This window comes from Gemmatimonadota bacterium, assembly GCA_016712265.1.
In the GTDB taxonomy this organism is placed as follows: domain Bacteria; phylum Gemmatimonadota; class Gemmatimonadetes; order Gemmatimonadales; family Gemmatimonadaceae; genus RBC101.
In genome coordinates, this window is sequence record JADJRJ010000031.1 from 1,209,646 (window position 1) to 1,267,316 (window position 57,671).

Consider the following 57,671-nt stretch of genomic DNA (forward strand, 5'->3'; position numbering starts at 1 on the left):
AGACCTCGTTGGCGTGCTGCCGGCCCGAGATCACCAGGGTGGGCTTAAGCGCGTTCAGCTTGGCTTGCGAGCGATACCGCACGTCGTAGGCGGGGTGGAAATCGGCGGCATAGACCTGCTGGCCGAGGAACGAGCTGCCCACGTGGTAAACCGAGACGTTCGGGAAGGTCGCCAGCTTGGCCATGACGCTGTCGCTCTCCGCCGGCGGGATCGGCGAATCCCACTGCACGAGTCGTTGGCCGCGCCATGCAAAGGTCCGGTCGCGAAGGACCGGGGTGGCCGTGGAGGCCGGGCGCCGGCTTCTGGGGATGGTGGCGAATAGCTGGTGGCGCACCAGTGTGTCGCGCGGGATGACGCGCAGCAGGATTTCTCCCACGCGGTCATAGCTCAACTCCTGCTCGAGGATCCCGGCGGCATGCAGGTCGGTGAGGGCACCGGACATCGCCGTGAGCAGCGGGGCGGGCGTGAAGGTCCGGTCGAGCCCCGCCTCCGAGCTGCGCGCCTTGAGTTCGTCGAACCGGTCCATGGTGTCGAGCGCGGCGACCTCAAACAGAAGGCGCGCGACCTCACTGGCTCCACTCGTCACCGCGAGGCCGCGGAGTTTCGGGGGATCGAGCGGCAGCGGATCCAGCTGGTAGCGCTGGCGCACGAGGGATCCGCCGCGCTCCTTCCAGCTCAACACCAGCTCGGGGACGCCGCGTTCCTTGCCGGTCACGGTGATGCGGGCACGACCCGGTTTGCCGGCACCGTTGGGCTGGATGTACGGCAGGATGCGTCCGGGATAGGCCATGTCACCCACGCCGTATCGGTTGCCGAGCAAGGTGAAGAGGGTCAGGGTCTCGAAGTAGATGTCTTCGTGGAGGGCCTCCAGCGACGAGATGACTTCCTCATCGATGCCGATCCGGTAGTTCGGCTCGCTCATGGACAGGTCCACGCGCAACTCGTCGAAGTACGGCGCGTTGCCGGGGGAGGGCCGTCCCGCCTGGATATCCATGGCGTAGTCGACGAGCCGCTTGTACGTGACCTGCTGGAAGTGGTCCCAGAACGCTTCCGGGTCCGTCCGGATGCGCTGGTTCACGAGCGCGGTGCCGTTGGCCTCGATCGTGAGCCATCCGGTGGTCACGCGGACGCTCTCGTAGTCCGGGAAGAGGTCGAAGAAGGGGCGCACCACGTAGGTAGGGTCGAACGCCTGCTCCAGGATCACTCGGCCGCTGGCATCGAGGGCGCGCACCCGGTAGATCGGGGCCCGCTGAGAAGACGGGATGAACGTGATGGCGCTGTCGGAAATGCCGAGGTCGCGCGCCAGGACGGCATCCACCGGATACAGCTCCTGCAGCCACCGCGTGTCCGACTCCATTTCCTGCCAGCGGACCTCTTTCGAGTCCTTGAGCGAGTGATACGTCAGCTCGATGCGCGCCACCCCCTTGCCGCGCAGCTGGGGGAGGATGCGGTCGGTCAACCACGAGTAACCCTGCTTGTAGGCGCTCAATACCGACACGTCGATGGCCCCCGCCGGCACGCCGCGTTCCCGTAGGGCGGCGGCGATCTCGTTCGTCAGCTGTGCGCGGATCTCGGGTGGCTCGCTGACGCGCAGCTCAATACGCCCGCGCGATCCGGTGCCGAGCCGCGGCAGCGCCGCACGAAAGAGCCGGCGGAACTCGTCCACCTCCCACGGGATCTCCACGTCCTCGCGCAGCACCTCCTTGCCCACGCCAAAGCCGGACTGGAAGGTCGTCGCGCCGCCACGGGCCGCCGGGAAGGCCTGCCGCAGTTCGCGCGCGAGAAAGCCATCGAGGCCAGCCGGTCGCTCCTGCGAGACGACCTCGACCGCGAGGGAGTCCAGCGACTTCCCCCGGAGCCGCCCGATCCACTGCCGCAGCTTGGCCACCGCGAGTGCGACCTGCCCGCCGGTGCCACGCCCCTGCACAAACCGACGCACATCGCGCTCGATCGTGGCCAGCTCGAATTGGCCCTTGCCGTGCTCCCACAAGTAGGGAAGCCGCTGGGCCACGTGGGCGGTGATCGCCTCCACGCCGGCCGCGTCCGTGCCGCTCAGGACGAGGCCGTGCCGCCGGTTGATGCCGCCGCGGACAAACTCGAAGAAGCCGGTGCCCGGGCGGTCGAGGCCGCGGGTGACGTGCAGGAGCGAGTCGCGCGCCAGCCGGGAGACGTGAAAGTGATCCGGGCCGACCAGCACGGGAAAGCCGAGGTCGGGGAGGTCGTCGTGCTGCCGATCGACATCGGCCAGCGGCAGCCGCATGCCGGCCGTCTCCAGGCCGAGGCGCGCCGCCAGGTCGACGAGTGCCGTGGGGGCCGTGGCGTTCCCCACCGAGAGGGCGATATCGGCACGATCGGGGACGAGGTCCTGGTTGGTATCGCGGTAGAGCCCACGGATGGTGAAGAGGTCCGACAGGGTGAAGTCGGGGGCGTCGCGGAATGTCGCCGCCGGACTCGGCGCGGTCGCCCAGGGGCGCGGCGGAAGCACGTGCACCAGGACGCGGGCGCCGGGCGATTCCAGCCACAGGTCCACGCGGTGGAGGTCCGGGATGGCAAGGTCCGCCGGCCTCACGCGCGGGCGCGTGCTGTCCGTCGCCGCCCCCGCGCGCGACCTTGTGGTGTCGCGGAGGAGCGAGTCCAGCCGGGTCAGCACTGCACGCGCCCGGGACACCGCGGCTGCATCACCAAGTTGGACCTTCAGCATGGCCCGGGCGACCCCGGGGCGACGGTCCTGCACCACCAACCGGGTGAGCTGGATCGTTCCCGCGACGCCTTCCTGCTCGAGGTAACGCGTGTAGCGTTGGACGACGTCGCTCCAGGTCGCACCGCGCATCGACCAGACCGAGGGATAGCGGCCGGCGATGTAGCCGCTGATGGCGAGCAACCCGGTCGCGTCCGCGCCGCTCATGGTGGCCCCACCCTGTGCCGACGCCGACGTGGGGAGCAGGACGGAGAAGGCGCCTTGCGCGGGGCCGAGGTCGGCGGCGTCTGGTCCGCCGGGCGCTTCCACCCGGATCACGGGGGCCGACGCGGCAGGCTGTGTCGCCACGAGCCCGAGGTTGAGTCCGGTCGTTTCGTAGCCGAGTCGGGCAGCCAGGTTCGCGGCAGCCGCCACAGACGCGCTGGGCGGACGGGGCGGGAGCACCAGCCGCGCGGGAACGTCGTCCGCATGTCCATCGCCGTTGCGGTCGAGGACCAGCGATCCCTTGGCAAAGAGGTCGCGCAAGTCCGTCACCCCCTGCGCTGGGAGTCGTGGCGCGAGGGTCAACAGGACTGCAAGGGCGAGCAGGGATCGACGCATGTCGGAACGCGATGGGGAAGCGGGATGATCGCCCGCGTCGCCGCAGGTGTCGAGAGGACCTTGGGGTGCTGTGCCGGCATCGAGGCCTCGACACGTGCTCGGGACGTCAGCTGTCGGAGCGCGACGACGACTGGCGCGCCTGCGCGGCGTCGTTAACGTGAGGGGTCTTCCACTCCCACACATGCGCCCGTCTCATCTCGTTGTCGCTTCGGTGCTCATCCTCCACACCGTGGCTGACGCCACCGCGCAGGGGACCGCGGGTACGCTCGTCGCGTCCAACATGACGACCGGCACGGCGCAGTTGATTGACGCCTCGACGGGGCAATCCCTCGGCGTGTTCCCCACGGCCGTGGCGCCGCACGAGGTGGCTGTGTCGTCGGATGGTCGCTGGGCGGTGATCGCGGAGTACGGGGACCGGAACGGCGTGGGGCAGTCGCTCCTCGTGCTGGACGTGGCAGGTGGGGCGGTCGCACGTCGCATCGATGTTCCGGCACTGACCCGTCCGCATGGGATCGCGTTCCTGCCCGGAGACCGCGAACTCGTGGTGACGTCGGAGGTGAAGGGGGTGATCGGGATCGTCGACTTCGTGTCGGGGGCCGTGACCGCGACGATCGAGACGGGAGGGCAGACCAGCCACATGGTCACCGTGACCCCGGACGGTCGCGTGGCGGCGACCACCAACCTCCGCAGCGGGAGCGTCTCGGTCATTGACCTGGTGTCACGGACCCGTCGCGCCGTGCACCCGGTCGGCACGGCGGTCGAAGGGGTCGCGATCACCCCGGATGGGCGGGAGGTGTGGGCGGGGGCAAACTCGGCGAAGCAGGTGATCGTCGTCGACGCCGTGTCGGGGAAGACCACGGCGATCGAAGGATTTGGCTTCGCCTACCGGATTGCGATCACCCGGGACGGGCGCACCGCCGTTGTCACCGACCCCGGCTCCGAGCACGTGCATCTCGTCGACGTTGCCGGGCGCAGCATTCGCACTTCCATCCCGATCGCCCCGGTGGGTGGGCAACCCGCCTCGCCGCAGGGGGTCACGCTCCTCCCGGATGGCCGGACGGCGCTCGTCACCCTCAAGGGGGCAAACCAGGCCGTCCTCATTGACCTCGCGAGCGCTCGCGTGGTCCAGACGGTGGCGACCCAGGGTGGGTCCGACGGCATCGGCTTCTCCCCCCTGCGCGTGAAGCGTCCGTAACGTCCGTAGCGTCCACGGGCCTGCGGAGGGGGGAACGGGCCGACAGCCCCATCTCCCCTTGCGATCCTACAGGAACGATGCCACGTTGATGGCGTCCTGTCTCCCGACCCATGCAGACTGACGTCCTTCAGGGCACCCTCGACATGCTCGTCCTCAAGGCGCTCAGCCTCGAGTCGACGCATGGGTGGGGAATTGCCCAGCACATCGGACGACTTTCGCGGGACGTCCTCGTGATCAACCAGGGGTCACTGTATCCCGCGCTGCAGCGACTGGAGCGGAAGGGATTGGTCTCCGCCCGGTGGGGCGAGAGCGAGAACAACCGCAAGGCGAAGTTTTACGCGCTCACGGCAGCTGGCCGCCGCCACCTCGGTGAGGAGTCCGAGGACTGGCAACGGTTCGTCGCTGCGGTCCAGATGGTGATGACGAGCGCCTGATCGCGCTCCGTGAAACCTGCCTGTGCGCCTTCCTGTAGGATGGCATAGGGAACTCTCACCCCCAGCCGTTCACGCCGATGTCACTGGTGTCCGAGATTCGGGTGCGCCTCCGTGCGCTGTTCACGCGTGCCGCCCTGGAACGGGAGATGGACGCGGAGTTGTCCTTTCACCTGGATCGCGAGGTCGCGCGGTTGGTGGCCTCCGGCGTTTCGCCGGTGGAGGCACAGCGCCGGGCGCGCGCGTCGTTCGGAGGGGTGAACGTCGCGCGTGATGCGATGCGAGACGAACGTGGAGTCGCATGGGTGGAGGACCTGGCACGCGACCTTCGGCACGGGGTGCGTGCGCTGGCGCGGCGGCCACTGTATTGGTTTACGGCATCGGTCACCCTTGGGTTGGGAATCGCCGCGACGACGGCAATCTTCAGCATCGTCAGCTATTTGCTGTTTCGGCCGCTGCCGGTGCCTGACGCAGATCGTCTCGTCGCCTTCGGCCAGGTCGTCCGGAGTCGCGGGGACGCCAGTCCCAGTCTCTCCCTGCCGACGATCCGCGACCTCAGGACGCTGGGCGACATCTTCGACGGCGTGGTCGCCGGCTCGGGCGAAGTCCTTGGAATCCGCGACGAGGGGGGCGAAGGCGCCGTCCAGCTGTTCGCGAACGCTGTCACCGGGAACTACTTCACGTTCTTCGGCCTCCGTCCCGCGGCAGGTCGCTTCTTCACACAGGCAGACGAGGACCGCCGCGAGCCGGTGATGGTGCTGTCGCACTCTCTCTGGCAGGCGCGCTACGGCGGTGATCCCTCCGTCGTTGGGCGAACGGTGCTCCTGAATGGCAGCCCCTTCACCGTTCTCGGGGTGTCACCCGCCGGGTGGCAGGGGACGGAACACCTGGTGGAGGCACAGGCGTTTCTGCCCCTTCAGCTGCTTCCGACGATTGGGGTGCGCACGGAGGCCCAGATGGACCGCCGCGGGAGTGACTTCCTCCGCACCTTTGCGCGCCTGGCGCCGGGGCGCACCGTGGCGGATGCACGGTCGGCGCTGGCGGTGCTCGCGTCACGGATCGCCCCCGAGCGGGACGAGGCCGCGGGGGATTACGCCTTCCTCGTGGAACGCGAGGTGCGCGCGCGGCCGGTCATCGTGATTGCCGACCAAATTCCGATGATCGCCGGCACCTTTCTCGGTCTCTCCGTGCTCGCTCTCGGCATCGCCTGTGTCAACGTCGGGAACCTCGTCCTCTCGCGCACCATGGCCCGGCGCGGGGAACTGGCGGTGCGTCGGGCGCTCGGGGCCTCGCGATCCCGCGTGGCGCGCGAGCTGATCGCCGAAGCCCTGCTGCTCGGTGTCAGTGCCCTGGTGATCGCGCTGCCAGTGGCGTGGCTGGTGGTCTCCTGGTTGGCAGGCCTCGATTTCGCGGCGGACATTCCCCTCAAGATCGACGTGCGACTCGACCGGACCGTCCTGATTTTCGCGGGGGCGATCGCCGTGCTCGCCGGGGTGCTCACCGGGGTGGCGCCGGCACTACGCGGTTCCAACAACGACGCCGGTGACGCGCTGCGCGAAGGGGCCGCCCGGACCACGGCGACCAGGGAGCGCCGGCGTTTGGGGAATACCCTCCTGGCGGGGCAGTTGACCTTCTCCCTCGTGCTGGTGATCGCGGGTGCGCTCTTCCTGCGTTCGCTCAACTCGGTGACCTCGCTGGACCTCGGGATCGACCCGTCGCAGGTCGCCATGGCGACCGTGGACCTTTCCCTCTCGCGCTACGAGCCGGCGGCGTCCCGCGAGTTCTTCCGGCGGGCCGAGGAGGGGATGCGGGCACTCCCCGGGGTGGCCTCCGTCGGCATGATGCGCGACGTCCCGATGGGATTCAACGGCAACGGGCGCTCGCTGCAACACCTGGATGGACGCATGGTGGGCAATGCGCGACATCTCAGTGCACAGATCAACACGTTGACGCCGGATGCGTTCGCCACCTTGCGCCTGCGCCAGGTGGAGGGGCGCAGCTTCGACGCGCACGACGACGACACTGCCCCTCGACGTGCCATCGTCAACGACCTGCTGGCGCGCCAATTCTGGCCCGAGCGGACCAGCGTTGTGGGTCAGCGCTTCCGGATCGCGGGCGACAGTACCTCGATCGAGGTGGTGGGGGTCGTGACACGCGTCATCTCCGAGTTCCCGACCGAAAAGCCGGTGCCCCAGTTCTTCCTCCCGTATGCGCAGTTCCCTGGCCCGACCCAAACCCTGTTTGTCCGGACCGTCGGCGATCCATCGCTCGTGCTGGACGACATGCGGCGGGTGCTGAATGCGATCGATCCCGGCGTCGCCGTGGGCGACCTGCGATCGATGCATGCGTTCCTGCATGATGGTAAGGCCTTCTTCCTGTATCGCCTGGGGTCGGCGCTCACCCTCGCGATCGGGGCACTCGGCTTGCTGCAGACCCTTGTTGGACTGTACGGCGTCATCGCCTATGCTGTGGGCCAACGGTCCCGGGAATTCGGCATCCGCCTGGCCCTGGGGGCCAGCCGGCGGCAGCTGATCGGCCAGGTGATGGGCCCATCCCTGCGACTTGTCACGTCAGGCCTGGCGGCCGGTTTGGTGGGTGCCGCCCTCCTGTTGCCCGCGGCGACGTCCCTGCTGGCCGTGTCGCCTCGCGATCCGCTGACCTACCTCGCCTGTACGGCGTTCCTCGCGTCCCTCGCCTGCCTGGCGCTCTTCCTCCCGGCGCTCCGCGCGGCCAATGCGGGTCCGATGCGCGCGCTCCGCAGCGACTAGCTCAACGATCCTGCCGCCGCGGCGCGGATCTCACGCACCATCCGATCGACGTCATACCCGGCGTCGGTCACGGCGTGCGCGACCTGCACACCCGCACCGGTTCCGCTCACCCAGGCGACCGCGACCAGTCGCGGGCCGTCCCACGCACCCCAGGGGATCGCCCCGGCGGCGGAGGGCTGCACCAGCGCGAGCGCGCGGCTCGTCTCGGCGCCGAGGGGTCGCGTGGCAAAGGTGCTGAGGGTGGCGGCGCGTGGCACGACGGGAGCCGGCGTGTGGAGTTCATCGGCCATGGCAGGTGGGCGCCGGTCGCGATGGGTCCTCTCCCAGCGACGGCCTGCCCAACGTCCGACACCGAGTCCGCTCACGCCGCCTAACGCGGCCGCCCCGATGACTGCGGCGAGGAAGGTGGCGAACGCCTTCTCCATCTCCCCGGTGCGAAAGCCGGTCGCGAGGACCTTCCACACGGTCAGCGCAGCGGCGATGGCGCCGAGGCCAAGGCCGAGGAGTCCGCCGATATCGGCGAACAACGTGCGGCGCCCGGCATAGAAGTCGGACATCACGCCCCAGGGACGGACCGACGACACGCGGCCCCGGCGCGTGCCGGGAACCGCTGTCCGCGCGGACTACTCCTTGCCGCTTTCATACAATGCGTCGATCAGCGCACGATAGTTCTGGTCGATCACCCGCCGCTTGACCTTCAGGGTGGGAGTGAGCTCGCCGGACTCGACGGAGAAATCATGCTCGAGGAGCGCGATCTTCTTGGGGGTCTCGAATGAGGCCAGCCCGGTCAGGTGGGACCGCACTTCCTGGTCCATCTTGGCCTGCACGGTGGGCATCTGCAGCAGCTGGGCCCGGTCGGTCCAGATCAGCTCCTTGTACTTCGCCCACTTCTCCAGCTGCTCGAAGTTTGGCACCACGAGCATCACCGGGAACTTGCGCCGGTCGCCGATCATGACCACCTGGGAGACGTACTTGTTGGTCTTGACCAGGTTCTCGATCGGCTGCGGCGCGATGTTCTTGCCGCCCGCCGTCACGATCAGGTCCTTCTTGCGGTCGGTGATCCGCAGGAAACCGTCCTCGAGGACCCCGATATCACCCGTGTGGAACCAGCCGTCCGTGTCGATGGCCTCACGCGTGGCATCGGGCTTGTTGAAGTACCCCTGCATGACATGCGGCCCCCGGGTGAGGATCTCTCCGTCATCCGCAATCAGGACCTCCACGCCCTCCACCATCCGGCCGACCGTCCCGACCCGTTGCGCCACGGGCGTGTTGACCGAGATCACCGGAGAGGTCTCGGTGAGTCCGTAACCCTCCAGGATCGTCAGGCCGGCGCCATTGAAGAACGCGTTGATCTCGGGCGCCAGTGGCGCGCCGCCGGAGACAAAGTACCGCAGGCGTCCGCCGGTCCGCTGTTGCAGTTTGGAGAAGACGAGTCGCTTGGCGAGCCCATACTGCCAGGCAAGGAAGCCCGGGATAGGCTGCCCCGCGGCGGCGAGGGCCGTGCAGCGCTCACCGACCGCGCGCGCCCAGAAAAAGATGCGCTTCTTGAGCCCGCCACCGGCGAGCGCATTCTCCAGCACGCGTGCATACATCTTCTCGTAGAGCCGCGGGACCGACATCGCGATCGACGGGCGCACCTCGGACATCGCAATCGGCACGAGGTCGACCGACTCGACATAGGCGATCGAGGTGCCGGTCACGAAGAACCAGTAGTCGCCGGTGCGCTCGAAGATGTGGCTGAGGGGCAGGAAGGAGAGCGCAACATCATTCCCCGTCATCGGCACCACGTTCCGCGTGGCGATGATGTTGGAGTAGAAGTTGTCGTGCGACAGCATCACCCCTTTGGGCGCGCCAGTCGTTCCGGATGTGTAGATGATCGTCGCAAGGTCCGATGGCTGGACGGTGCGCGCCGCGGACTCCCACGCGGCAACGGCCTCCGCCGTGGCGGCGGCACGCCCCCGGGTCTCCACGTCGCCGAGCACCGCGTCCACAAAGGGACGGGTGGATTCGTCAAAGCCGATCACGGTCCGCAGCCCCGGCACCTGTCCCCGGATGCTCCCCACCTTCTCCGCTTGCGCGATGCTCGACACGAAGATCGCCACGGCCCCCGAATCCGAGAGCAAGTACGGGACCTGTTCCGCGGGGAGGGTCGGGTAGATCGGCACGTCGGCGACGCCTGTCGTTAGGCATGCCCAGTCCGCGATCGCCCACTCGGGCCGGTTCTCCGACAAGAGCGCGACCCGATCGCCGCGCTGCACGCCGAGCGACTGCAGGCCCAGCGCCACGTGCTGCACGCGCTCGGCGAACGCGGCATGCGACATGGCCTGCCACTGTCCCTGGCCGACGCGCGTGCGAAAGGCATCCGGCTTGTCGAAGCGCTGCAGCGTGTCGAAATACAGCTGGGTCAACGTGCCCGGTGGCGTGCTGCGGACCGGACCTCGGGCGTAGCGCGTGGGGCCGAGCGTTTCGGGAGCGCGGGTCGTCATGGGCAACCGGGACGGGGAATCAGACCCGCACATGCCGAGTCCGAGGGATTGACGGCACCACCACGGCCAGGAGGTCGGCGAACCGAACCTCCGGACCCCCAGAATCCGGTCAGGGCGTCACCCCGCGAGGGGCGACCCTGACCGTCCAGGCGACGGCGCTATCCCTCGGGATTCTGCTCCCGCGGCGCACGTCCGCAAGCACCCGGACGGTATCCCGCGGGGGTTGCCCGGTGCGCAGGCGATAGACGAGGCGGCGCGAGGCGAGGCCGCTCGCGTCTGTGGTGTCGACAGTGGAGGGGCGACCCGCGTCATCGGTCAGCAGGTAAGAACCCGCGGTATCTGTCACCACGATGGCCTGGGATCCCTTGAGGACCTGAAAAGTGACCACGTATCCCGGGACGCCGACGACCGCGCTGCCGTTGCGGCGCGTCACACGGGCGCCGAACGTGGGGACGGTGTCCGTCGTCGCTGGCGGAAACGAGTAGCGCAGGTCAACGACGGATGCGGTGCCGTCGCGGACCACGGAGTCCGGCACGGGGACCACCGCGATTGCCCGCGGCGAGCTTTGAAGCCCATCGATCGCGGCGACGATGCGTGCGGTGGCGCTGGCCGCGGTGCCGAGCGGGCGACCGATGAGCCAGCTCCCGGAGATGGTGACCGTGGTGTCGAGCGCAATGAACGTGACCTGGGCATCCTCGTCCACCGTCCCGTCATTGCGAAAGACACGCGCCTGCAACGGGGCCAACGCCCCAGCGGGGTTTCGCAGGGTATCCCCGGCATTTACCGACGGGTAGGCGTAGGGGACAAACTCGATGGAGCCGATTTCGTCACCATCGACGGTGATGTCAATGCAGGCGGCGATGATGCCCGTCGCCAGCAGCGTGCCCACGCGTCCGGCCCACCGCGCCAGCATCAGGTGAAACGCGGCGCGAGGTAGGTCGCGAGGTTCACGTAGGCCTGGGCGGCCGCATCCGCTGGCGTGCGGAGGACGACCGGTTGGCCGGCGGCAAACGCTTCGAGGGTCGCATCGGTGCGGGGAATACGCACGTCAAACACCATGTTGCGCGGGAGGTGCGACTGCACGTAGGCGGCGACGCGTTCCGATGATGCGTTTCCGGGTTCGAACATCGTGAGCAGGATCCCGTCCAGGGTGAGTTCCTCGTTTGAATCGACCACATCCTGGATACCCCGCAGGATCTGCGGAGTTGTCTGGAGCGCGAGCGGCTCGCACTGCAGGGGGACGATGACGTGCTGGCTGGCCTCGAGCACCCGGTGGACGATGGCGCCGAGCCCCGGGGGGGTGTCCACCACGACGACATCACATCGCTCCTGCGCGATCCGCAGCAGGTCGTGGAGGACATTGGTCTCGGCGATCAGCTGCTGGTAGAACGAGTGGTCCGCCGTATCGCTGACCGACCCCGCGAGAATGCATCGCAGCCACGGGAGTGCGGTCGGGAGGATGATCTCCTTGAGGGACCGGACGCCGTTGAGGTAGTCGGCGAAGCCGAAGGTCGGGTGGCCCTTGCGGAGCCCCACGCCATACCGGACGGCGCCCTGGGGGTCGACGTCGATGATCAGCGTCTTGAGCCCACGCCGAGCGAACGCGGCGGCGAGGTTGACCGAGGTGGTGGTCTTCCCGACTCCGCCCTTCTGGCTGACGACTGCGAGCACCCGCCCCACGATCAGCTGCCGGGTTCGATGGATGTCTCGTCGGGCTCGTCACCGACTGCGACGTCCGCCGCAGGGGAGCGGAGCGCTTTCAGTGCCTCGCGCGCGTGCTCGACGTTGGCCTGATCCGCCTTGCCGGGAGCGGCGAGGAAGGCCTCGAGATGCGCCTCCGCCCCGGTCCGGTCACCACGCTTGGCCTTGAGGAAGGCCATCCCGTAGTGCGCCCCAGCATGGTCCGGCTTGACCTCCAGGGTCCGGCCATAACACCGCTCCGCCTCGCCGAGCTGGCCGATACGTGAGTAGGCGATCGCCATGTTCATGAGGACCTTGTGGTCATCCGGCTTGTCACGAAGGGCGAGTCGATAGGACGTCAGGGCAGCGTGAAAATCGCCCTGACGCTCCAACGTCAGCGCCTCGGCGAGATAGTCGAGGCGCTGAGGCTTGAGTTCATCGTCGGATCTGCCGCCAATCAGGCGGCGCCACCAGGACATTCGGCCGGGTTTGGTGGTCGGGTGTGGGCGAGCAGATGAGTCCGGCGTGAATGACTCGCGCGTCGGATCGTCTCTTCGCGCAAAGGTAACGGGACAGGCGCTGGGGGGTGAGGGGGGAGAGTGCATCGGTTGCTGGTGGGGCCGGTCGCTGGTGGCGGGAGCTGATGACCGGTGCCGGCGGCGGGTAGATGGGGGGGCGCCAGGGTTCCGCGCGGCGTGTGGCCACCACCCGCGGCCGGCGATCGCCGTTCGTCACGCTCGACGCGGGCCACTTGCCCTCGCACGGCGGGGTAGGCACCCTTCGTTCATGCCCCGTCGTTATGAGGTTGACCCATCCAAGGGCCGCTTTGATGTCGAGTGGCCGCTCTTTGGTGAACTGTCTCGCGCCTTGGCCCTCAAGGTCGCGCGGAGCTGGTCGCCGGAAATCGTCGTTGGGGTGGCGACCGCCGGGGTGATTCCTGGTGCGGTGGTGGCGGCGATTCTAGGCTGCGAGTTTCGCTCCATCCTGGTGACGCGCCGGGAGGCGGCCCATGTGCGTGAAACGCCCGCCGTGCTCGGCGCCGCGCCGCATGAGGTGCGGGGGCGCCGAGTCCTCGTGGTAGACGAGACCTGCGATACGGGCGAGACGCTCCGGTTGGCGATTTCGTCGATCGTGAACGCCGGGGCGAGCGAGGTGCGTTCGGCGGTCTCGTTCCGGACGGGTAGCTACGAACCGGATTACCATGCGTTGGCCACGGAAAGCACGATCGTGCTCCCGTGGGATCGTGAGGTCCTGGTCGGCGGGGTACTGGTGCCGAACCCGAAGTACGACGGCGCCTAACGCGGCGCGCGTGCGGCGCGCAGGGCGTTGAGGATCACGGCCACATCGATGGCCTCCTGCGCGACGGCCCCCGGGATCGGGGCGAGATAGCCGAGGGCCGCGGCCACCATCCCCACGGCCGACAGGCCAAGGCCGACCACGATGCTCTGCCGCGCGATGGCCAGCGTGCGACGCGAGATCTCGATCGCATCGGCGACGCGCTCCAGGTTGGGGACCAGCAGGACCGCGTCCGCGCTTTCCGCGGTGATGCCCCCGCCATGGTCGGCGAGGGCGATGCCCACATCGGCACGGCTCAACGCTGGCGCGTCGTTGGTGCCATCGCCGACCATCATGACGGGGCCGTCGTCCCGGGCCAGGGCGGCGACGCGCTCCACCTTGTCGGCAGGGAGGAGGTCGCCCACGGCTTCGACGATCCCGAGGGCAGCGGCAATGGCGGTCGCGTTGGCCGGATGGTCCCCCGAAAGGAGTACGGTCCGCCGGATGCCTAACGCTGCGAGTCGGCGCAGCAGGGGGGCCGCCGATGGGCGCACGGCCTCGGCAAACTCGATCGTGCCGGCGAGGGCGCCGTCAATGGCGACCGTGGCGCGGAGGGCGGCCGTGGTCGGGGTGGGGGGACTTCCGGCGGTCGGGATGGTGCTCCGCACGTAGCCCGCGGATCCGATCACCACGTCCCGGCCGTCGACACGACCCCGCACGCCACGCCCCGGGGCTTCCACGACTGCCGCCGGCAGCGGGAGCGTCGGATTGCTGTGACGCGCCGCCGCGACGACCGACGCCGCCAGGGGGTGGCCCGAGTGCTGTTCGAGCGCACCGGCGAGGCGGAGGAGCTCCCCCTCGCTGATCGAGCCCGTCGCGTGCACCGAGGCCACACGGGGCGTGCCCACGGTCAGCGTCCCGGTCTTGTCGAAGACGACGGTGCGGATGCGCGACAGACGCTCCAGGGCGATCCCGCTGCGCACCACCACCTGCTGGCGGGCCGCGCGATTGATCCCACCGATCATCGCGATCGGTGTGGCGAGGATGAGGGGACAGGGGGTGGCGACCACGAGGACCGCCAACACCCGCAGCGGGTCGCCGCTGGCGAACCAGGTGATGGCGCAGACGGCGAGGGTGAGCGGGGTGAACCACACCGCGTAGCGGTCCGCGAGGCGCTGCAACGGGGCCTTTGACTCCTGGGCGTGGCGCACCAGCTCGACGATGCGCGCATACTGGCTGTCTCCCGCGCGAGCCGTCGACCGGATGGTGAGGGCGCCGTCGCCGTTGGCCATGCCGGAGAGGAGGAGTGTCCCGGGACCTGCGGCGAGCGGCAGGGATTCTCCCGTGAGTCGTGAGGTATCGAGTGTGCTCTCACCGGTGACGACCACGGCGTCGCACGGGACCAGTTCCCCGGGCCGGACCAGCAGGAGATCGTTGACGGCCACCTGGTCCACTGGGATGTCGACGCCACCGCGATGGGCAATCCGCGGCGCGGCGTCCTCCAGCGCACGCACGGCCGCCGTGGCGCGACCCATGGCGTACCGCTCCAGCGCCTCTCCTCCAGTCTGCATGAGGACGACGATGAGTCCCGCAACGGGTTGCTTGAGCGCGAGGGCGGCGACGATCGCAAGCGCCGCGACGACGTCGGTCGCGAAGTTTCCCGTCCGCGCGGCGCGCACTGTTTGCGCCAACGGCGCCAGCGCGGAGACGCCCAGCCCAACCCACCACGTGGTCAGCGCGGCCTCGGGGCCTGCCGTCCACCGGACGATCGCGCCGGCCGTCAGGGCCGCGAGGGCGAGGAGCGGTGGCCACCAGGTCCGGAACACCGGGGCGCCGCTCATGCGAGCGTTTCCTCTTGCTGACGCGTCTGGGCGACGAGCGCTGCAACCAGGAGCCGGGCCACCCGGTCCAGGGCGGGTGGTTTCTGGATCACCGGGGCGGCGAGTCGCCGGGCGGTCTCGGTGTCGGACGCCGGCAGGCCATTCCCCGACATGCAAAGGATCGGTAGCGATGCGTCGCGCTCGGCCACGCGCCGGATCAGCTCCTGCCCGGACAGGTTCGGCATCACCAGATCCGTCAACACGGCATCGACTTGCCACCCGGCGCGATCCAGAACCTCCAGTGCGTTGGCACCGTCGGTCGCCTCGAGGATGGTAAAGCCGGTGGCCGCGAGGTAGCGCGCGAGCACCTCGCGCACGGCGCGTTCGTCGTCGACCACAAGGATGCGGCCCTGGCCTCGCGGAGCGCCCTCCGGCATGGCGGGGACACTGGTCGGCACGCGGACGCCGTCGAGATAGGGCAAGGTGATCGTGACCGTGGTGCCTTGTCCGGGGTGCGACGTGATGGCCAAGTCTCCTCCGCAGCTCTGCACGACCTGCAAGGCGGTGGACAACCCGAGGCCCGTGCCCTCGTGCGGCGCCTTGGTGGTGAAGAAGGGGTCCAGCGCGCGGGTGCGGGTGGGCTCGTCCATCCCAACACCGGTATCGATGACGCGCAGCGTGCACCTCCCCCGGTCCGCCTCGAGGGTAATGCCCAGGGTGCCCGCCCCGCTCACGGCGTCGCGCGCATTGAGCGCGAGGTTCAGGATCACCTGCTCGAGTTCACTCGCGGCGATCGGCGCGGGCACGGGCGCCGAGGGCATGGCCAGCTTGACCTGCAGCGATGAGGGGAGGATCGTGCGCAGCATCTCGACGATCCGTTGCAGCTCGGCGTGCAGGTCGGTGACCGCACCGCTGCGGGGCGCCGGTCGGCCTAACGACAACAATTGCCGGGCGAGGGCGGCACCACGCTCGGCGGCGCCGCGGACCGCTTCCCACTGCGGGCGGGTGCGTTCGACGGGGTGGGCGAGGGCCAGGGAGGCGTTCCCGATGACGACCGTCAACAGGTTGTTGAAGTCATGGGCGACGCTCGACGCCAGTCGCCCAACGACCTCCAGCTTCTGGGCGTCGCGCAGGCGTTGCTCGAGCGCGACCTGGTCCGTGACGTCGCGCAGGTTCACGACGTACCCGCCCACGGCGGCATCGTGTCGCAGGTCCGTGGTGACGACGTCCAGTGTCCGCGGCCCTCCAGGGGCGTCGACGGTCCAGCGGCCGGGGGGACCCCCACGGGCCAGACTCGCCGGGTCGGCGGACGCGTCGGGTACGAGCGAGCGAAGCGGCTGTCCCGTGGGTTCTTCGGTTCGGCCGAGCAGGCGACCGAACGCCGGACTGGCGTAGTCGATCGTCCCATGGGGGGCGACGACGAGGATCGCGTCGGTCGAGCGTTGCACAAGGGCGCGAAAGCGCGCATCGAGGGCGGCCTGGCGCGCCTGCGCGGTGGTCGCCGCGCGCTGTTCCAGGGCGAGGCGCAGGATGACCAGTGCGACGAGGAGCGAGCCCCCGATCACCAGCCCGGCCACGGGGTCGGTGAGTCCGTTCCTCGCCGACTCCCAGGTCAGCAAGGCGCCGACGCATGCAATGGCGATGTAGGGGAGGCTGGTCAGGCCGGCGCGCGCGTCCATGGCGCGCGGGGCCGGTCGCGCGGGCTCGAGGGCACGGGCCCCTGCGGTCACCACAAAGGCGCTCGCGACGGTGAAGAGGATGTCCCCCATGGGGGCGGGCCACGGGAGGAACGTCAACTTGCGATACTCGTAGACGAAGTCCGAGATCGCGGAGAGGAACATCCCGGCCCCAAGCGCGCGGGGCCACGGGGACGCGCCGGGCTCGACCGGGCGATAGACCAGGACCGCAGCCCCAAATGCGATGAGCAGCTCGGTGGGGAAGAGGATGCCCAGATCGCGCCAGACCTCGGGGAGCGGCGCCGGTCGGAGCCGCACGGCGAAGTACCACTGCAGGACCGCCGCGGCCACGACCACGAGGCCACTATCGAGCAGCAAACGCACGCGCACACCGCGCTCACGCGGGACGATCGCGAGGAGGCCGAGCCCGATCACGACGACCGGGTAGTACGACCAGTAGAGTCCCCAGCAGACGTGGTAAATCCAGGGGGTCGCCTCCCAGTCGGGAATGAGGGCCACGAGGAAGGAAAGGCCCGGTGCGATCCATGCGGCTCCGATCAATCCGAGGGCGATCCGCACCCGCGGCTCCGCGTGCGTCACCCATGCGGCGCGACAGAGCACCATCCCGGGGACGAAATAGGAGGGCATCGAGATGACATCGTTGAATGCGCCCCGCGAAACGATCCCGGTGCCCATCGCGACGGCCCACACACCGTACGCGAGGGTGTAGGCCCAGAAGATCGGGATAATGCGGAGGGGCGAGGGCATCGAAGGGACATTAGCCCGCCAGCGGCGTCGCGTGAAGGCGCGCGAGCCGGCGTCGCCGGGCCGTGGTCCCACGTGACGGCTGCTACATTGTGGCCGATGCGATCGACCCGCGCCCCCGCCCTCGGCTTCATCCTGGTCACGTTGCTCATCGACGTGGCCGGACTGGGGATCATCATCCCGGTGATGCCGAAGTTGATCACGACGCTGACGGGTGAACCGGTGAGCGCGGCGGCACGGTGGGGGGGCTGGATGACCTTCGCGTATGCGGCGACCCAGTTCCTCTGTGCCCCGATTATGGGGGGGCTGAGCGATCGGTTCGGGCGCCGGCCGGTGCTCCTGGCGTCGTTACTGGGATTCGCCCTGGACTACGCGTTCATGGCCGTGGCACCGACGATCTGGTGGTTGTTCGTCAGCCGGGTAATTGCCGGCGCGATGGGGGCCAGCTTCACCACGGCGGCAGCCTACATCGCAGATGTATCGCCACCCGACAAACGTGCGCAGAATTTCGGGATGATCGGCGCAGTGTTCGGGCTGGGGTTCATCGTGGGGCCGCTCCTCGGTGGGCTGCTGGGTCCCTACGGAGCGCGCGTTCCCTTCATTGCCTCCGCAGTGCTCACGCTGGCCAATTGCCTGTGGGGGTATTTCATCCTCCCGGAATCCCTCGCGCTGGAGAATCGTCGGCCGTTCGACTGGAGGCGGGCCAACCCGGTGGGCTCCCTGGCCGGGTTGCGGCGCCACCCGGTGATCCTCGGGCTGGTGGCGTCGCTGGTCCTGGTCAACATCGCCGCGCATGCGGTCCAGTCGAACTGGTCCTACTACACGATCGAGAAGTTCGGGTGGACCGAGAGAACGATTGGCGTGTCGCTCGCGGTGATCGGGTTGGCGATTGCCCTGGTGCAGGGTGGCTTGATTCGCGTGGTGATCCCCCGCCTGGGGCAGCAGCGGAGCGTGTTCATCGGGCTCGCGATGTACAGCCTTGGATTCTTCCTGTACGCGTCGGCGCGCAGCACCTGGCAGATGTTTGCCTACACCTTTGTGTACTGCCTCGGCGGGATTGCCGGCCCGGCGATCCAGGGGCTGATCTCCGGGTCGGTGCCCCCCAACGAGCAGGGGGAGCTGCAGGGGGCCCTGACCAGCCTCATGAGTTTCACGACCATCTTTGGCCCGCTGATCATGGCCAATGTCTTCTCGTTCTTTTCGCAGGCGGGGACCACCCACTACTTCCCCGGTGCGGCCATGGCGTTAGGCGGCGTGTTGACCCTGCTGTCGGCGTTGCTCGCCCGGAACTCCCTGCGTCGGACGATACGACCGGCGGACTGACGGTCAGGGGACCGGGCGCACCATGGCCTGCGCCGCCTTGATCGCCGCCACGGCGTTGACGATTCCGCCGGTGCGCGAGAGCGATCCAAAGGGGACCTTCTCCTCCTGGGACCCGGGCCGTACGACCAGGGCATCCTTGTATGAAGTGGCGCTCTCCAGGATGATGCGCTTGACCTGCGCCGCCGTCAGGGACGGGAAGTGCCCCATGAGGACGGCGGCCAGGCCGCTGACCACCGGGGCCGCCATGCTCGTCCCGCTCTGGCGGGAGTACCCTCCGCCGGGAACCGTGCTGAGGATGTCCTCGCCCGGTGCGAAGACGTCCACCTGCTCCTTTCCGTAGTTGGAGAAGGGGGCGGCGAGGTGCTCGCCCCCCTTCCACGACGAGGCGCCGACTTCGATCCACGTCTCCGCGCGCCCGCCCGTCGTGTACGCCGGCTGCGGAAAGTTGGGCTCCGTGGCCAGGTCGGCGCCGTCATTGCCGGCGGCGTGTACGAGGAGCACGCCCTTGCCGGCGGCGTAGCGGACGGCCTCATCCACGACGCCCTTGTCCGGCGAGAGGCCCTTGCCAAAGCTCATGTTGATGATGTGCGCGCCGTTGTCGGCGGCATATCGAATCGCGGCGGCCACGTCCTTGTCGCGCTCGTCGCCATCCGGCACCGCGCGCACGGCCATGATCCGCACCCCGGCGGCGACGCCATCGATGCCCATGCCGTTGCGCGCGGCCCCGATGATGCCGGCCACGTGGGAGCCGTGCTTGGCATTGGGACCGGTCACGTTGCGATTGCCGTATCGCCGCTCGGTCGGATCCGACGGGTTGTCGCCGACGATCGCCCGCGGGTTGAACTCCACGTTGTAGCCGTAGGTCATCTGGCTCTCGATCTGCTCCCTCGCGTCCGCGATCGCTTCGGGCGAAATCCCCGCCTGCGCCAAACGCAGGAACATCGACCGCGCGTTGCGCACGCTATCGCTGGAGGCCACCAGCGCCTCGACGCGTGCGGGGGTGAGCGAATCGGCACCCAGCGCGCTCCGCAGGGTCCGCGTGGTTCGCGTCATGAGTTCGTCCACGGAGCGCACTTGTGCGGCTTGGCCCTGCAGCTCGGCGCGCTTGGTCGTGTACTCGGTGGCGAGCCCGGCGCAGCGCGCGCGCGTGGAGTCCGCGATGTTCGTCCCCAGCGCGAGGCACCGTGCGTGCTGCCGCGTGACCTCCAGCGTTTCCCAGTTGACGTCCCCGGTGGCGCCGCCCAGAAAATTCCAGCCCCTCGTATCATCGATGTAGCCATTGTTGTCATCGTCGCGTCCATTCCCGGGCTGTTCTTTCGGGTTGGACCACAGCACGGGCTTCAGCTCCACATGCGCGGTGTCCACCCCGCCGTCGATCACCGCCACGACAATCTCCCGGAGCGGCGCGCGCCCGCCGAGCAGCTCGCGCTCCGCGCGACGCAGCCCGATCCCGGCCACCCCGTCGGCCGTGGCGTCGAGCAACTGCCAGTCATCAGCGGCCGCCGCCGGGGACGGCGCGGTCGCGCTGACGGACGGCACGGCGGCGGGCTGCGGGGCGGTGGTGACTGTGGTGGCCGCGGGACTGCAGGCAACAACCAACAGCAGGAGCAACAGGGCGGGGCGCGGCATGCGATGACAGACCAGGAGGAGGGACGCGGAACCACCGCGTCCACGGTGGCCGATCGAGGCAGAAAATCTATGGCGGCTCGAGGGGTGACGCCTCTCCTCCGGTGACGAGTCGTCCGCGCCAACCTTCGAGGGGGGCGCGGGTGTCCAACTCCCGATCCGGAACTCGGCGTCCCGGACGGCCGTAGAGCGTTCATCTCCAACCCCCGGTGTCATGCGCCCCCTCCGGCTTGCCGTGCGTACGCTATTCCGGACGCCGTTCGTGACCACCATTGCCGTGGTCTCCCTCGCGCTTGGGATTGGGGCGAACGCCGCGATCTTCTCGCTCTTCAACCAGCTGTTGCTGCGGTCACTCCCCGTCCGGGCGCCGGAGGAACTCGTCAACCTCAAGGCGCCTGGCCCCCTCCAAGGGAGTACCTCGTGTAACCAGGCCGGGGACTGCGACGAGATCTTCAGCTACCCACTGTTCCGGGACTTGGAGCGCGGGCAGGCCGGCATGGCCGGGTTGGCGGCGCACCGGACCTTTGGGGCGAACATCGGCGTACGCAAGCAGACGCGGAGCGGGACCGGGGTCATGGTCTCGGGGCAGTACTTCGCCACCCTCGGGGTGCAGCCCTTCCTGGGTCGCCTCCTTGGCCCGGCGGATGACGAGACGATCGGTGCGCATCCTGTGGCGGTGCTGAGCCATCGGTATTGGTCGACCACGCTTGGGGCAGACCGGACCGTGCTGAACGAGCCGGTGATGATCAACGGCGGTGCCATGACGATCGTCGGCGTGGCCCCACCGGGCTTTGACGGGATCACCATGGGCGAGGTGCCGGACCTCTTTGTGCCGATCTCGATGCGCGGGCAGGTCAGTCCCGGGTTTGCGGGGTTCGAGGACCGTCGGAACCACTGGGTCTACCTGTTCGGTCGCCCCGCACCCGGGGTGTCGGTGGCGCAAGCAGCGACGGGGCTCAACCGTGTGTTCAAGCCCATCCTCGCCGATGTGGAGGTGCCACTGCAAGTGGGGTTCAGCGACGCGACGATGGCCCAGTTCAAGGCGCGGGAGATCCACTTGACGAGCGGTCGCCGCGGGCAGTCCTCGTTCCACAAGGAAGCCCAAACGCCGCTGGCGATGCTCTTTGGGGTCACCGGGATCGTCCTCCTGATTGCGTGTGCGAACATTGCCAACCTGCTGCTGGCCCGCGGGGCGGGGCGGGCGACGGAGGTGGCGGTGCGCATGTCGTTAGGCGCGCAGCGTCGGCAGGTCGCGGGCCAACTGCTGCTGGAGGCCACCGTCCTGGCGTTGATGGCCGCGGCGGCGTCCCTGGTGGTCGCGCGATGGACCCTGGCGGCGATCGGGTCGATGATGACCGTTGAGGGTGCGGCGACGCTCACGTTCACGTTGAGCTGGCCCATGGTGGCCTTTGCTGGTGGCCTTGCCCTCGTGACCGGCCTGCTCTTCGGCCTCTTTCCGGCGTTGCACAGCACGCGCCCAGACCTGATCACGGCAATCCGGTCGAGCACCGGGCAGGCGTCGGGGGCCCGCGCGGCCTCACGGTTTCGCACCGGGCTTGTCACGGCGCAGATCGCCCTCGCGATGACCCTGTTGACCTGTGCCGGCCTGTTCATCGCCAGCCTGCGCAACGTGAACCGCGTGGAGGTGGGCGCCGACATCGACCAGATGGTGACCTTCCGGATCAGTCCGGAACTCAATGGGTACACCGGGCCGCGCAGTGCCATCTTCTTTCGGCGGCTGACCGAGGAATTGCGCGCCGTGCCGGGTGTCACCGCGGTGACCTCGTCACTCGTTCCGTTCCTGGCCGGAAGCAGCTGGGGGACGAGCGTGTCGGTCGAGGGGTTCAAGGACGGCCCGGACGTGGACAGCAATGCCCGGCTGAATCGCGTGGCGGCGGGTTACCTGGGCGCCATGGGGATGCCGCTGATGGCGGGACGCGAGTTCACCGAGGCGGATGGAGCGGGTGGGCCGAGGGTGGCGATCGTCAACGAAACGTTTGCGAGAAAGTTCGGGCTCGGGCGCGATGCCGTCGGCAAGCGGATGGCGACGAGCACCGGGAATCCCGAGCTCAATATCGAGATCGTTGGGCTGGTGCAGGATGCGAAGTACAGCGACGTGAAGGATGCTGTTCCGCCGTTGTTCTTCCAGCCGCATCAGCAGGATACGACGATGGGGGAATTGTCGTTCTACGTCCGCACGGCGAGCGACCTCTCGGCCGTGATGCGCGCCATTCCCGACGTGGTCAAGTCCTTGGACCCCGACCTTCCGGTCGAGGAGCTGAAGACCGTACCGCAACAAGTGCGGGAGACCGTGCTCGTGGATCGGATCATCGGGATGTTGTCCAGCGCGTTCGCCTTGCTGGCCACGCTACTGGCGGCGATCGGGCTGTACGGGGTGCTCGCGTATACCGTGGCCCAGCGCACGCGCGAGATCGGGGTGCGGATGGCGTTAGGCGCCAACGCGCGCGCCGTGCGGGCGATGGTCCTCCGGCAGGTGGGGGTCATGACGGCCATCGGCGGGGTGATCGGGTTGGCCGCCGCCGTGGGACTGGGGCGCGCGGCGCGCTCCCTCCTCTTCGGCCTGGAGGGGCATGACCCGGTGGTGTTGGGTGCGTCAGCACTGCTGCTCACGGTGGTGGCCCTCGGCGCCGGGTACCTGCCCGCACGCCGCGCCTCCCGCGTGAACCCGATGACCGCGCTGCGGTACGAGTAGCACCGCCGCGAGCGCCCCGGGCCATCGCGCCCCAGCGAACGCCGTGCCAGTTTCCGGTGGTGCGAGCGCCCACCGCAGCGGGCCCTTCGCGCCGTGCCTCCACGACCGTCTCTCTCCTCTCGCCCCACACGAATCATGCTTGAACGTCTGGTGGCCTTTCGGCGCTGGTCCCTCCCGGCGATCGCCGCCGTGTCGGTGGCCTGCGGGTCCAAAGAGACTCCGGCCGCGGGAGCCACGATGCCGGCAGCCGGGCTCGCCGTCATTGATACGGCGGGGTTGATGGCGCACATCCGCGTGCTGGCCCACGACTCCCTGCTCGGTCGAGCACCCGGGTCGTTAGGCGAGGAACGCACGGTCGCCTACCTCGAGTCGCAGTTCAGGGCACTCGGGCTCGCGCCGGGGAACCCGGATGGGAGCTACATCCAGAAGGTGCCGCTGGTGGGCATCACGGTGCAGGGGACGCCCGCGATGACCTTCCGCAAGGACGGGGCGTCGCGGTCCCTGGCCTGGCGCGACGACTATGTGGCCTGGACGAAGCATGTCGCCGACCGCGCGTCGCTCGACAACTCCGAGCTGGTGTTCGTCGGGTATGGCGTCGAAGCGCCGGAGTTCCAGTGGGACGACATCAAGGGGGCCGACCTGGCCGGCAAGACACTGGTCATGCTGGTCAATGATCCCCCGCTCGCCGACACGGCACGTTTTGGGGGGCCCCGCATGACGTACTATGGGCGCTGGACCTACAAGTACGAGCAGGGAATGAAACACAAGGCCGCCGGAGTGCTGATTGTGCACGAGACCGAGCCGGCCGGGTATCCGTTCGCGGTCGTGCAGGGCAAAACGGCCGAGCAGTTCGACCTGGTGACGCCGGACAAGAACATGTCGCGGAGCGCCGTCGAGGGGTGGATCACCCTGGAGCAGGCCAAGGCCTTGTTTGCCATGGCCGGAGAGGACTTCGATGCGCTGAAGGCGCGAGCGGCCACCCCGGAGTTCGCTCCGGTATCGTTAGGCGTAACGGCGTCGGTGACCCTGCAGAACACCCTCCGTACGGTGGACTCCCGCAATGTCGCGGCGGTGTTGCCAGGGAGCGATCCCACCCGCGCCGGCGAGTACCTCATCTACACGGCCCACTGGGACCACTTCGGCATCGGCGACAAGGTCAACGGGGATTCGATCTACAACGGCGCCCTGGACAACGCGACCGGAACCGCGGGGCTGCTCGTCCTGGCGAAGGCCTTCAAGGCTGCGCCGCCGCCGCGTTCGATCCTGTTCCTGTCGGTGACAGCCGAGGAACAGGGATTGCTCGGGTCGGCGTACTACGCGGTCTCCCCGCTGTATCCGTTGGCGAAGACCGTGGCGAACATCAACATGGATGGCCTGAACCAGTGGGGGCCGACCAGCGACCTCACCGTCATCGGCCTCGGCGCGTCGGAGCTGGATGACTACGCGTCTGCAGCTGCCTCGGAGGCCGGGCGAACCCTCCGCCCCGACCCGGAACCGGAGAAGGGTTACTACTACCGCTCGGACCACTTCAATTTCGCCAAGGTCGGCGTGCCGGCGTTCTACGCGGGCGATGGCGTGGACTACATCGGGAAGCCGCCCGAGTACGGGATGGAGAAGCGGAAGGTCTACGTGGCCGACGACTATCACAAGCCACAGGACGAGATCAAGCCGGACTGGGTGATGACCGGGGCGATCGACGACCTCAAGCTCCTGATGACGATCGGCTATCGCGTGGCGGCGGCCGCCCGGTGGCCGGAATGGCGGCCCGGGAATGAGTTCCGTGCCGCGCGCGAGGCCTCACTCGCGGCGAGCAAGTAGGGGAGCGCGCCTAGCGCCCCTCCTGCACCACCGGGAGGATTAGCCGGGACGGATACTCGGCGGAGTGGTGGATCCGGTTGCGCGCCTTCACCCAGCTGGTCTCGTCGTAGTTGCGGCCACCGGTGTTGAGGTTGCGGTCAAACCGGGGAAAGTTGGACGACGAGATGTGGACGCGCAGCTTGTGGCCGGCGGGCAAGTACCAGCTGGTGGCGTGCAGGTCGACCGGCACCCGGTAGACCTTGCCCGCTTCCATCAACCGCGGCGTGCCGAAGCCGTCGCGGTAACGCACGCGGGTGATGCCCTCGAGGATGTTCATCACCCGTCCATCGGGAAAGACATCGAGCACCTTCACGGTGACGTCGGTGTCCTTCACATCGGAGGAGAGGAACACCTCGGCGCGCAGTGATCCCGTAAGCTCCATGCCGTTGGGAAGCGCGTCCGTCGTGTAGACCAGGATATCCGGTCGCGACTCGAGGTCGGCGTGGTTGAAGGAGCCCGGCTGGTCCTTGGGGTTGCCGGTACAGCAGATCGACCCGCCGCGCGCGGGAACGGGGTTTGCCGGGTCGTACGTGAAGGTGTCGACGGGTTCACGCGCCGGCGCGCGGGTGCTGAGGCGTCCGTCCCCGCCGCCCGTGTTCGCACGGCCGGCGGAATGCAGGTAGTAACTTGTCTCGCGCGAACTGCGCGGCGGCCACACCGGCGAGTTCTTCCACACGTTTCGTCCGATGACGTAGTACTGGAACTTTGGCATGTCGAGGATGGCATTCGCATCGCCCTTGAGCCAGTAGTCGAACCACTTGAGGTAGATCTCGGAGAACTGCAGGCGCGCGTCACCGACCATCAAGTCCCCGACGCGCGTCTGGCTCGTGGCGGCTTCGGTGGCGCAGTGGACCGTGGGGGAGATGATCGCGTACTGGTTGTCGCGCGCCCGGGAGGAGATGGCGTTCCGGGAAAAGAGTTCGGCCTCCTGCAGGGCTTCCGCGGCGAGGTCGAACCACGAGGAGACGTGGAGCGCGGCGATCCCCACGGAGTCCGTGGGGGTGAGGTACCCCTGCGCATCCCACCACGGGTCGTCCGGCGACCGCTCGAGGAAGTTGCGCCAATCCCAGCTCGGGCTCCCCGCGCGATCGGTCATGTCGATCAGCGGGAGCGTCTTGAAATGTGCGGCAAAGTCGAGCGTCGGCAGCGGTCGCGCGCCCTTGTCGCTCGACGCGAACATCGGCATCCAGCCGAAGTTGATGGAGAGCGCGAAGGCGCCTCCCTCGACCGACCCCCAGAACTCGCGTCGTCCGGGGACGCGGCCAACGTTGCCGCCGGCGGCCTGCGGGATGGCGGCGATGTGGTTGGGGTGCCGCTGCTGTGCTGCCACGATCTGTCCCTCGCCGAGGTACGAACATCCCACGGTGCCGATCTTTCCGGTTGACCAGGGTTGGGCGGCGAGCCAGGTGAACATGTCCGACCAGTCGGTGACGTCGCCCTCGTAGATCTTGAACAGGCCTTCCGAGCCGAACTTGCCGCGCACGTCCTGCACGGCGACCGCATACCCGTGGCCCGCAAAGAAGCGGGCGGGGTTCACCGCGCCGCCGTAGGCATTCTTGTTGTAGGGCAGGCGGATCAGCACCGTCGGCAGCGCCCCGGAGAGTCCGCGCGGGCGGTACAGGTCGGTGGCCAGGCGCACCCCGTCGCGCATGGGGACCATCACGTCCTTCTCGACATCCACCTCATATCGGGCCACGGGGCGGGGAAACGGCGGCTCCCCGTTCGGCGCCTGTGCGCCGATCGTGGCGACACTGATGTGGGCGGCGACCAGCACTCGGAGGAAGGACATGGGATGCGGCGGTTGGGGATTCGCTGTTCGCGGTGCGAGGGGCTCCTCGTCTGCGCCACAGCGGGGGCCGTGGCCAGACGCATCGCCATGTCGGGGCCGGACGCGAACACGACATAGTCTACGCGCCGCGCTCGTCACGGGAAACATGATCGTGACCCACGGGAGGTCGGCACCGGCGCCGCGTGCGCCTTGTTCAGGCCGGGCGTCCACGACACGTTGTCGTGCATGGACGCCTTCCGTCGGGTCTCGATCGGGAACCATGAAGTCGAAGTGGCACACCTCCCCGCGCGGGACCCCATGCGCCCCACGGTGGTCCTGTTGCACGAGGCGCTGGGCTGCGTGCGGCGATGGAAGGAATGGCCCGTGCAGCTGGCGGAAGCGACGGGGTGCGGGGTCGTCGCGTATTCGCGGCCGGGCCATGGCGGGTCGTCGCGAACGCCGGGGACGCGCCCACACGACTATCTCCAGCGCGAGGCGCTCGTGCTCTTGCCGGAGCTGTTGGACGTGATGGAGGTCGGCCCACGTGTCCTCGTGGGCCATAGCGACGGGGCCTCCATCGCGACGATCTACGCCGGGACCGTGCCAGACGCCCAGATGCGTGGAGTGGTCCAGCTTGCTCCCCACTTCATGGTGGAGGAGGAGGCGCTCGGCGGGATCCGCGCAATAAGGGAGTCCTGGGCGACGACCAACCTGCGGCGGCGGCTTCGGAAGTATCACGGGACCAGTACGGACGACCTCTTTCGTCAGTGGACCGAGACGTGGCTGGATCCCGCGTTCGCGTCTTGGGACATCACCGACTGCCTGCCCCGGGTGACCGTTCCGATGTTGCTCCTTCAGGGGGACGCCGATGAGTACGGCACGTCCGCGCATTTCGACCTGGCCCGGCGACTCTGCCGCAGCCCCCTGGAAACGGTGATGCTACCGGGAGTTGGTCACTCCCCGCACCTCGAGGCGGCGGTCGAGACGACGACGGCGGTGGCGACATTCATCGAAGGGCTTCCGCCTGTCCTCGCGAGCTGAGCGACGGCCGAGCTGTCAGGCGGTCACCAGCTGCGTGGCAAAGGAAGGCAGCGTGCCGCGGTGGAAGATGTGGAGCAGCTCGTTGCCGCCGCCGTAGGTGAGGCCGACCGAAGCCGCGAGCGCGGTGAGCGCGGGTCGCGAGTAGAGCGAAACGTGCCCGTTGCGTGGCGCCGCGTACCACCACCGCAGCCGCAGCTGGTCGATGTCTGGCGGCTGAAGGAGGGTCGAGCAGAAGAGCATTCCCTCCGACGAGAGCAGCGACGCCATGTCGGCGAGTGTCTCGCGGGGCGTGGGGGTGTGCTCCAGCACCTCGAATGCGGTCACGAGGTCGAATGTCCCCCGGGGACGTTCCGACCCGGCGTAGAACGGGTCGTAAGTGGTGGCGCCGGTGAACCCCAGCGCCTGGAGCCGCTCCGCGAGGAGTCCATTGCCGCCACCGTAGTCGAGCACCTTCAGCTGTGCCGCGGCACCGCCAAAGTTGCGTCGCAGCAACTCCGCGTTGGAGGCCGGGCGACGCTCGGCGAAGTCCGGGTCGGCCAGCGGGTAGTTGTCATTGTAAATGTACTGCCCGAACTCGGCGGCGCCGAAGTGGTCAAAGGCAATCGTGAAGATGAAGCCGCAGCCGGCGCAGCGATGATACGGGATGTCTACCCCGGTTGGAGGGAAGACGGGTACCTCGCGATCTTCGCACGTTCGGTTGAACTCCACCGCGCCGTACACGGCCGCATCACCCCCGCAGCACTTGCACGGGAGGTGCTGGAGGTCGACGTCAGGCGCTGGGTCGGCTGTTGTAGCTGTCATGGGGACGAGCGGGCGGTTCCCTGAAGTGTCGGCTCCCGGCGGGAGCGCCTGAGGTGGTACCTTGCGGCGGCCTCTCCTTCCGGGTCCTCCGTGTCCTCGATCCTTCATCGCTCCCTGAACGCCCGTCTCCCAACCGCTGTGCACGGGGAGGGCATGCGCCTCACGCTGGACAACGGGGAGGTCGTGTTGGACGCGTCAGGGGGCGCTGCGGTCGCCTGTATTGGCCACGGGAACGCCCGCGTGGCGGCGGCAATCGGTGCGCAGGCCGGTCGGATGGCTTACGCGCACACCGGGTTCTTCACGAGTGGGCCCGCGGAGGCCCTCGCCGACCAGCTCGTCGGCCACCGTCCTGGAGGGCTCACCCACGCCTTCTTTGTCTCCTCCGGTTCGGAGGCCGTGGAAAGCGCCCTCAAGTTGGCCCGCCAGTACCACGTCGAGCGTGGGGAGCCTCAACGCGTGCATTTCGTGTCGCGGCGCCAGAGCTACCACGGGGCGAGCTTCGGGTCATTGGCCGTTGGGGGGAACCTCGGGCGGCGGCGACCATACGAGGACATCCTGATGACGAACGTCTCCCGGGTCTCCCCGTGTTTCCCCTATCACGGGCAGGGCGTTGACGAACAGGAAGCTGCCTATGTCGCTCGCCTCGCGAAGGAGCTCGAGGCCGAGTTCGAGCGCATGGGCCCGGAGAAAGTGATTGCCTTCATCGCCGAAACGGTGGTGGGAGCCACGGCCGGATGTGTCGCGGCCGTCCCCGGGTACTTTGCGGCCGTACGCGAGGTGTGTGATCGCCACGGCGTCCTGCTGATCCTGGACGAAATCATGTGCGGGATGGGGCGCACAGGGGTGACCCACGCATGGGAGGTCGAGGGCGTGACCCCGGACATCCAGGTGATCGCCAAGGGAATGGGTGGCGGGTACGTCCCGATTGGAGGCCTGCTGGTTTCCGCGCGCGTGATCGATGGGCTGTCGGCGGGCAGCGGGGCATTTGTCCACGGGCACACGTACCAGGCGCATCCTGTGGCGTGCGCCGGTGCGCTCGAGGTGCAACGCATCATCGCTGAAGAGGGGCTGGTGGCGCGGGCAGCTTCCCGAGGTGCGTCCCTGGCCTCCCGCCTGCGGGACGCATTGGGTCATCACCCGCATGTGGGAGACATCCGGGGGCGCGGCCTCTTCCTCGCCGTGGAGTTTGTGGAGGATCGCGTGCTGCGGCGTTCGTTTCCTGCGGTGGCGAGGGTGCACGAGCGCGTGAAGACGGAGGCGCTCGGGGCGGGGGTGGCGGTGTACCCGTCCGGGGGGACGGTGGACGGTGTGGTGGGTGACCATGCGCTGATCGCGCCGCCGTACAACGTGACAGAGAGGGAGATCGACGAGATTGTCGAGCGATTTGCTGTCGCGGTCGCCCGCGTGTTCGCGTCACGCTGAGCGTGGTTGCCGGCCGCGCCGCGTCGAGCCCCGTCCGCGACGCGGCGAGCACCTTCCACAACCCGTCGAGCGTCGACCGTGGCGCGCGTGGCGGCGACATCGCCTTGCGCGCGGCGGACGGCGCGTCGCTGAGCGCTGACGGTGCCCCGCCGTGTGGCGGCGACGCTACATTGAGTACTTTCCGCGCTGCGCCGAGCGCCGACAATGGCATGCGTGGCGGCGTCACTGCGCCGCGTGAAGCGTACGGCGTGCCGATGAGTGTGGTCTGTGCCTCGTGGGGTGGCTGCGAGGCCGCGTCGAGCACCTTCCGCGCCGCGTCGAGCGCCGACATCGGCGTGTGTGGCGGTGTCACGGCTCTGCGTGAAGTGCACGACGTGCCGATGCGTGTTGTATGTGCCTCGTCGAGTGGCTGCGAGGCCGCGTCGAGCACCTTCTGCGTCACGTCGAGCGCCTTCCATGTCACGTCGAGTAGTTGCTGCGGCAGGTCGGGCGCCGCCGCCGCCGTGTTCGGTGGCGTCACAGCCCTGCGTGGGACGTGCGGAGTGCCGGAGAGCGCCGTCAGAGCTCCGTCGTGTGGCTGCGGCGCCACGTCGAGTGCTGCCTGCGTGCTACCGACAGGTCGTCGAACATCGTCCAGCGCGGTCCGGTAAACGAACAAGGGCCCGGCAGAACCGCCGGGCCCTTCCGAATTCTCACACCAAGCTAGCGCCAGGAGACGGGGACCGCCTCCGGCTTGGTCGGCAGGATCGATGCCCCCGCCTCCAGGCTCTCTGCGAGTCGCGCGCGAATGCGCTTCAGCTCGCGGAACCCAACGAGCTGTCGGGAGTCCTCATCCCACAACGTCAGTCGCAGCGTGCGCACGCTGGTCCACAGGGTCAGCTTGGTCGCCCGCTGCAGGAGCGGGTTCTCGTCGAAGCACTTCTGCAGCGAATAGTTGGGGATCCGGCTTGCCACATGGTGGATGTGGTGCAGCCCGATGTTCGCCGTGCACCACTGCAGGATCTTCGGCATCACCAGGTGCGACGCACCTTCCAGCCCTGACGCGTAGTAGTTCCACGCCTCCTTGTACCGCCAGTAGGTGTCCTCGTACTGGTGCTGCACGTAGAACAGGTACACGCCAATGGCCCCGGTGATCAGCGTCACGGGGAGCTGCACCAGGAGGAAGCGCTCCAGCCCGACGAGCCACCACATGAACGCCACGACGGCCGCGATCCCCAGGTTGGTCGCGTGCACGCTGAGCCACTCGCGCTTCCAGCTGCGCGGGATGTCCAGCGGGAGGCGATGCTTGAGGACGAACTGGTAGCCCGGCGCGACGACCAGCAGGACGACCGGGTGGCGATACAACCGATACAGGAATCGCTTGAACTTCGAACGGCTCAGGTATTCGCGGACCGTCAGGGTGTCGATATCACCAAAGGTCCGAGCGTCCAGGTCGCCCGACGAGGCGTGGTGGATCGCGTGGGTCTTTCGCCAATACGTGTAGGGCACCAGGGTGATGATCCCGATGACGTACCCCACCGCCGTGTTGGCCGCGGTCGACTTGAAGAACGAGCCGTGCCCGCAGTCATGCTGGATCATGAACAGTCGCGCGACCATTAACGAGGTCGGCACTGCCATCAGCAGGGTCAGCCAGTACCCGACCTCCAAGCTGCGCAGCGTGAGGTACCACATGCCCATGAAGAGCACGGCCGTGTTGGTCAGCTGCCAGAGGCTCTTCCAGAGGATCGAACCGCGATACTTGGCGAGCATCTGCGCCCAGTCGGCCGGCTGCAGCTTCTCTATCGGTGGGACGGATTCAGCCATCGGTACGTAAACGGGGGGGAGGGTGCAGGGGCGCCTAATGATAGTGTCGGACCCAGCGTCAGCGACACCACCCGCGCCCACCCACGGGCGCAATGGAGGGTACATTGTCACGACCTCTACCCGTCGCGCCATGCGTCTCGCGTCCGCCGTCTCCCTCTTGACAGTTGTCGCCGCGTCACTGCCGGCGCAGATCCCGGTTGCTGAGTATGCGGGGCGCCGCGACTCGTTGGCCGCGCGCGTCGGCGACGGCGCCGTATTGGCCTTCGGGCGGCGCGAGCCGGTCAATCACTGGCCGCCCTTCTCCCAGACGCCCCACTTCCGGTACCTCACGGGATTCCTCGAGTCCAACGCCGCGTTCGTCATGATGCGCACGCAGGGCCGGGTGGAATCGACGCTGTTCATCGAAAAGCCGAATGCGCGCAGCGCCCTCTACCTCGGCGATCGCAAGACCCTCACGGAGGTGGGGGCCGAGCTGGGGATGCGCGCCCGCTACGCCGATGACCTCGTGCATGTGGTGGATTCCCTCATCCGCCGCGGTGTCGCACTCCACGTGGTGCCGGATGCGCAGTCGAATGAGTTCATCGGACGCGACTCACTCTCGTACCAGCAAGCCTTCATTGCGGGACTCCGGCAGCGACATCCGAAGGTCAAGCTGGTTAACGCGACGCCGGTGATGGACGCCCTGCGCGCCCGCAAGAGCGAGGCCGAACTTGCCCTGATCACGAAGGCAGCCGAGGTGAGCGCGCGCGCCCATGACGAGGTGATGCGGGTGATTCGCCCCGGCATGCGCGAGAGCGAGATCCAGGCGGTGATGGAAGCGACCTACCGGAAGCTTGGTGCTGACGGGCCCGGGTACAGCTCCATCGTGGGGGCGGGCGGCAACTCGACCATCCTGCACTGGCCGGCGTCCTCGCGCGAGGCGAAGTCGGGTGAAGTGGTCCTCATGGACGTGGCGGCGTACTACGACGGCTACTCGGCCGACATCACCCGCACGGTTCCCGTCGATGGGACCTACACGCCGGAAGCGCGCGCCATCTACGAGATCGTGCTGGAGTCACAGAAGGCGGCGGAGCGACAGATCCGGCCCGGCACCGCGCGCAACACCCCGACCGACAGTGCGTATGTGGTGCTTAAGGACGGGCTCGTGCGGCTGGGACTCATCGAGTCGCCGACCGCATCGTTTGATCCACCGTTCGGGCTCTGCCCAGGCACCTGGGCCAACAAGGACGGCAGCTGCCCACAGTGGTACCTCTACATCTACCACGGGTTCATCCACGGGATCGGCCTCGACGTCCACGATCCGTCACAGTTCGGCAGCGTGACCGGCAACCTGTTTGGGAATCACGACGCCTTCACGATCGAGCCGGGGATCTACGTCCGCGAGAAAGTCTTCGCCGACCTGCCCGACACGCCGCGCAACCGTGCGATGATCGCCCATGCGCGCGCCGCGGCGACGAAGTACAAGAACGTCGGCGTCCGGATCGAGGACGACTACATCCTCAAGGACGGGAAGTTGATCCGGATCTCGGCGCTGGCCCCACGCGAGATCGCCGAGATCGAGGCGCTGCGGAAGAAGGCCGTGGTCCAGTAGTCGTTTCGTGTCCGTGGCGGGGAGGGAGTCCCTCCCCGCGTTCCTGAAGGCCTTACTGTACGGCGCCTGCGCTGCGCAAATAGTCCAGCGCCAGGTTCGCGAGGGAGCGCACGCCGACCGGCAGGGCACCCTCGTCCACGAAGAACAGCGGGGAGTGGTTGGCCGGTTGCTTGGCCGGATCGCTCCCCTTGGGCGACGCGCCTAACGCGTAGAACAGGCCCGGGATGTCTCGCGTGAACTCGGGGAAATCCTCTGAGCCCATCACCGGACCGACGATGTTGAACCCACCCTCGCCAGCCGTGCGCCTGAGGGTTGGCGTCATCTTGTCAAAGAGGCTGTTCTCGTTGACCGTGATCAGCCCTCCGGTCTGCAAGGTCACCTTGGCGGTTGCCCCCCCCGCACGCGCGATGTCTTCCGCCGTGCGCTTCACCCGTTCGTGAATGTCTGCCCGCATCGCCGGGTCGAAGGTGCGGATGGTCCCGATCATGACCACGCTGTCGGGGATAATGTTGCCTCGATTACCGCCTTGGATCATCCCGACGGTGATCACGGCCGGCGCGGCGGCCACGTTGATCTGGCGGCTGGCAATCGTTTGTAACCCCAGGACGATCTGCGACGACACGACAATCGGGTCGACGCCAAGCCAGGGCGAGGAGCCATGCGTCTGCCGCCCTTTCACGATGATCTCCAGGCCATCGGCCGCGGCGAGGAATCCACCGGGGCGCGCGTTCAACGAGCCGAGGGGGCCGGGCATGACGTGTAGCCCGAAGATGGCCGACGCCCGGGGGTTCAGCAGGGCGCCGTCGGCGACCATCGCCTTCGCGCCACCCAGCCCTTCTTCGGCGGGTTGGAAAAGGAACTTCACCGTACCAGGAATGCGCGGCTTCATCGCGGTCAGGATCTCGGCGACCCCCATGAGGATGGCGACATGATTGTCATGCCCGCAGGCGTGCATCACGCCGACCTCCATCCCATTGTACATCGTGCGGACGGTGCTCTTGAACGGCAGGTCGACGAGTTCGGTGACCGGGAGGGCGTCCATGTCCGCGCGGAGCGCAACGACCGGTCCCGGGCGTCCGCCGCGAAGGATCCCCACCACCCCCGTCTTGCCGACGGGGGCCTGGACCTCGAGGCCGAGTGCGCGGAGGTGTTTCTCAACGAGCGCGGAGGTGCGCTTCTCCTCGAAGGAGAGCTCCGGGTGTTCGTGGATGTCCCGACGCCACGCGATGACCTTGGGCATGACCTGCTCGAGGCGTTGTTCGATCTCGCGGGCGAGGGGGTCGGTCGTTCCCTGGCCGGCGAGGGGGACGGCCGTGAGGGCAAGTGCGGCTAAGAGGTGGCGCATGCGGTCTGGAAGGCTGGAAGCAGCGAAAGCTGCGCCCCGGCCCGCGAGCGGGCAAATCGGACGCGGTGTCGGGGGTGGGCGTATGCGATGGTGGCCCGGACACGCGGTGGGTGGCGCGCCACGGCGTCGGCGCCGAACTTTCGAACGCACGCCGACCCTCACTCCACCACGATGCGGACTTTCGTTCGAGCCGTCCTGGCCAGCCTTGCAGCGGTTCCCCTCGCCGCGCAGACCTTCCCCACCAACGATGCCGTGATTCGGCGGATCTGGGACGAGGGGATGACGGCCAAGTCCCAGGTCGCGCGCCTGGCCCAGGTCCTCAGTGACTCGATTGGCCCTCGCTTGTCGGGTTCACCCGGGTTCGCGGCGGCGACCGATTGGGTGGCCGCTCGTTATGCAGAGTGGGGGATTCCGGCCCGAAAGGAGCGTTACGGTACGTGGCGTGGGTGGCGTCGCCGGTACACGCACCTTGATCTCATTGCGCCGCGCGAGCGAACACTGGAGGGGTTGATCCTCGCGTGGAGCCCCGGCACGACGCGTCCGGTCGAGGGGGACGTGATCGTGATGCCCGTCCTGGCGGATTCGGCGGCGGTGCGCGCCTGGTTGCCGACCGTGCGTGGTAAGTTCCTGTTGCTCTCGGCCCCAGAGCCGACGTGTCGGCCAGACGAAAACTGGGAGCGGCTGGCGAGGCCTGCGTCGGTCGCAGCGATGAAGGCGTCCCGCGATTCCACCAAGCGTGCCTGGGCCCAGCGTGCTCGCGTGCTCGGTGCCAACCCGTATCCGTTGCTGGATGGATCGGGTGCGGCGGGGATCATCACGACCAACTGGTCGGCGGGATGGGGCGTCAACAAGGTGTTCAGCGCGACCACGAAGAACGTGCCGGTGCTGGACGCGAGTTGCGAGGACTACGGCCTGCTGCACCGACTGGCGGCCAACAATCAGGGGCCGAGGGTTCGGTTGGATGCGCGCGCGGAGGACTTGCCCGATGCCCCGATGTTCAACGTCGTTGGGGAACTAAAGGGGACGGAGAAGCCGAACGAATACGTCCTCCTGGGCGCGCACTTGGATTCATGGGACGCCGCGTCCGGGTCGACCGACAACGGCACCGGCACGGTGATGATGATGGAGGCGATGCGCCTGCTGAAGGCTGCCTATCCCAACCCCAAGCGGACGATCCTCGTGGGGCACTGGGGCGCGGAAGAGCAGGGGTTGATCGGTTCCCGCGCGTTTGCCGAGGACCACAAGGACATCGTGGACGGCCTGCAGACCGCCTTCAACCAGGACAACGGGACCTGGCGCATCGAGTATATCCGGATGATGGGGTTGACGGGTGCCGGGGCGCATTTCGGCAAGTGGTTGAGTGTGGTGCCCTCGGAGATCGAGTCGCTCATCGACCTGGACTTGCCGGGGGTTCCCGAGACGGGTGGGAGCGACCACATGTCGTTCCTGTGTGCGGGGGCGCCGTCGTTCCGGCTGCAATCCAACTATCCGGACTACCGGCAGTACACCTGGCACACCAACCGCGACACGTACGACAAGATCATCATCGATGACCTGAAGAACAACGCGACCCTCGCTGCGATGCTGGCGTACCAGGCGAGTGAGGATCCGGTGCGGGTGCCGCGCGAACAGCGCGTGCTGACGCCGGGTGGCGGTTCGCCGGCCACGTGGCCGCGCTGCAGTTCGCCGCCTCGCCAGGCGCCGCGTTAGGCATGGCGGGGTCCGCGCGTTTCCTCCGGCCCCGGGCGTTCGCCCGGGGCGCACTGCTGGCCCTCGGGGTCTGGAGTGGCCCGCTCGCGGCCCAGGCCCGGTATGACGTCGTGCGCGTCGACGATGTCATGGCGCCCATGCGCGACGGCGTGCGCCTGTACACCGAGATCTATCGTCCGGCGCGTGGGGCAACCGCGATCGACTCGGCGTTTCCCTCGCTGCTCCTGCGGACGCCGTATGAGATTCGCGGCGAGGAGATCGTTCGGCAGGCGCGCGCCTTCGGCGCCGCGGGATACGTGGTGGCCCTGCAGAATATCCGCGGACGGTATCGGTCCGAGGGGGCGTTCACGAAGTATTCGGTCCTCGACGCGCCCGATGGATACGATGCGATCGAATGGCTGGCCCGGCAACCGTTCAGCAATGGCAAGGTCGGGACCTGGGGACGGTCGTATGCCGCCCACACCCAGGCCGATGCGGCCAAGCTCAACCCGCCGCATCTCAAGGCGATGATCGTCAACCAGGGCGGGATGGCAGACGCCTGGGATCATGCCGTGCGACAGGGGGGTGCCTTTGAACTTGGACGCGAGATGACGTGGGTCTGGCAGGAAGCACGACGCGAGACCGCAGATTCCGTGGCGCGAACGCGCCTTGAGCGCGAGAAGGTCGAGGACTGGTATCAGCGCCTTCCCCTGCGAAAGGGGCAAAGCCCGCTGGCCAGTGTGCCCGAGTACGAGGCGTATTTTCTCGACGAGTGGCTCAACGAAGGGCGCGGCCCGTTCTGGGACCGCATCTCGCTGGCCTGGAAGCCGTACTATCGACAGACCGCCGACGTCCCGATGCTGCACCTGGGAGGCTGGTACGACATTTTCCTGCGCGGAACGCTCGACAACTATCTCGGATTGCGGGCGGGAAAGCGTGGCCCAGTGCACCTGGCGATTGGCCCGTGGGTGCACGGCGGGAACGGCCGCACGTACGCCGGTGATGTTGACTTTGGCCCGGCGTCGGCGATCGAAGGCTTTGAGGTGGCGTACCACCTCCGCTGGTTCGACCGGTTCCTGCGCGACGTCCGGAATGCGGTGGACTCGTCACCGCCGGTGCGCCTGTTTGTCATGGGCGGGGGGCCGGGGACGAAGGACGCCAACGGTCGCTTGCAGCATGGCGGATCCTGGATCACGGGCAGCGCCTGGCCACTGCCCGAGGCACGTCCGGTGCGCTACTACTTGCAGCCCCGTGGTGGGCTGGCCCGCACCGCACCCGCCGCGATCGCCCAGACCCGCTACACCTTCGATCCGTCGCATCCCGTGCCCACGTTAGGCGGCCACGTGTCCAACCGGGTGAAGGACGGCGCCTACGACCAGCGCGAGCGTCCCGATTTCGCAGGGTCTCGCGCGCCGTGGCTGCCCCTCAAGGCCCGGAGCGACGTCCTCGTTTTCGAGACCGAACCCCTGACCGACGACGTGCGCGTCGTTGGCCCCATCGAGGTCGTGCTTCATGTGGCGACCACCGGCCGGGATACCGACTTCACGGCGAAACTCGTCGATGTCTATCCGCCCAGCGCGGACTTTCCAGCGGGGTTCGACTTGAACATCACGGACGCCATCCAACGACTCAGTTTCCGCGACGACCGGCCGACCCGCGCCCCTGTCGTGCCTGGACAGGTCTATCGCCTCACGGTCCGGCCCTTTCCCGCGGCCAACCTGTTCAAGAAGGGGCACCGCATTCGACTGGACATTTCGTCCAGTAATTTCCCGCGATTCGATGTGAATCCCGGGACCGGGGAGTCCCCGGCTTCGAGTCGGCGCCGGGTCACGGTGGATAATTCGGTCTTCCACGGCGGGGAAAGGGCCTCGTACCTGGTCCTTCCGGTCTTGCCCGACTGATCGGGGCGACGGGTACGCGACCTGCGTAGGGGAGGACACCGAGCCCATCTGTCCGAAGGGATGAGGTGGGTGTAATCTCCAGCCGTCGACCGTTCCTGGCCTCCGCGCGACCCGTGCGACTCCGCGATTCTTCTTTCCTCCGAACCCGGCTGCTGGCTTCCCTCGTGGTCGCTGCGGTCGCGTGCAGTGATCTGGCGGAAGTTCCGGCGGTGGCGCGACTCGAGGTGACACCCGCTTCCATGTCGCTCACCAGCGGCGAGGACTCGGTGGTTCGCGTTCGGGTGTGGGCCGTTGATGGCGTGCCCGTGCTGGATCGGGCGGTCTACTGGGCGAGCGCGAACCCGCTCGTGGCCTCCGTGTCGCCGCTGGGTATCGTGTCGGCCGTGGCCCCGGGGACCACCCAGCTGGCGGTGAGCGCTGGTGGCAAGTCATCGTTTGTCGAGGTGAAGGTGTCCGCACCTCCCCTCGCGGTTGTGCAAGTGACCCCGAACACCAGCGGCGTGGGTGTGGGGTCGACCTTGTCCCTCCGGGTCTCCCTGATTGATGCCGCCGGCGACACCGTGGCCGGTCCGAATCCCACCTGGCGTTCGAGTGCGACGACGGTGGCCACGGTCACTGCGGTCGGTGCGGTGCGCGGGCTCAACCCCGGGACCGCGAGCATCTCGGCCACGGTCAACGGGGTCACCGGGTCCGCGGTGATCGCCGTGCAACCGAAGGCCGTAGCCACCGTGCGCGTGACTCCAGCCGCCGCGAGTCGGCTCGTCGGGCAGTCACTCCAGATGGCGGCCTCGTTGAAAGCGGCCGACAGCACCGCCATCACCGGACGGTTTGTCGAATGGAGCTCCAGCGCCCCCACCGTCGCCACGATTTCATCGACGGGGCTGGTGACCGCGCTGAATGCCGGTACGACGACGGTCCGCGGATCCAGCGAAGGGAAATCGGCCACGGCAAGGGTGACGGTTGCGCTCGTTCCCGTCGCCTCGATGACGGTGGTGCCGGCCACGCTCAACCTGGCCGCCGGCCGGACGGCACCGTTGGCTGCGCTTCCCCTCGATTCCACTGGCAAGTTGCTGGGAGGGCGTGTCATCACCTGGACGACCGCGACGCCGACGGTGGCGACCGTCTCCACCAACGGTGTGGTGACCGGCGTCGCTCCGGGCACGGCACGAATCACGGCGGCGACGGGCGGCCGGTCTGCCAGTTCTGTCGTCACCGTCACCCTGATTCCCGTCGAACGCGTCACCGTCGCTCCAACGACGGCGACGATCAAGGCCGGGGCAACGGTGCAGCTGGTCGCGACCCTTCGCGATGCGGCGGGCAAGGTGCTGAGTGGGCGCAGCCTGGCGTGGCAGTCAGGGTCCCAGAGCATTGCCCGCGTCACGTCGACCGGACTCGTGACCGGAGTGGCCAAGGGCACCGTGCTGATTTTCGCAGAATCCGAAGGCAAGCGCGCCCAGGCGTCGGTGGTTGTGCAGTAGCCACGGCGTTGGACGCCGCGCGGTCCCGGGGACAGATTCTGCGACCCCTCGCCGCGCCCTCATGACGACCCCCGAAGAAATCCTCGCCCAGGCCGAACTCGAACTCGCCGAGGCCACGTATGGCCTCCCGGAGGTCGACCGCCGTCGGTTCATGCTGAGCTCGCTCGCCACAGCGGCGGCCACCACCTTCGGTTGGGCCTCGGTCGCGCGGGCCAGCGGGCATCCCCTCCCGGACCTCATCCAGCAGCAGCCGGCGACGCCGCCCGTTCCCCTGGGCCAGGGCGAAGCGCCGGCACTCCAGTTCCAGCCGTATCCCGGGGGCACGGGCGCGGCGTTCGAGGCCCTGATGAAGGAGCGTGGGGCGGCGGCATTCGAGCGCAAGGTGTTCCAGGTGGAGAAGTGGAGCGGGGCGGTGCCCACCAGCCCCGACGACCTCGCGTTTCTTCCTGCGCATCGGTTGTCCGCGCTGCTGCGTGCCCGCAAGATCACGTCGCTCCAGCTCACGAACCTGTACCTGGAACGGCTCGAGCGATACAACCCGACCCTCAACTTTGCCGTGACGATCATGGCCGAGTCCGCGCGGGCCGAGGCGACGCGGGCGGACGCCGAGATTGCCGCGGGGAAATGGCGGGGCCCGCTGCATGGATTGCCTTACGGGGTGAAGGACCTCTTCTCGACGCGCGGGGTGCCGACGACGTGGGGGACGAAGGACTTCGACGGCCGCATCATCGATGAAGACGCCGACGTGGTCGTTCGCTTGCGCGAGGCCGGCGCGGTCCTGCTGGCCAAGCTGGCGACGGGACAGTTCGCGCAGGGCGACCAATGGCACCGCGGGCGCACCAACAATCCGTGGAACCCCAACCAGGGGGCGAGCGGCTCCTCCGCCGGCCCGGGGTCGGCCACCGCGGCCGGCTGCTGCGCCTTTGCCATCGGGACCGAGACGTCGGGTTCCATCGTGAGCCCAAGCATTCGCAACGGGATCAGCGCCCTGCGCCCGACCTTTGGCCGCGTGAGTCGCTACGGGGGGATGGTGCTCGCCTGGTCGATGGATCGCGTGGGCCCGATGTGTCGCACGGTCGAGGATTGTGCGATGGTGTTCAGCGTGATCCACGGGGTGGACACGAAAGACCCGTCCACGATCACCATGCCGTTCCAGTTCGATCGCCGGGTACGCCTCGGTAGCCTCCGGATCGGAGTCGACCCGCAGGCCCCCAAGGAATTCATCGAGAAGCTTCGGGCACTTGGGATGCAGCCGCGCGAGGTTGGGCCGCGCCCCACGGTCGCTGGTGCGGGCTCCGCGTTAGGCGTCGAGGGGGCTGCCGCCTTTGACGAATACGTGCAGCGCAAGGCGAAGGAGTCCGGGCTCGACCTGGCCAACCTGCCCGCGCCCAGGGTCGGCGGGGGTGGAGGTGGCGGCGGAGGTGGTGGCGCGCCGGCGGGCGGGGCTCCAACAACACCCCCTAATCCCCTGGCAGGGAGCGACTGGAACCCGCGCTTCGTGAATGGCCGCACTCCACGCGCCTACGACTTCATCCAGGGGCAGAGACGTCGCTACATCCTCATCCAGAAGTGGGGCGAATACATGAAGGACCTGGACATGTTCATCGGTGGGCCATCGGCCGACGTTGGTGTCAATGCGCAGACCGGGCACCCATGCGTCGTCGTCCCCTACAAGTTCGATGTTCCCATGCAGGGCGGCCCCGGCGGCGGCGGTGGGCAGAACCAGCCGCGGCTCGAGCTCAAGGCGCAGCCCATCTGCGCCACCATCATCGGGGGGCTCTACAACGACGACCGCATCCTCTCGGTGGCGCATGCGTTCCAGGTGGCTACGGACATTCACCTGAAGCACCCCGCGCTCTAGGCGCGAGTCCTTCAATACAAACGCAAAGAGGGTGAGCGCGGGATGCCCCGGCTCACCCTCTCTTTCTTGGTCCCCTTGGCGTGGTCAGCCGGCGACCGCGGCCTCGTATCGTTCGCCGCGTCCGACGGCATCGTAGACCTGTTCCATCACCGGCTGGCTCCCGACCAGGAAGCGGCACTGGCTCGCGCCCGCACTTCGGCACTCGACCTCAAGTACGGCCACGGTGTGACCGGCCACGCGGCCAAAAAGATCGGCGAACATCCCGGTCGTCAGGTGGCAGCATGGCTGGTCGGCGGCCGCCTCGGGATCAGCTTCGCCCCAGTCCGCGGTGTCGATGGTGGCGACGGCATCCCCGAGCGAGCCGATGGTCAAGTGCCCCCAGCCGGCTTCGGCGAAGAACTCCGAGGCATACCGCTGGAAGCTCGGCACGTCCAGGTCGACCGCTTCGGTCGAGGTCTGGTCAGCCAGCCAGCGCTTGAACGCCTGCCACACAGCGTCGCCGCCCGCGTAGCCGGCTTCCTGCAGGTAGACCGCGGCATCGGGGCCGCCATCGCGCAGCAGAGCTGCGCGGAGGGTCGTCAGCGACGCTCGCGAGAGGGCGAGCATTCCGTTCGCCGTCATGTTCAGGGGCTGGGTCATGGCAGTCATCTCACGCAGGGAGTTCCAGTCGTCGGAGCAGTTCGGCCTCATCGATGACCTCGACGCCGAGTGCCCGTGCCTTGTCCAGCTTGCTCCCGGCCGCTTCACCGGCCACGAGGAAGCTGGTCTTCTTGGAGACACTGTCCGTCACCCTGGCGCCGGCGGCCTCGAGGCGAATACCCGCCTCCTGCCGGCTGAGGGTCGGAAGGGTCCCGGTGATGACGACCGTCTGCCCCTTGAGGGCACCGGAGGCGGCCGCGGCCTGGGGCTCAGCGAGGTTCAACCCGCTTTCCCGGAGCTGCTCCACAAGGCTGCGGGCCCCGGGAGCCGCGAACCAGGAGATCACGGACTGCGCAATCGTCTCCCCGATTCCATGAACGGCGGCGATTTCCTCCGCCGTGGCCCGCATCAGGTGATCCATGTCGCCAAAGTGCCTGGCAAGGAGTTCGGCGGCCCCCGCGCCGACATGCCGAATGCCGAGTCCGAACAGCAGGCGGGAGAGCGGCTGCGCCCTGCTGGCCGCGATCGCTTCTACCAACTGCTCGGCACTTCGATCGGCGAAGCGCTCGAGGGTCAGGAGCTGGTCCACCGTGATGGTGTACAGGTCGGCGACGTCCCGGACGAATCCGGCCGCCACCAGCTGCTCCATCCGTGCATCGGAGAGCCCGCGGATGTCCATGGCGGCGCGCGAGGTGAAATGCACCAGGCCCTCGAGGCGACGCCCTTCGCAGGCCACGTTCGGGCAATACCAGGCGACCTCGGCCTCGTCCCGGACGACCGCCGTCCCGCAGGCAGGGCAGGTCGCCGGCATGCGCCACTCCCGCTCGGCACCAGTCCGTTGTTCCGGCACAGGGCCGATGACCTGCGGGATCACCTCGCCGGCGCGCTTCACCTGGACCATGTCGCCAATGCGCAGGTCCTTGGCCCTCACGAGGTCTTCGTTGTGCAGCGTCGCGTAGGTGACCGTGGTGCCGCCGATTTCCACCGGTTCGAGGACCGCGTAGGGATTGAGCGCTCCGGTCCGTCCCACGTTGACGCGGATGTCGAGGAGCCTGGTGACCGCAATGTCTGGTGCGAACTTGCGAGCGATGGCCCAGCGCGGGTCGCGTCCGCCGACCACGCCGAGGTCATCTTGCAGCGCCAGGTCGTCCACCTTCACGACGACGCCATCGATCGCGAAGTTGAGGGTGGCGCGCACGTCGTGCTCGATGCGATGGCTCCAAGCCGCGACATCGGCGAGGGAAGCGCAATGCTTGTGATGCGGGGCGACGGGGACTCCCCACTCGCGGAGCGCGGCGAGCACCTCACCCTGGGTGCGGAGGAGGAGCCGCTCCTCGGGCGCGGGCACGACGGTGTAACCAAAGAAGCGGAGCGGGCGTGTGGCCGTGATGCTCGGGTCGAGCTGGCGCAGGGCCCCCGCCGCGGCGTTGCGGGGGTTGGCGAAGACCGGCTCGCCCGCGCGCACCCGCTCCTCGTTCATGCGCTCGAAGAGGTCGAACGGATAGTAGATCTCCCCGCGGATCTCGACGCGGGGTGGCGGGGACCCGCGCAACCGCAGGGGGACGTCGCGCACGGTGCGCAGGTTGGCCGTGACATCCTCGCCCGTTACCCCGTTGCCTCGCGTCGCCCCGACGATGAGCACCCCGTCGTCGTAGCGTAACGAAACCGCAGCGCCATCGATTTTGAGTTCCGCGGAATAGCCGGCGCGACGAACCTCCTCGCCCGCAATGCGTACGATACGTGCCTCCCACTCCTGCACTTCCTCATCGGAGAACGCGTTGCCGAGCGAGAGCATCGGCGTGAGGTGCGTGTGCTTGGGGAGCGCGGAGACCGCGGGGCTCCCCACGCGTCGCGTGGGAGAGTCCGCGGTCTGGAGGGCGGGGTGCTCGCGCTCGATCGCCTGCAGTTCGCGAAAGAGGCGGTCGTACTCCGCATCACTCAGCGCTGGGCGGTCGAGGATGTAGTACTCGTACGCGGCCCGGTCGAGGATGGCGCGCAGTTCCGCCGCCCGCTGGGCGGGGGTCACTTGAGTTTCTTGAGCAACTCCGCGGCCTCTTTCTTATAGGCGGGGTCGTTGACGTCGGTCTGTGCGCCGTTGACCACGGCCTCGAGCATCTGCCTGGCCTTCACCTGGTCCTTGGTGTCCAGGTAGATCTTGCCAAGGTCCAGCTTGTGCGTGAGGCGTGCGGGGTCGACCTGGACTGCCTTCTCCATGTAGGCAATGGCGTCCTTCCAGTTGGCTTCCGAGAAGATCTTTCCGCCGAGCATGTTCTTGGCGAAGAAGCGCTCGACGCCATTGAGGCGCATGATCTCGGCATTCCAGACGCCGAGGACATGGAGGGCCCCCGCGTGGTTGGGGTCGAGCTTGAGTGCCTCGAGGCCGACGCCGCGGATTTCACTCCCGTACTTCACGCGATCGCGGACGCCGACGCTGAGCGCCGTGCGCCCAAGGGCGCGGGCCAGGTGAAAGTGATTCTCGGCATCACTCGGGTTCGCCGCGACCGCCCGTCGCGCGTATTGCTCACCGCTGCGATACAGAGCCTTGCGCTTCGTGCCGTCCGGCTCGGACTCCCCCAGGTCGATGGCTGAACGCGAAGCCTTGCCGAGGGCCTCGGCGTGGGTGGAATCGGCCGCGATGGCGGCTTGGTAGCGCTCGTACGCCGCTGTCGCGCGGAGGGCGGCATACTCACGGTCGCCGGCGGCGACGTGTTCGGCGGCACTCTGGCCAAAAGCCGCCAAAGGTGCGAGAATCGCGACAGCACACGCACCACGAATCGAACGGAGCATCGACATGCAGGTAGTCCCCATGAGTGAATGGCCGCGGCGGGAGCAGGCGACGCGAACCGGGTGGCATGTGGGGGTACATCAAAATAGCCCGCTGGTTCCTTGAATGCTTGTTCCGCGGCTGATCGAACGGAAACGCGACGGCGACCGCCTCTCCACGGGTGAGTGGGAGGCCATTACCCGGAGCTACGGCGCAGGCTCGATTCCGGATTACCAGATGGCAGCGCTGTTGATGGCGATCTACTTCCGAGGAATGGACCGGGAGGAGACGTCGGCGCTCATGCGGGCGATGTTGGGGAGCGGCGCGACTCTCGACTTCGGTGGGCTGGGGCGACGGTGCATCGACAAACACTCGACCGGCGGGGTGGGGGACAAGGTGTCCCTGCTGCTGGCACCGATCGTGTCGGCGCTCGGCGTCGCGGTGCCCATGATGTCCGGGCGTGGGTTGGGTCATACGGGCGGCACCCTCGACAAGCTGGAGTCGATCCCCGGGTTCCGTACCGCGCTCACCCTCGACGAGGCTCGTCGCCAAGTGGAGACCCTCGGGTGCGCGATGCTGGGCCAGACCGGCGAGATCGCCCCGGTGGACAAGCGGCTCTATGCATTGCGCGACGCGACGAGCACGGTGGAGTCGATCCCGCTGATTGCGGCCTCCATCATGAGCAAGAAGCTGGCGGAGGGGCTGACCGGGCTCGTCCTCGACATCAAGCGGGGGTCGGGCGCGTTCCTTCCGCAGTTCGAGCGCGGGGTCGAGCTTGCCGAGCTGATGATCGCGCTTGGCGCAGCGGCGGGGGTGCCGGTCGTGGCCCTGATGACTGCGATGGATCGCCCGTTAGGCAGGGCGTGCGGCAATGCGCTGGAGGTAGAGGAGGCGATCCAGTGCCTGCATGGTGAAGGCCCGCCGGACGTGATGGAGGTGACCTACACGCTTGGCGCCGAGATGCTGGTGCTCGGCGGCATTGCCCGGTCGATCGACGAGGCACGTCGCCGGATGGAGGTGTGCGTCTCGTCGGGGAAGGGTGCCGAGCAGCTGGCCCGCATCATCTCCGCTCAGGGCGGGGACGCCACGGTGGTCGACGACCCGTCACGGTTGCCGCAGGCGAAGGTCGTCGAGTTCTATGCGGCGCCGCGCCAGGGGGTGGTGGCGCGCGTGGAACCGCGCGCGATTGGTCGCGGCGTGACCGCGTTAGGCGGTGGCCGCCGCCGGATGGAGGACACCGTGGACCCCTCGGTCGGCTTCGTTATTCGCACGAGGCCGGGGGATGTGGTGAAGGTGGGCGAGCCAATGGCCACGATCTTTGCGCGGGACGAGGCGGGGCTCGCAGCGGGGATGGCCGCCCTCTCCGAAGGGATCACCATCGCTGATGAGGCAGATCCCCCGCTGCCGTTGGTGTCGCACCGCGTAACCAAGGATGGAATCGCGGTCTATGAGGCCGAGCCGTGGGTGCGGACGGCAGAATACCCTGTGTATCGAGGAGGATTTGGGACATGAAGCTTCGCGGTGTGAGTGTGGTACTGGCGCTGGCCGCCGTGCCCTCGGTGGCGCACGCCACCTGGTCGGTCGTTGCCCTGGACCGGGCGACCAAACGCGTCGTCATCGGTGCGGCCACCTGTGTGCCCCAAGGGCGATTCGCCGGTTTCCCGTCGCAGGGGTTGATGGACATCCAGGCGATTGTGGTGCCCGGCGTCGGGATCGCGGCGGCGCAGGCCGGCGTAGACCGCACGCGCTCCAACCAGATGCTCGTCTACAACGAGATCAAGAAGGGGACGCATCCGTCGGAGATTCTGAAGCAGCTGATGGCGGACAGTTCCATTCAGTCGCGACAGTTCGGGATGGTCGATATGCAGGGCCGGTTTGCGGGTTTTTCCGGCGCGCGCAACGGCAAGGCGTCATCGAGCGTGCAAGGGCAGGTGATGGGCACCGAGGTCTACTACGCGATCCAGGGAAACATCCTGGCATCCAATGCCGTGGTGCAGGGTGCCGTCCGGGCGTTCGAGACCGCCCAGGGTTCCCTTGAGGATCGCGTGATGGCCGCGATGGATGCCGCCGAGGCGGCTGGGGGCGACAGCCGCTGCACCTGTGCCACGACACCGCGGCCGCAAACAGCGCTCCCGTGCGTGACGCGCACGGCGCATGTGGCCTACCTGCTCGCTGCGGATTCCAGCGACGTCTCAGGCGCGTCCTTCAATGACGGAAAGTATGCCGTCTACCTCAACGTGACGGACGAAAACACGACCCCGCAGGAGGACCCGAGCCCGGTGCGGACCCTGCGTCTGCGGTACGATGCCTGGCGAAAGTCCATGCGCCAATAGCAGCGGGGACACCCCTCGAAACGAAGAAAGGGACGGCGCCCTGGGGCGGCCGTCCCTTTCTCGTGTCCCGGACGCGAGGTCAGGGAACGGTCATCGTCACACCAAATGGCTGCAGCGTCTGGCTCATTGCGCGTGCGCGCGCCGTGAACGCGGTGGCCTCGCCGATCACCGCCGTCAACGCCGCACGCGCGCTGTTCGCCTGCGCGACGGACGCCGCACTCGGCGCTTCCCAGATCCCCATGATCGCGCCCTTGACGGTGCCCACGCGACCGAGGACGTTCGCGGCCGCCGCGGCCTGGGCCGCCGCACCGCCGCCTCCACCACCAAAGCCGCCGGCCTGAGGCGCCCCGATCCCAAACTTCCCGCGCAGGGCGTCGAAGTCCTTGCGGAAGGCGGCGAAGTCAGCCTTCACGTTGGACGGTGCGGCGCTGGAGTCCACCTTGGCGGCCACGCCCGAGATATCACGGAACAGCGCCGCCAGCGGTCGTGCGGCATCGGTCCCGCGCTTCTGCGCGTCGTGCAACTCCATCAACAAGGCGTCGTAGCGCGCGCGTTCGGCACCAGCGAGTTGGACCATGGGATCCATCACGAGGGTGAGCGGCTTCGTGTCCAGCACCTTGCCATCCGAGACCAGCGCCACCGTGTAGCTCCCCGGTGCGACCATCGGGCCCTGGTTGCCGCCGCCAAAGCCACCGAAGCCGCCGCCGCCCGGCCCACCACCGCCCGGTGCCGCACACGGGTTTTCCGGCTTGTATCCCACCTCGGGGAGCCCAACAGGCAGGCCGGGAATCGGTCGTGCACCACCACCTTGCCCGAGGCCACCACCGCCACCACCACCACCCCCAGGTCCGCCTGCCCCCGGGCCCGTGAGCGGTTGGATCGGCGACACCCGTTGGTCCCAGCAGACGGCACCAATGCCGGCGATGTTCCGGTTGGCCGGGATCGGGACCTCGCGGATCATGGCGCCGCGCGAGTCCGACACCCGCAACATCGGGTTGGTCAGCGGCGCCTTCAGGTGGAACTGGACGACGGTCTCGTTCGGCGGATTCTCGCCACTGAAGAACTGGTGGCCCCAGAACTCATCGTTCCGGTCGTCCTTGCCCTTCCACTGGAGCGACGGGGCCGGGGTGAAGAGTTTCGCATCGGCCATCGTCGCCGTCTTGTATTCCTGGATCGGCGAGAGGTCGTCGAGGACCCAGAGGGCGCGCCCATGCGAGGCAACGAGGAGCGCGTTGTCCCGCGGGTGGATCGTCAGTTCATCGACGCGGACGGTCGGGAAGTTCCCCTTGAGACGGCGCCACGAGCCACCGCGATCGAGCGAGACCATGATGCCGGTCTCGGTGCCGAGGTACAGCACGTCGGGGTTGCGTGTGTCTTCCGTGATGGTGCGGGCGTTCTCACCCTTGAGTCCGTTGTCGATGCGGGTGAAGGTGCCGCCGAAGTCGGTGCTCTTCCAGATGTAGGGTTCGTTGTCGTTCTCGCGGTGGTTGTCCACCGTGATGTAGACGGTGCCGGCATCGAACCGCGACGGTGCCACGCGTGAGACAAAGGAGTACCCGCGGGGGAATCCGGGGAGTCGCGACGTGATGTTCTGCCAGCTCTTTCCCCCGTCGCGCGACATCTGGACGGTGCCGTCATCGGTTCCGGCGTAGTAGAGCCCGGCCTGCTTCGGCGATTCGGCCAGCGCGACGATCGTTGGCCACTGGGAGATGCCGTCGTTCTTGGCGATGTTCGCCTGGGCGATTTTCACGCCCATGAGGACGACGGAATCCCGCGGCTCGTTCTTGGTGAGGTCCGGACTGATGGCCGTCCACGAGTCGCCGCGGTCCCTCGACAAAAAGACGCGGTTGGCGGCGGCCAGCAGAATGCCAGGATCGTTAGGCGAGAGCATCAGCGGTGTATCCCAGTGGAACCGATACGCCTCACCGGCGACGTGATTCACCACGTTCTGCGCATTGGGGCGGATCTGTCGCGATTCGCCCGTCACCTTGTTGCGCCGGATGATGTTGCCATCCTGCGACTCGGTGTAGACGATGCGCGAGTCGCGGAGGTCCGGAATGGCCACGAAGCCGTCTCCCCCCTGGATCTGAAACCAGTCGTAGTTCTGGATACCGCGGCTGAAGCGCGAGCGGCTCGGCCCGCACCAGTTGTAGTTGTCCTGCATCCCGCCGCAGATATTAAACGGCGTCTCCATGTCATACCCCACATGGTAGAACAGCCCGACCGGAAGGTTGGGGATGAAGGTCCAGCTCTTGTTCAGGTCGTACGTGACCGCGAGGCCGCCGTCATTCCCGATGAGCACGTGATCCGTATTCCGCGGGTCGATCCAGATGGCGTGGACGTCGTCGTGGATGACCAGCGCGGCGTCCTGTTCAAAGGACTTGCCGCCGTCGACCGAGAAGTGCATCCCCACGCCACCCAGGTACACGCGATCCGGGTTCATGGGATCGATGCGCACCTGGCTGAAATACATCGGCCGTGGGTTGATCCCGGACGTGCGCTTCCAGCTCTGGCCACCGTCATCGGATCGGTAGACGCCGGTGGTGGCGATCTGCGTTGCCCGGTTCTGGCCTTGCTGCATCCCCGGACCGCCCTGGCCGCCAGCTCCGCCGCCGCCGGCCCCGGCGCCCGGGCCAAAGCCGGCACCGGACGGCCCTTCAATCATGGCATACACGATGTGCGAACTCTGCCGGTAGACGTCGACGGCGATTCGGCCGAGCGGGCCGGCCGGCAGGCCGTTGCCGCTGAGCCGCGTCCACGTATCGCCGCCGTCGGTCGAGCGCCACAGCCCGCTCCCCGGGCCGCCGCCGTTCATGCAGCAGGTGGTGCGCCGGCGCTGGTAGGTCGAGGCATACATCACGTTGGGGTCGCTGAGCGAGTAGACCAGGTCGTTCGCCCCGGTCTCGTCATCCACCTTGATGACCTGCTTCCAGGTCCTGCCGCCGTCCGTCGTCTTGAACACGCCGCGTTCCCCACCGGAGCCGAACAGCGGACCCGTGGCTGCCACGAGGACGACGTCGTTGTTGTTCGGGTGGATCACGATGCGGTTGATGGTCCGCGAGGAGGGCAGTCCCATCAGCGCGAACGTCTTGCCGCCATCTGTTGACTTGTAGACCCCGGCGCCCCACGAGGTGCTCTGCCGGTTGTTGGACTCTCCCGTGCCCACCCACACCAGGTCCGGGTTGGTCTGCGAGACGGCGACGTCGCCAATCGAGATCAATCCCTGATCCTGGAACAGCGGCGTGAACATCGTGCCGTTGCTCGTGGTCTTCCATACACCACCATGGGCGGTGCCCACGTAGTAGATGGCAGGATTGGCCTCGTACACGGCCAGGTCGGCGACCCGGCCTGACATGGTTGCGGGGCCGATGGAGCGGAAGTGGAGTTTCTCGAACTCCGTGGCGACGGCCACGTTGCCTTGCGCGACGAGCGCGCTAGCGACGACGGCCTGCGCGGCAACGAGCGCCGCGATCCTGCGAGAGGGTCTGGACATGGGCGTGGGGGTGTTCCGTGGGTCCTTCGGGATGCCTACGGCGGGCGGGACGATAACGCTGGGGTAGGCTCGTCGCGAGGGCAGGACGACTGGACGGGAGCGCGCGACCCGGTGCCTATTTCCACCCCGCCTGCTGGAAGTTCTCATGGTTTCGTCAGACGACACGCGCACCGCCGCCGCCAGGATCAGGGCATATATGGCCTCCCTCTCGCCGCGCCACCGCAAGCGCCTCAAGGAACTCGGCGCCGCGATTCACGCGGCCGCGCCGGGTGCTGAGCCGGGATTCGGGTACGGCATTCCGGGGGTCCGCGTGCTCGGGCGCCCGCTGGTGTACTACGCGGCGTTCAAGGAGCATGTCAGCATGTACCCGATCAGCCGCGAGTTTGAGCAGGCGCATGCCGAAGCCTTGCGCCCCTATGGCACGTCGGGGCGGGGGACGCTCCGGTTCGCACTGGACGACCCCATCCCGAGGGGGCTCGTGGCGATGGTCGTCAAGGACCGCCTGAGGGCGGCCCGGGCGAAAGACACGGCGAAGCGCACGCGACGTTAGGCGCGCGCTTCGGCCCGTCAGGCCTACATCGCCGCCTGTTTCTTCGGGGGTGGCACCAGGGCCGGCAATCCGAGGGCTTGCAGCAGCGGGTTCATACGGCGAGCCGTCGCGTCAACCTGCCGCTCGACCATGTCGATCACCGTTTGCGCGTCACGCCGGACGTCCCCCAAATACTCTCGTTGCGTGGCCAGCGGCTCGAGGAGGCCATTGTCCACCGACCCCATCAGGCTCAGGGCACGTTCAATCGGGCGTGGCCCCTCGGAATAGAAGGGCACGTTGTCGCTGCGCGGACGTGTGAGCTGGAGCCGGGCCGAGTCGAGTTTGACCATTTCCTCGACGGCCGCCTTCACCAGGTCATTGGCCGCGTCGCCGCGCATCTCGCGACCCGTCGCGCGTCGCTCGTCGACCTGGCCCTTGTACGCCGCAAGATGGCGCTCCGTGTCGACCAGGCTGGCAATCACCGTGTTGATGCGCTGCGCCTGGTCGAACTGCGCCTGCAGCTGTGCCAGCGTCACGGGGCTGGTGGGGTCGATGCGGACGGTCAACGGCTGCTCCTGGACGTCGCGGCCGACGGTCAAGCGCACCGCGTACTGCCCCGGGAGCACCTGGGGACCCATCGGCCGTGCGCGCCAGTCACCCGCTTCCGCGGAGTCTTGAGGCATGTCGCTCAATACCTTCGGTGCGTCCATGCGCAGGTCCCACTGCACCCGGTTGAACCCCGCCGCGACGGACGGGCGCTTCAAGGTGCGCACGACCGTGCCGTTCTGCAGCACCTCGAGCTTCACGAGTGAATCGGCGGGCTTCTCCTTGAGCCAATAGGTGATCGCCGCCCCGTAGGGGGCATTCGCGCCACGGTACTGGTGATTGCCCCAGTTCCACTTCTGCTCTCCCACGTTGTAACGAGTCGCCACGCGCATCGGGAAGAGGTGCGATCCCCTGGCGGCCACGGCGGGGGTCATCTGTTGGACCGCCGTCGCGTCGTCGAGCACCCACAGCGCACGTCCGTGCGTCGCGAGGACGAGGTCGTTGTCGCGTGGATGCACGAGGACCTCGTGCACCGCGACGGACGGAAGGTTGCCCAGGTGGAGTCGCGTCCAGTCGTTGCCGCCGCTCCACGAGACGTACAACCCCAGCTCGGTGCCTGCATAAATGAGGTTGGGGTTCTTCGGGTCTTCGCGGACCACCTGCAGGTACGCGGTCGGCGGGAGGTTGCCGGTGATATTGGTCCACGTGCGGCCGAAGTCGGTGGTCTTGTAGACGTAGGGACGGAAGTCGTCCATCATGCGACGCTCAAACGCCGCGTACGCCGTGCCAGCCGCCGTGCGCGACGGCTCCAGCCCGGCGACGACGGCGTCCCCACCAAGGCCGGGGATATTCCCGGCGACATTCGTCCAGCTCTTTCCCTCGTCGCGCGTCACCTGGACGTTGCCGTCGTCCGTGCCAGCCCACAGCACCCCGCGCTGCACGGGCGATTCGGCGAAGGAGAAGATCGTGCCATAGTACTCCGCCACGGTGTTCTCCTTGAGGATCGGGCCGCCGGCATCGCCCTGTCGGGACTTGTCGTTCTTCGACAGGTCGCCGGAGATCGCGGTCCAGGTCTTTCCCCAATCGCTGGAGCGGTACACCAGGTTGCCGGCGAAGTAGACGACGCGCTTGTCGTGCGGCGATTGCACGATCGGTGCGTTCCAGTTGAAGCGCACGGTGTTGGAGTCGGCCGGATAACCGTCCATGCGCTCCACCTGTGGACTGGCCTCGCGTTGTTCGTAGGTGCGGAGGTTCGTCGCCTGGATCCCGCCCGCCTGGTAGTCGGAGAGGAAGGAATCCGGGTCGTCCGGGTGCGAGACCGCGTAGTAGCCGTCGCCATTCTGTATGAAGCGCCAGTCACTCTCCCAGATCGCGCTCCCGCGGGTCCGCGTCGGTCCGGTCCAGACGCCGTTGTCCTGGAGCCCGCCGGCCACATGGAAGAACGGCTCCCGCATGTCGTAGGAGAGCTGGTAGAACTGGCCGACCGGGATGTTGGCAAACCACTCCCAGGTCTTCCCGGCGTCGCGGCTGACATTCAGCCCGCCGTCGTCGCCCATGAACATCCGCTTGGGGTTCCGCGGGTCGACCCACATGGTCTGGTGGTCACCGTGGAAGTTCCCGGTCATTCCGTTGAAGGTGAGGCCGCCGTCCTGGGACACCATGTAGGCCATGCCTAACGTGAACACCCGGTTCTCGTTCGCCGGGTCGACGCGGAGGTCGGCGTAGTAGAAGCCGCGGCCGAGTGCATGCGCGTTGTCACTGGTCTTCGTCCAGCTCTCCCCGTGGTCCGTGGACTTGAAGACGTATCCTTCCCGGGTCTCGGCGACCGCGTAGACGATGTTCGGCGACGAGGGGGCGACCTTGACGCCGATGCGGCCCATCAGCTTCGGAAGTCCCTTCGTGGCCTTTGTCCAGGTTTTTCCGCCGTCGGTGGAGCGGAAGATGCCTCCCTTCTCGTCCCCGGACTTGTGCGTCCACTGCTTGCGGTCGAAGTACCACATCGATGCATACAGCAGGTTGGGATTGCGCGGGTCGATGTCGAGGTCGGCGGCACCGTGCACATTGTCCAGATAGAGCACCTTCTTCCAAGTCTCGCCGGCGTCCTCGCTCATGAAGACCCCACGCTCCTCGTTCGGGCCAAAGGCGTGTCCGATCGCCGCGACGTAGACCTTGTTGGGATTCAGGGGGTTGATGACGATGCGTGCAATGTGCCGGGTGTCCGCGAGCCCCAGGTGCCGCCAGGTGCGCCCGCCATCTGTCGACTTGTAGACCCCGTTGCCAAATGAAACGGAGTTCCGGACGTTGGATTCCCCGGTGCCGACGTAGATCACGTCCGGATTCGTCGGGTCCAACGCGAGGTCGCCAATGGATAGGACCGGCTGCTTGTCGAAGATCGGCGTGAACGTCGTGCCCGCGTTCACCGACTTCCACACGCCCCCCGACGCGGAGCCCACGTAGATAATCGCCGGGTCGCCCGGGACTCCTTCGACGTCGGCAATGCGTCCCGACATGTTGGCCGGGCCGATGTTGCGGTACGCGAGCCCGGCGAAGGTCGACTCGGCGAGGATTGGCGCCTGCGAGACAGGAGGGCCCGCGGGACGCTGCGCGCCAAGGGGCGGGGCAAGAAGGGCGACGGCGAGTGGCGTGATCAGGACGGTGCGCATCGAAGGGCGGGTGGAAGCGATGACAGAAGCTATGCCGCGCCCGACGCCCGGAGAATCGGGTGTTGCGCTCGCCAGCGAGCCCAACGACATTCGGTCGCCGTCTGCCGTCTGCCGTCTGCCGTCTGCCGTCTGCCGTCTGCCGTCTGCCGTCTGCCGTCTGCCGTCTGCCGTCTGCCGTCTGCCGTCTCCACACCCTGACCGTCCTCACCGCCATGATCGCTCCCACGATCAAGACCCACGGTCGCCTCGCCGCCCTCGGCGCGTATGGCGTCTGCGCCGGGGTTGTCGCCCTGTTCGGCCTCGTCTATTGGATCGCGTCGCCCACCCCCACCTCGGGCCTGGACTTTGAGCACCGGCTCGTCACCATGGTGTCGGTGGCCGTCATCTGTGCCGCGCTGATCGGGGCCCATGTCGCCATGGCGCGGCAGATCCTCGGCTACCTCAAGGAACACGGCTGACGCTGGGGGGCTCCGCGCTTGGCGTTCGTGACTACACGGGCGTAGCGGGTTCCGCCGGCGGGGCGCCCGTTCGCAGGATCTCGGTGGCGGTGAGGACGGCGTCCGCCGCGCCGGCGAGTGCGACGATGTCACCGGCACGCAGGCGGACCGCGCCGGACGGTTCGACCTGTGAGCCGTGCTCCGTGTCGCCGCGCGTGATGGCCAGGATGGTGGCACCAGTGGAGCCACGAAGCCGGAGTTCGGCGAGGCTTCGCCCCACGGCGTAGTCGCCCTCTTCGAGGCGCACGGGACCGGGGTTGCCGAGGCCGGGGAGCAGCTTCGCGACCGTGTCCATCGTGTCCCCGAGTTCCGCGTCGGTGCCGCGCACCCGGTCATGCTGCAACAGCGTCATGACGATGACCTCGGCGCCGGCTCGCGCGTGCCCGTACAGCGTCGTTGCGCTGCGCCATGTGGCGATGGCGCCTCCCACCGTCAGCCCCATCACCACCAGGGTCAGGGGTTTGCCGGGAACGACCGGCTGGAGCACCAGAACGACCGGGATTACGCTGGCCAGCAACATGGCGTACTGGAGCACCGCGGCGAACGCAGCACGAGGGGCCTCGGCACGGTCGAGGCCACGCGTCGGAAGGGGGAGCGATCGTCGCGCCAGGCGCGTGGCGAGAAAGTGCGTCATGCGGACGAGGCCCGCGACCAGGGGCACCGCCGCAGCGAGCGCGGCCACGACCACGGCCGCATACGACGCCGTGGTGCTCCAGCCCAGGGAGCGTTGGAGCCAAAGCGCCGAACGTCCCATTTCTGCCGCGGCCGCCACCGCGAGGCCGGCGAGCAGCGCGACATCGGCCAGCAGGAGCAGTGTGGCTCGGCGAACCGAGGCGCGGTCGGTCGCCACGCCGCGCGCCAGGGCGTCGAACCATGAGCCGTAGAGCGTGACGAGCATCTGGAGACGACGCGGGAGTCGACCGTCCACCCAGCCGGCGATGGACGCGGCGCGTCGGATCAACAGCGGCGTGAGCAGGGTCGTGATCGCGCTCACCGTGACAGCGACTGGGTAAAACGACGCCCGAGCCCCTCCAGCCACGCCAACACCGGCGATGATGACGGAGAATTCCCCGATTTGCGCCATGCTGACTCCGGTCTCGATCGCACGCCTCAGCGGGCGGCCGCTGAGGAACGAGGCGAACGACACAGCCACGGTCTTGCCCGCGACCACCACCACCGTCAACGCCACGATGGCTCTCCACTCGGTGACGACGGCGGCTGGGTCGATCAGCATGCCGACGGAGACAAAGAATAGGGCGACGAACAGGTCCCGGATCGGCTCGATGCGATCGCGAATCGCCTCACCTTCGCCACCCTCCGCGACGAGCGAGCCCGAGATGAACGCCCCGAGCGCCACGGAGTAGCCGGCGTTCAGGGCAAGCAATGCCGCGGCGAACGACACGCCCACGGCGGCCACGACGGTGGTCTCCGTACTGCCGAGGCGCAGAATCATCCTGAACAGGCGCGGCAGTACCCACCGGCCGACGGCAATGAGGGTGATGAGGAAGGTCACCAGGCGCACCCCGGTGAGCAGGATGCTGCCATTGCCCGTGCTTCCGCCCGCGACCGTCGACAACGATGCGATCAGGAGGATGGCAATCACGTCCTCGACGATGAGGAGCCCGAACACCGTCTCCCGCAGCGGTCCACGCACGCCCTGGTCGGCGAAGGTGCGCGCGATGATGGTGGTACTTGAGATGGCGACGATGCCGCCGGTGAACAGGCATTCGGCGGGCGACCACCCGAGGATGCGTCCCGTCGCATATCCGAGTCCGAACATCAGTCCGGTCTCCGACGCCGCCGCAACACCAGCACTCGCTCCCAGGCGAATGAGGTGGCCGAGGCGGAACTCGAGGCCGAGGGCGTACATCAGCAGCACCACACCGACCTCGGCCAGAGCCTCCACCGTTCGCGCTTCGGCGAGGAGGGGGATCGCTGTGTGCGGGCCGACAATCATCCCGGCCAGGAGGTATCCAAAGACCCCGGGCAGGTGCAACCGGCGCGACAGGACGGTGGTCACCGCGGCCACACACAGGACCAACGCCAGGTTGCGCAGGACGTCGTGGGGGTCGGTCAAGCGGGCGGCCGGAGCGAGGATGAATGGATCGATACCGTGCGGCCCACCAAATGGCAAACGGCCGCCCGGTGGGCGGCCGTTTGAGACGCGGACAACGTGCGCGCCCTGCTAGATGTCGAGGTGCGTCACGAAGCGCGCGTTGGCCTCGATGAACAGCTTGCGCGGTTCGACTTCGTCGCCCATCAGGGTCTGGAAGATCCGATCGGCCTGCACGGCGTCGTCCAGACCCACTCGGTACAGCGTGCGTCGTTCCGGGTCCATCGTGGTGTCCCAGAGCTGGTCCTTGTTCATCTCCCCGAGGCCCTTGTAACGCTGGATGTTCGCCTTGCTGCTGTCGCCGCCGGCGAGCCGCTCCACGTAGCCATCGCGTTCCTTCTCGTCGTAGGCATAGAACTCCTGCTTGCCCTTCGCGACGCGATACAGGGGCGGCTGCGCAATGTAGATGTAGCCCGCGTCGATCAACTGCGGCATCTGCCGGAAGAAGAAGGTCAGCAGCAGCGTGCGGATGTGGGCGCCG

38 protein-coding genes (2 of these 38 only partly in view) are annotated in these 57,671 nt (G+C 67.9%); 18 read left to right on the top strand and 20 right to left on the bottom strand.

Going from position 1 to position 57,671, the window contains the following annotated elements; genetic code table 11:
- On the bottom strand, positions 1 to 3,298 hold the 5' portion of the coding sequence (locus IPK85_26125) for a hypothetical protein (protein MBK8250844.1). Its footprint begins 896 nt before the window's first position; 3,298 of the gene's 4,194 nt are visible here — the first part of the coding sequence; the start codon lies at positions 3,296 to 3,298; the stop codon falls past the left edge of the window.
- 181 nt (positions 3,299 to 3,479) lie between these two features.
- On the opposite strand from IPK85_26125, the gene IPK85_26130 reads away from it, so the two are divergent.
- The 3 genes from IPK85_26130 (at position 3,480) to IPK85_26140 (ending at position 7,692) form a co-directional block, all read left to right on the top strand.
- The gene (locus IPK85_26130; protein MBK8250845.1) at positions 3,480 to 4,493 is read left to right on the top strand and encodes a YncE family protein; all 1,014 of its coding nucleotides are present in this window, start codon (positions 3,480 to 3,482) and stop codon (positions 4,491 to 4,493) included.
- 110 nt (positions 4,494 to 4,603) lie between these two features.
- Positions 4,604 to 4,927: a PadR family transcriptional regulator gene (locus IPK85_26135; protein ID MBK8250846.1), complete on the top strand. Its 324-nt coding sequence runs from the start codon at positions 4,604 to 4,606 to the stop codon at positions 4,925 to 4,927.
- 77 nt (positions 4,928 to 5,004) lie between these two features.
- Positions 5,005 to 7,692 (top strand): ABC transporter permease, encoded by a 2,688-nt coding sequence (locus tag IPK85_26140; protein MBK8250847.1) that lies wholly within the window; start codon positions 5,005 to 5,007, stop codon positions 7,690 to 7,692.
- On the opposite strand, the gene IPK85_26145 is transcribed toward IPK85_26140, so the two are convergent.
- The 5 genes from IPK85_26145 to IPK85_26165 all read right to left on the bottom strand — a co-directional run bounded on the left by IPK85_26145 (position 7,689) and on the right by IPK85_26165 (position 12,337).
- A complete protein-coding gene (locus tag IPK85_26145) occupies positions 7,689 to 8,249 on the bottom strand; it encodes a hypothetical protein (GenBank protein ID MBK8250848.1) in 561 nt (186 codons plus the stop codon). The genes IPK85_26140 and IPK85_26145 overlap by 4 nt on opposite strands.
- 66 nt (positions 8,250 to 8,315) lie before the next feature.
- Positions 8,316 to 10,178, bottom strand: a complete 1,863-nt coding sequence (locus IPK85_26150) for a long-chain fatty acid--CoA ligase (protein MBK8250849.1) — start codon at positions 10,176 to 10,178, stop codon at positions 8,316 to 8,318.
- 109 nt (positions 10,179 to 10,287) lie between these two features.
- Positions 10,288 to 11,091 carry a hypothetical protein gene (locus tag IPK85_26155; GenBank protein MBK8250850.1) on the bottom strand — a complete coding sequence of 268 codons (804 nt, stop codon included), beginning with the start codon at positions 11,089 to 11,091 and terminating at the stop codon, positions 10,288 to 10,290.
- Positions 11,091 to 11,849: a ParA family protein gene (locus tag IPK85_26160; protein ID MBK8250851.1), complete on the bottom strand. Its 759-nt coding sequence runs from the start codon at positions 11,847 to 11,849 to the stop codon at positions 11,091 to 11,093. The genes IPK85_26155 and IPK85_26160 overlap by 1 nt, the downstream gene beginning before the upstream one ends.
- Before the next feature lie 11 nt (positions 11,850 to 11,860).
- Positions 11,861 to 12,337 (bottom strand): tetratricopeptide repeat protein, encoded by a 477-nt coding sequence (locus IPK85_26165; GenBank protein MBK8250852.1) that lies wholly within the window; start codon positions 12,335 to 12,337, stop codon positions 11,861 to 11,863.
- Positions 12,338 to 12,644: 307 nt separating this feature from the next.
- On the opposite strand from IPK85_26165, the gene IPK85_26170 reads away from it, so the two are divergent.
- Positions 12,645 to 13,157, top strand: a complete 513-nt coding sequence (locus tag IPK85_26170) for a hypothetical protein (GenBank protein MBK8250853.1) — start codon at positions 12,645 to 12,647, stop codon at positions 13,155 to 13,157.
- On the opposite strand, the gene cadA is transcribed toward IPK85_26170, so the two are convergent.
- Together cadA and IPK85_26180 are read right to left on the bottom strand one after the other, a co-directional pair.
- On the bottom strand, positions 13,154 to 14,974 hold the full coding sequence (gene cadA, locus IPK85_26175; protein ID MBK8250854.1) for a cadmium-translocating P-type ATPase: 1,821 nt from the start codon (positions 14,972 to 14,974) through the stop codon (positions 13,154 to 13,156). The two genes, IPK85_26170 and cadA, sit on opposite strands and share 4 nt — an antisense overlap.
- Complete coding sequence (locus tag IPK85_26180; GenBank protein ID MBK8250855.1) at positions 14,971 to 17,397, bottom strand: response regulator; 2,427 nt, start codon at positions 17,395 to 17,397, stop codon at positions 14,971 to 14,973. The genes cadA and IPK85_26180 overlap by 4 nt, the downstream gene beginning before the upstream one ends.
- 96 nt (positions 17,398 to 17,493) lie before the next feature.
- Here IPK85_26180 and IPK85_26185 point away from each other — a divergent pair, with 96 nt between their 5' ends.
- Positions 17,494 to 18,717, top strand: a complete 1,224-nt coding sequence (locus IPK85_26185) for a TCR/Tet family MFS transporter (GenBank protein ID MBK8250856.1) — start codon at positions 17,494 to 17,496, stop codon at positions 18,715 to 18,717.
- A gap of 3 nt (positions 18,718 to 18,720) precedes the next feature.
- Here the strand turns inward: IPK85_26185 and IPK85_26190 are convergent, their stop codons facing one another.
- Positions 18,721 to 20,346: a S8 family peptidase gene (locus tag IPK85_26190; protein ID MBK8250857.1), complete on the bottom strand. Its 1,626-nt coding sequence runs from the start codon at positions 20,344 to 20,346 to the stop codon at positions 18,721 to 18,723.
- 211 nt (positions 20,347 to 20,557) lie between these two features.
- Between IPK85_26190 and IPK85_26195 the strand changes: the two genes are divergently transcribed.
- Together IPK85_26195 and IPK85_26200 are read left to right on the top strand one after the other, a co-directional pair.
- On the top strand, positions 20,558 to 23,056 hold the full coding sequence (locus tag IPK85_26195; GenBank protein MBK8250858.1) for an ABC transporter permease: 2,499 nt from the start codon (positions 20,558 to 20,560) through the stop codon (positions 23,054 to 23,056).
- A 150-nt stretch (positions 23,057 to 23,206) separates the two neighbouring features.
- Positions 23,207 to 24,874, top strand: coding sequence for a M28 family peptidase (locus tag IPK85_26200; protein ID MBK8250859.1), 1,668 nt, complete (start codon positions 23,207 to 23,209; stop codon positions 24,872 to 24,874).
- A 10-nt stretch (positions 24,875 to 24,884) separates the two neighbouring features.
- On the opposite strand, the gene IPK85_26205 is transcribed toward IPK85_26200, so the two are convergent.
- A complete protein-coding gene (locus IPK85_26205; GenBank protein MBK8250860.1) occupies positions 24,885 to 26,702 on the bottom strand; it encodes a CocE/NonD family hydrolase in 1,818 nt (605 codons plus the stop codon).
- Positions 26,703 to 26,927: 225 nt separating this feature from the next.
- On the opposite strand from IPK85_26205, the gene IPK85_26210 reads away from it, so the two are divergent.
- Positions 26,928 to 27,722, top strand: coding sequence for an alpha/beta hydrolase (locus IPK85_26210; GenBank protein MBK8250861.1), 795 nt, complete (start codon positions 26,928 to 26,930; stop codon positions 27,720 to 27,722).
- A gap of 15 nt (positions 27,723 to 27,737) precedes the next feature.
- Here the strand turns inward: IPK85_26210 and IPK85_26215 are convergent, their stop codons facing one another.
- Positions 27,738 to 28,523 (bottom strand): class I SAM-dependent methyltransferase, encoded by a 786-nt coding sequence (locus IPK85_26215; protein ID MBK8250862.1) that lies wholly within the window; start codon positions 28,521 to 28,523, stop codon positions 27,738 to 27,740.
- A 90-nt stretch (positions 28,524 to 28,613) separates the two neighbouring features.
- Between IPK85_26215 and IPK85_26220 the strand changes: the two genes are divergently transcribed.
- A complete protein-coding gene (locus IPK85_26220) occupies positions 28,614 to 29,945 on the top strand; it encodes an aspartate aminotransferase family protein (protein ID MBK8250863.1) in 1,332 nt (443 codons plus the stop codon).
- 702 nt (positions 29,946 to 30,647) lie between these two features.
- Here IPK85_26220 and IPK85_26225 read toward each other — a convergent pair.
- Positions 30,648 to 31,748 (bottom strand): fatty acid desaturase, encoded by a 1,101-nt coding sequence (locus IPK85_26225; protein MBK8250864.1) that lies wholly within the window; start codon positions 31,746 to 31,748, stop codon positions 30,648 to 30,650.
- A 130-nt stretch (positions 31,749 to 31,878) separates the two neighbouring features.
- Here IPK85_26225 and IPK85_26230 point away from each other — a divergent pair, with 130 nt between their 5' ends.
- Positions 31,879 to 33,339 carry an aminopeptidase P N-terminal domain-containing protein gene (locus IPK85_26230; GenBank protein ID MBK8250865.1) on the top strand — a complete coding sequence of 487 codons (1,461 nt, stop codon included), beginning with the start codon at positions 31,879 to 31,881 and terminating at the stop codon, positions 33,337 to 33,339.
- 52 nt (positions 33,340 to 33,391) lie between these two features.
- Here the strand turns inward: IPK85_26230 and IPK85_26235 are convergent, their stop codons facing one another.
- Positions 33,392 to 34,684 (bottom strand): amidohydrolase, encoded by a 1,293-nt coding sequence (locus IPK85_26235; GenBank protein ID MBK8250866.1) that lies wholly within the window; start codon positions 34,682 to 34,684, stop codon positions 33,392 to 33,394.
- Between the two features lie 171 nt (positions 34,685 to 34,855).
- On the opposite strand from IPK85_26235, the gene IPK85_26240 reads away from it, so the two are divergent.
- The 4 genes from IPK85_26240 (at position 34,856) to IPK85_26255 (ending at position 41,613) form a co-directional block, all read left to right on the top strand.
- Positions 34,856 to 36,394: a M20/M25/M40 family metallo-hydrolase gene (locus tag IPK85_26240; protein MBK8250867.1), complete on the top strand. Its 1,539-nt coding sequence runs from the start codon at positions 34,856 to 34,858 to the stop codon at positions 36,392 to 36,394.
- Positions 36,352 to 38,274, top strand: a complete 1,923-nt coding sequence (locus tag IPK85_26245) for a CocE/NonD family hydrolase (protein ID MBK8250868.1) — start codon at positions 36,352 to 36,354, stop codon at positions 38,272 to 38,274. The genes IPK85_26240 and IPK85_26245 overlap by 43 nt, the downstream gene beginning before the upstream one ends.
- A gap of 113 nt (positions 38,275 to 38,387) precedes the next feature.
- Entirely contained in the window at positions 38,388 to 39,752 is a 1,365-nt protein-coding gene (locus tag IPK85_26250; protein MBK8250869.1) for an Ig domain-containing protein, read from the top strand.
- A 61-nt stretch (positions 39,753 to 39,813) separates the two neighbouring features.
- A complete protein-coding gene (locus tag IPK85_26255; protein ID MBK8250870.1) occupies positions 39,814 to 41,613 on the top strand; it encodes an amidase in 1,800 nt (599 codons plus the stop codon).
- Between the two features lie 84 nt (positions 41,614 to 41,697).
- Here IPK85_26255 and IPK85_26260 read toward each other — a convergent pair whose 3' ends face one another.
- From IPK85_26260 to IPK85_26270, 3 genes are read right to left on the bottom strand one after another with little or no spacing between them, the layout of a single operon-like run.
- Positions 41,698 to 42,252, bottom strand: coding sequence for a hypothetical protein (locus tag IPK85_26260; GenBank protein MBK8250871.1), 555 nt, complete (start codon positions 42,250 to 42,252; stop codon positions 41,698 to 41,700).
- A 10-nt stretch (positions 42,253 to 42,262) separates the two neighbouring features.
- Positions 42,263 to 44,278, bottom strand: coding sequence for an NAD-dependent DNA ligase LigA (ligA, locus tag IPK85_26265; protein ID MBK8250872.1), 2,016 nt, complete (start codon positions 44,276 to 44,278; stop codon positions 42,263 to 42,265).
- A complete protein-coding gene (locus IPK85_26270; GenBank protein ID MBK8250873.1) occupies positions 44,275 to 45,045 on the bottom strand; it encodes a hypothetical protein in 771 nt (256 codons plus the stop codon). Before IPK85_26270 ends, ligA begins: the two co-directional genes overlap by 4 nt.
- Positions 45,046 to 45,142: 97 nt before the next feature.
- Here IPK85_26270 and IPK85_26275 point away from each other — a divergent pair, with 97 nt between their 5' ends.
- Positions 45,143 to 46,528: a thymidine phosphorylase gene (locus IPK85_26275; GenBank protein MBK8250874.1), complete on the top strand. Its 1,386-nt coding sequence runs from the start codon at positions 45,143 to 45,145 to the stop codon at positions 46,526 to 46,528.
- Positions 46,525 to 47,349, top strand: a complete 825-nt coding sequence (locus IPK85_26280; protein MBK8250875.1) for a DUF1028 domain-containing protein — start codon at positions 46,525 to 46,527, stop codon at positions 47,347 to 47,349. Before IPK85_26275 ends, IPK85_26280 begins: the two co-directional genes overlap by 4 nt.
- A gap of 79 nt (positions 47,350 to 47,428) precedes the next feature.
- Here IPK85_26280 and IPK85_26285 read toward each other — a convergent pair whose 3' ends face one another.
- Complete coding sequence (locus tag IPK85_26285) at positions 47,429 to 50,842, bottom strand: hypothetical protein (GenBank protein ID MBK8250876.1); 3,414 nt, start codon at positions 50,840 to 50,842, stop codon at positions 47,429 to 47,431.
- 145 nt (positions 50,843 to 50,987) lie between these two features.
- Here IPK85_26285 and IPK85_26290 point away from each other — a divergent pair, with 145 nt between their 5' ends.
- Complete coding sequence (locus IPK85_26290) at positions 50,988 to 51,392, top strand: DUF1801 domain-containing protein (GenBank protein MBK8250877.1); 405 nt, start codon at positions 50,988 to 50,990, stop codon at positions 51,390 to 51,392.
- A gap of 23 nt (positions 51,393 to 51,415) precedes the next feature.
- Here IPK85_26290 and IPK85_26295 read toward each other — a convergent pair whose 3' ends face one another.
- Positions 51,416 to 54,580, bottom strand: coding sequence for a hypothetical protein (locus IPK85_26295; GenBank protein ID MBK8250878.1), 3,165 nt, complete (start codon positions 54,578 to 54,580; stop codon positions 51,416 to 51,418).
- A 212-nt stretch (positions 54,581 to 54,792) separates the two neighbouring features.
- Here IPK85_26295 and IPK85_26300 point away from each other — a divergent pair, with 212 nt between their 5' ends.
- Complete coding sequence (locus tag IPK85_26300) at positions 54,793 to 55,038, top strand: hypothetical protein (GenBank protein MBK8250879.1); 246 nt, start codon at positions 54,793 to 54,795, stop codon at positions 55,036 to 55,038.
- Positions 55,039 to 55,069: 31 nt separating this feature from the next.
- On the opposite strand, the gene IPK85_26305 is transcribed toward IPK85_26300, so the two are convergent.
- Positions 55,070 to 57,154, bottom strand: coding sequence for a cation:proton antiporter (locus tag IPK85_26305; GenBank protein MBK8250880.1), 2,085 nt, complete (start codon positions 57,152 to 57,154; stop codon positions 55,070 to 55,072).
- A gap of 108 nt (positions 57,155 to 57,262) precedes the next feature.
- On the bottom strand, positions 57,263 to 57,671 hold the 3' portion of the coding sequence (gyrB, locus tag IPK85_26310) for a DNA topoisomerase (ATP-hydrolyzing) subunit B (GenBank protein ID MBK8250881.1). The gene runs 1,508 nt beyond the window's last position; the window shows 409 of its 1,917 coding nt (coding positions 1,509-1,917); its start codon lies beyond the right edge, outside the window; its stop codon occupies positions 57,263 to 57,265.

What these genes read in the sequence shown, in the direction of transcription:
- IPK85_26130 (MBK8250845.1), top strand. Translation starts at nt 3,480, where the DNA reads ATGCGCCCGTCTCATCTCGTTGTCGCTTCGGTGCTCATCCTCCACACC.
- IPK85_26135 (MBK8250846.1), top strand. Translation starts at nt 4,604, where the DNA reads ATGCAGACTGACGTCCTTCAGGGCACCCTCGACATGCTCGTCCTCAAG.
- IPK85_26140 (MBK8250847.1), top strand. Translation starts at nt 5,005, where the DNA reads ATGTCACTGGTGTCCGAGATTCGGGTGCGCCTCCGTGCGCTGTTCACG.
- IPK85_26145 (MBK8250848.1), bottom strand. Translation starts at nt 8,249, where the DNA reads ATGTCCGACTTCTATGCCGGGCGCCGCACGTTGTTCGCCGATATCGGC.
- IPK85_26150 (MBK8250849.1), bottom strand. Translation starts at nt 10,178, where the DNA reads ATGACGACCCGCGCTCCCGAAACGCTCGGCCCCACGCGCTACGCCCGA.
- IPK85_26155 (MBK8250850.1), bottom strand. Translation starts at nt 11,091, where the DNA reads ATGCTGGCGCGGTGGGCCGGACGCGTGGGCACGCTGCTGGCGACGGGC.
- IPK85_26165 (MBK8250852.1), bottom strand. Translation starts at nt 12,337, where the DNA reads ATGTCCTGGTGGCGCCGCCTGATTGGCGGCAGATCCGACGATGAACTC.
- IPK85_26170 (MBK8250853.1), top strand. Translation starts at nt 12,645, where the DNA reads ATGCCCCGTCGTTATGAGGTTGACCCATCCAAGGGCCGCTTTGATGTC.
- cadA (MBK8250854.1), bottom strand. Translation starts at nt 14,974, where the DNA reads ATGAGCGGCGCCCCGGTGTTCCGGACCTGGTGGCCACCGCTCCTCGCC.
- IPK85_26180 (MBK8250855.1), bottom strand. Translation starts at nt 17,397, where the DNA reads ATGCCCTCGCCCCTCCGCATTATCCCGATCTTCTGGGCCTACACCCTC.
- IPK85_26185 (MBK8250856.1), top strand. Translation starts at nt 17,494, where the DNA reads ATGCGATCGACCCGCGCCCCCGCCCTCGGCTTCATCCTGGTCACGTTG.
- IPK85_26190 (MBK8250857.1), bottom strand. Translation starts at nt 20,346, where the DNA reads ATGCCGCGCCCCGCCCTGTTGCTCCTGCTGTTGGTTGTTGCCTGCAGT.
- IPK85_26195 (MBK8250858.1), top strand. Translation starts at nt 20,558, where the DNA reads ATGCGCCCCCTCCGGCTTGCCGTGCGTACGCTATTCCGGACGCCGTTC.
- IPK85_26205 (MBK8250860.1), bottom strand. Translation starts at nt 26,702, where the DNA reads ATGTCCTTCCTCCGAGTGCTGGTCGCCGCCCACATCAGTGTCGCCACG.
- IPK85_26210 (MBK8250861.1), top strand. Translation starts at nt 26,928, where the DNA reads ATGGACGCCTTCCGTCGGGTCTCGATCGGGAACCATGAAGTCGAAGTG.
- IPK85_26215 (MBK8250862.1), bottom strand. Translation starts at nt 28,523, where the DNA reads ATGACAGCTACAACAGCCGACCCAGCGCCTGACGTCGACCTCCAGCAC.
- IPK85_26225 (MBK8250864.1), bottom strand. Translation starts at nt 31,748, where the DNA reads ATGGCTGAATCCGTCCCACCGATAGAGAAGCTGCAGCCGGCCGACTGG.
- IPK85_26230 (MBK8250865.1), top strand. Translation starts at nt 31,879, where the DNA reads ATGCGTCTCGCGTCCGCCGTCTCCCTCTTGACAGTTGTCGCCGCGTCA.
- IPK85_26235 (MBK8250866.1), bottom strand. Translation starts at nt 34,684, where the DNA reads ATGCGCCACCTCTTAGCCGCACTTGCCCTCACGGCCGTCCCCCTCGCC.
- IPK85_26240 (MBK8250867.1), top strand. Translation starts at nt 34,856, where the DNA reads ATGCGGACTTTCGTTCGAGCCGTCCTGGCCAGCCTTGCAGCGGTTCCC.
- IPK85_26255 (MBK8250870.1), top strand. Translation starts at nt 39,814, where the DNA reads ATGACGACCCCCGAAGAAATCCTCGCCCAGGCCGAACTCGAACTCGCC.
- IPK85_26260 (MBK8250871.1), bottom strand. Translation starts at nt 42,252, where the DNA reads ATGACCCAGCCCCTGAACATGACGGCGAACGGAATGCTCGCCCTCTCG.
- IPK85_26270 (MBK8250873.1), bottom strand. Translation starts at nt 45,045, where the DNA reads ATGTCGATGCTCCGTTCGATTCGTGGTGCGTGTGCTGTCGCGATTCTC.
- IPK85_26275 (MBK8250874.1), top strand. Translation starts at nt 45,143, where the DNA reads ATGCTTGTTCCGCGGCTGATCGAACGGAAACGCGACGGCGACCGCCTC.
- IPK85_26280 (MBK8250875.1), top strand. Translation starts at nt 46,525, where the DNA reads ATGAAGCTTCGCGGTGTGAGTGTGGTACTGGCGCTGGCCGCCGTGCCC.
- IPK85_26285 (MBK8250876.1), bottom strand. Translation starts at nt 50,842, where the DNA reads ATGTCCAGACCCTCTCGCAGGATCGCGGCGCTCGTTGCCGCGCAGGCC.
- IPK85_26290 (MBK8250877.1), top strand. Translation starts at nt 50,988, where the DNA reads ATGGTTTCGTCAGACGACACGCGCACCGCCGCCGCCAGGATCAGGGCA.
- IPK85_26295 (MBK8250878.1), bottom strand. Translation starts at nt 54,580, where the DNA reads ATGCGCACCGTCCTGATCACGCCACTCGCCGTCGCCCTTCTTGCCCCG.
- IPK85_26300 (MBK8250879.1), top strand. Translation starts at nt 54,793, where the DNA reads ATGATCGCTCCCACGATCAAGACCCACGGTCGCCTCGCCGCCCTCGGC.